General features: G+C 70.4%; 35 protein-coding genes and 6 pseudogenes. 24 read left to right on the forward strand and 17 right to left on the reverse strand.

The window, feature by feature from the left end:
* Positions 1-122: 122 nt before the first annotated feature.
* From VS93_RS16510 to VS93_RS16585, 16 genes and pseudogenes are all read left to right on the forward strand, one after another.
* Positions 123-1,800 (forward strand): annotated as a pseudogene (locus tag VS93_RS16510) (peptidoglycan D,D-transpeptidase FtsI family protein).
* A 182-nt stretch (positions 1,801-1,982) separates the two neighbouring features.
* On the forward strand, positions 1,983-3,575 hold the full coding sequence (locus VS93_RS16515) for a UDP-N-acetylmuramoyl-L-alanyl-D-glutamate--2,6-diaminopimelate ligase (RefSeq protein ID WP_046470820.1): 1,593 nt from the start codon (positions 1,983-1,985) through the stop codon (positions 3,573-3,575).
* A gap of 231 nt (positions 3,576-3,806) precedes the next feature.
* A complete protein-coding gene (locus tag VS93_RS16520) occupies positions 3,807-5,225 on the forward strand; it encodes a UDP-N-acetylmuramoyl-tripeptide--D-alanyl-D-alanine ligase (protein WP_046470821.1) in 1,419 nt (472 codons plus the stop codon).
* Positions 5,222-6,277 (forward strand): phospho-N-acetylmuramoyl-pentapeptide-transferase, encoded by a 1,056-nt coding sequence (mraY, locus tag VS93_RS16525; RefSeq protein ID WP_046470822.1) that lies wholly within the window; start codon positions 5,222-5,224, stop codon positions 6,275-6,277. Before VS93_RS16520 ends, mraY begins: the two co-directional genes overlap by 4 nt.
* Positions 6,278-6,280: 3 nt before the next feature.
* Positions 6,281-7,726, forward strand: a complete 1,446-nt coding sequence (gene murD / locus VS93_RS16530; RefSeq protein ID WP_082126944.1) for a UDP-N-acetylmuramoyl-L-alanine--D-glutamate ligase — start codon at positions 6,281-6,283, stop codon at positions 7,724-7,726.
* A gap of 130 nt (positions 7,727-7,856) precedes the next feature.
* Positions 7,857-9,212 carry a putative lipid II flippase FtsW gene (gene ftsW, locus VS93_RS16535; RefSeq protein WP_046470846.1) on the forward strand — a complete coding sequence of 452 codons (1,356 nt, stop codon included), beginning with the start codon at positions 7,857-7,859 and terminating at the stop codon, positions 9,210-9,212.
* Positions 9,209-10,372 carry an undecaprenyldiphospho-muramoylpentapeptide beta-N-acetylglucosaminyltransferase gene (murG, locus tag VS93_RS16540; protein ID WP_046470823.1) on the forward strand — a complete coding sequence of 388 codons (1,164 nt, stop codon included), beginning with the start codon at positions 9,209-9,211 and terminating at the stop codon, positions 10,370-10,372. The genes ftsW and murG overlap by 4 nt, the downstream gene beginning before the upstream one ends.
* Positions 10,369-11,817 carry a UDP-N-acetylmuramate--L-alanine ligase gene (gene murC / locus VS93_RS16545; RefSeq protein ID WP_046470824.1) on the forward strand — a complete coding sequence of 483 codons (1,449 nt, stop codon included), beginning with the start codon at positions 10,369-10,371 and terminating at the stop codon, positions 11,815-11,817. Before murG ends, murC begins: the two co-directional genes overlap by 4 nt.
* A 24-nt stretch (positions 11,818-11,841) precedes the next feature.
* On the forward strand, positions 11,842-12,570 hold the full coding sequence (locus VS93_RS16550; protein ID WP_046470847.1) for a cell division protein FtsQ/DivIB: 729 nt from the start codon (positions 11,842-11,844) through the stop codon (positions 12,568-12,570).
* 471 nt (positions 12,571-13,041) lie between these two features.
* Entirely contained in the window at positions 13,042-14,433 is a 1,392-nt protein-coding gene (ftsZ, locus tag VS93_RS16555) for a cell division protein FtsZ (RefSeq protein ID WP_046470825.1), read from the forward strand.
* A 140-nt stretch (positions 14,434-14,573) separates the two neighbouring features.
* Complete coding sequence (gene pgeF / locus VS93_RS16560) at positions 14,574-15,296, forward strand: peptidoglycan editing factor PgeF (RefSeq protein WP_046470826.1); 723 nt, start codon at positions 14,574-14,576, stop codon at positions 15,294-15,296.
* A complete protein-coding gene (locus tag VS93_RS16565; RefSeq protein ID WP_156184883.1) occupies positions 15,293-16,030 on the forward strand; it encodes a YggS family pyridoxal phosphate-dependent enzyme in 738 nt (245 codons plus the stop codon). Before pgeF ends, VS93_RS16565 begins: the two co-directional genes overlap by 4 nt.
* A gap of 114 nt (positions 16,031-16,144) precedes the next feature.
* Positions 16,145-16,666, forward strand: a complete 522-nt coding sequence (locus tag VS93_RS16570; RefSeq protein WP_046470828.1) for a cell division protein SepF — start codon at positions 16,145-16,147, stop codon at positions 16,664-16,666.
* 39 nt (positions 16,667-16,705) lie between these two features.
* Positions 16,706-16,999, forward strand: coding sequence for a YggT family protein (locus VS93_RS16575; protein WP_046470829.1), 294 nt, complete (start codon positions 16,706-16,708; stop codon positions 16,997-16,999).
* Positions 17,000-17,129: 130 nt separating this feature from the next.
* On the forward strand, positions 17,130-18,041 hold the full coding sequence (locus tag VS93_RS16580) for a DivIVA domain-containing protein (protein WP_046470830.1): 912 nt from the start codon (positions 17,130-17,132) through the stop codon (positions 18,039-18,041).
* Between the two features lie 54 nt (positions 18,042-18,095).
* Entirely contained in the window at positions 18,096-19,154 is a 1,059-nt protein-coding gene (locus VS93_RS16585) for a hypothetical protein (protein ID WP_046470831.1), read from the forward strand.
* A gap of 5 nt (positions 19,155-19,159) precedes the next feature.
* On the opposite strand, the gene VS93_RS16590 is transcribed toward VS93_RS16585, so the two are convergent.
* Both VS93_RS16590 and VS93_RS16595 read right to left on the reverse strand, forming a co-directional pair.
* Positions 19,160-19,510: a hypothetical protein gene (locus tag VS93_RS16590; RefSeq protein WP_046470832.1), complete on the reverse strand. Its 351-nt coding sequence runs from the start codon at positions 19,508-19,510 to the stop codon at positions 19,160-19,162.
* A gap of 57 nt (positions 19,511-19,567) precedes the next feature.
* Positions 19,568-20,839, reverse strand: a complete 1,272-nt coding sequence (locus tag VS93_RS16595; RefSeq protein ID WP_046470833.1) for an MFS transporter — start codon at positions 20,837-20,839, stop codon at positions 19,568-19,570.
* A gap of 79 nt (positions 20,840-20,918) precedes the next feature.
* Between VS93_RS16595 and VS93_RS16600 the strand changes: the two genes are divergently transcribed.
* Positions 20,919-21,911, forward strand: a complete 993-nt coding sequence (locus VS93_RS16600; protein ID WP_082126945.1) for a LysR family transcriptional regulator — start codon at positions 20,919-20,921, stop codon at positions 21,909-21,911.
* A 106-nt stretch (positions 21,912-22,017) separates the two neighbouring features.
* On the opposite strand, the pseudogene ileS reads toward VS93_RS16600, so the two are convergent.
* Positions 22,018-25,196, reverse strand: a pseudogene (ileS, locus tag VS93_RS16605) (isoleucine--tRNA ligase).
* A gap of 396 nt (positions 25,197-25,592) precedes the next feature.
* Between ileS and VS93_RS16610 the strand changes: the two are divergent.
* The 4 genes from VS93_RS16610 to VS93_RS16625 all read left to right on the forward strand — a co-directional run bounded on the left by VS93_RS16610 (position 25,593) and on the right by VS93_RS16625 (position 28,173).
* Positions 25,593-25,856 (forward strand): hypothetical protein, encoded by a 264-nt coding sequence (locus tag VS93_RS16610; protein ID WP_046470834.1) that lies wholly within the window; start codon positions 25,593-25,595, stop codon positions 25,854-25,856.
* Positions 25,857-26,246: 390 nt separating this feature from the next.
* Positions 26,247-26,657: a TraR/DksA family transcriptional regulator gene (locus VS93_RS16615; RefSeq protein WP_046470849.1), complete on the forward strand. Its 411-nt coding sequence runs from the start codon at positions 26,247-26,249 to the stop codon at positions 26,655-26,657.
* A 47-nt stretch (positions 26,658-26,704) separates the two neighbouring features.
* Complete coding sequence (gene lspA, locus VS93_RS16620; RefSeq protein WP_046470835.1) at positions 26,705-27,241, forward strand: signal peptidase II; 537 nt, start codon at positions 26,705-26,707, stop codon at positions 27,239-27,241.
* Positions 27,242-27,246: 5 nt separating this feature from the next.
* Entirely contained in the window at positions 27,247-28,173 is a 927-nt protein-coding gene (locus tag VS93_RS16625; RefSeq protein ID WP_046470850.1) for an RluA family pseudouridine synthase, read from the forward strand.
* A gap of 27 nt (positions 28,174-28,200) precedes the next feature.
* Here VS93_RS16625 and VS93_RS16630 read toward each other — a convergent pair whose 3' ends face one another.
* The 12 genes and pseudogenes from VS93_RS16630 to VS93_RS16680 all read right to left on the reverse strand — a co-directional run bounded on the left by VS93_RS16630 (position 28,201) and on the right by VS93_RS16680 (position 41,150).
* Positions 28,201-28,722, reverse strand: coding sequence for an OsmC family protein (locus VS93_RS16630; RefSeq protein ID WP_046470836.1), 522 nt, complete (start codon positions 28,720-28,722; stop codon positions 28,201-28,203).
* A 154-nt stretch (positions 28,723-28,876) separates the two neighbouring features.
* Positions 28,877-30,571 (reverse strand): thiamine pyrophosphate-dependent enzyme, encoded by a 1,695-nt coding sequence (locus VS93_RS16635; protein WP_046470837.1) that lies wholly within the window; start codon positions 30,569-30,571, stop codon positions 28,877-28,879.
* Between the two features lie 266 nt (positions 30,572-30,837).
* On the reverse strand, positions 30,838-31,152 hold the full coding sequence (locus VS93_RS16640) for an AzlD domain-containing protein (RefSeq protein WP_046470838.1): 315 nt from the start codon (positions 31,150-31,152) through the stop codon (positions 30,838-30,840).
* Positions 31,149-31,871, reverse strand: coding sequence for an AzlC family ABC transporter permease (locus VS93_RS16645; RefSeq protein ID WP_046470839.1), 723 nt, complete (start codon positions 31,869-31,871; stop codon positions 31,149-31,151). Before VS93_RS16645 ends, VS93_RS16640 begins: the two co-directional genes overlap by 4 nt.
* A gap of 369 nt (positions 31,872-32,240) precedes the next feature.
* On the reverse strand, positions 32,241-33,257 hold the full coding sequence (locus VS93_RS16650; protein ID WP_156184884.1) for an alpha/beta hydrolase: 1,017 nt from the start codon (positions 33,255-33,257) through the stop codon (positions 32,241-32,243).
* 292 nt (positions 33,258-33,549) lie between these two features.
* Positions 33,550-34,496: pseudogene (locus VS93_RS30495) on the reverse strand (tripartite tricarboxylate transporter permease).
* A gap of 3 nt (positions 34,497-34,499) precedes the next feature.
* Positions 34,500-35,123 (reverse strand): tripartite tricarboxylate transporter permease, encoded by a 624-nt coding sequence (locus VS93_RS30505; protein WP_201776660.1) that lies wholly within the window; start codon positions 35,121-35,123, stop codon positions 34,500-34,502.
* Between the two features lie 126 nt (positions 35,124-35,249).
* Positions 35,250-36,238 (reverse strand): annotated as a pseudogene (locus tag VS93_RS33470) (Bug family tripartite tricarboxylate transporter substrate binding protein).
* Between the two features lie 252 nt (positions 36,239-36,490).
* Positions 36,491-37,657 (reverse strand): enolase C-terminal domain-like protein, encoded by a 1,167-nt coding sequence (locus VS93_RS16665; RefSeq protein ID WP_046470840.1) that lies wholly within the window; start codon positions 37,655-37,657, stop codon positions 36,491-36,493.
* Positions 37,658-37,748: 91 nt separating this feature from the next.
* Positions 37,749-38,740, reverse strand: a pseudogene (locus VS93_RS16670) (tartrate dehydrogenase).
* Positions 38,741-38,975: 235 nt separating this feature from the next.
* On the reverse strand, positions 38,976-40,037 hold the full coding sequence (locus VS93_RS16675) for a tartrate dehydrogenase (protein WP_046470841.1): 1,062 nt from the start codon (positions 40,035-40,037) through the stop codon (positions 38,976-38,978).
* A gap of 219 nt (positions 40,038-40,256) precedes the next feature.
* Complete coding sequence (locus VS93_RS16680; RefSeq protein WP_046470842.1) at positions 40,257-41,150, reverse strand: LysR family transcriptional regulator; 894 nt, start codon at positions 41,148-41,150, stop codon at positions 40,257-40,259.
* Positions 41,151-41,406: 256 nt separating this feature from the next.
* On the opposite strand from VS93_RS16680, the gene VS93_RS16685 reads away from it, so the two are divergent.
* Complete coding sequence (locus VS93_RS16685) at positions 41,407-42,888, forward strand: SDR family oxidoreductase (protein ID WP_046470843.1); 1,482 nt, start codon at positions 41,407-41,409, stop codon at positions 42,886-42,888.
* Positions 42,889-42,952: 64 nt separating this feature from the next.
* On the opposite strand, the gene VS93_RS16690 is transcribed toward VS93_RS16685, so the two are convergent.
* Positions 42,953-43,453, reverse strand: a complete 501-nt coding sequence (locus tag VS93_RS16690; protein WP_046470844.1) for a TspO/MBR family protein — start codon at positions 43,451-43,453, stop codon at positions 42,953-42,955.
* A gap of 110 nt (positions 43,454-43,563) precedes the next feature.
* Complete coding sequence (locus VS93_RS16695; RefSeq protein WP_046470852.1) at positions 43,564-44,745, reverse strand: lycopene cyclase family protein; 1,182 nt, start codon at positions 44,743-44,745, stop codon at positions 43,564-43,566.
* Positions 44,746-44,824: 79 nt separating this feature from the next.
* Here VS93_RS16695 and VS93_RS16700 point away from each other — a divergent pair, with 79 nt between their 5' ends.
* Both VS93_RS16700 and VS93_RS16705 read left to right on the forward strand, forming a co-directional pair.
* The gene (locus tag VS93_RS16700) at positions 44,825-45,556 is read left to right on the forward strand and encodes a class I SAM-dependent methyltransferase (protein ID WP_156184885.1); all 732 of its coding nucleotides are present in this window, start codon (positions 44,825-44,827) and stop codon (positions 45,554-45,556) included.
* A pseudogene (locus VS93_RS16705) lies at positions 45,481-47,090 on the forward strand (FAD-dependent oxidoreductase). Before VS93_RS16700 ends, VS93_RS16705 begins: the two are co-directional and overlap by 76 nt.
* The last annotated feature ends 70 nt before the right edge of the window (positions 47,091-47,160 follow it).

Below are 47,160 nucleotides of genomic sequence, written 5' to 3' on the forward strand. Positions count from 1 at the left end.
CGCCCCGACGCCCGTCCGCCTCCTCCCGGAGCGGGGGAGTGCCGGGTTCCGTGCCGCCGTTGCGCCGCCGGTTCCGCCGCCGCGACCCGCAGCGCCGCATCAAGACCGCCGGTGTCCTGATCATGGTCGTGATGGTGCTGTTCGCCGGGCGACTGGTGCAGATCCAGGCCATAGACGCCCCGAGCTACGCCGCCGCAGCGGCCGACATGCGGCTGAGCACGATCGACATTCCCACCACCCGCGGGGAGATCACCGATGCCAACGGCAACGCTTGGCGGTCTCGGTCGAGGTGCGCACCGTCTTCGTCGACCCGGGTGAGATCCCCGAGTCCAAGCGCGACGTCGTCACCGACGATCTGGCCGAGCGTTTCGGCCTGAACAGGGAAGAGGTCGCGGCCAAGGTCGCCGCCGAGCCGAGCCGGTTCGAGATCATCAAGAAGGAGGTCCCGCCCGCGGAGTGGAAGGAACTGGAGAAGCTCGGTCTTGAGGGCGTGGGATCCCAGGTCGACTACAAGCGTGTCTATCCCGAGGAGACCGGCGCCGCGGACCTCATCGGCTTCGTAGGGGCCGATGGCCGCGGCCTTGAGGGCCTGGAGAGCGTCATGGACGAGACGCTGGCGGGCCGGCCCGGCAAGCAGCAGGTGGAGACGGGGATCACCGGGACCCAGATCCCCATGGCGGGTGGACTGGCCACGGAACCCGTTCCCGGCCGGGACGTCCGGCTCACCCTCGGCCAGGACATCCAGTGGCACGCCCAGCAGGCGCTGGCCGAACGCGTCGAGGAGCTGGGTGCCGAGGGAGGCAGTGTGATCGCGATGAGGCCGACGGGAGAGATCGTCGCGATGGCCGACTACCCGACCTACTCCCCGGACGACATCGAGGCTCCGCCGCCGAGGACCGGACCAACGGGGCCGTGGGCGAGGCGTTCGAGCCCGGAAGCACCAACAAGGTCATCACGGCCGCCGGAGCTCTGGAGGAGGGGGTCACCACGCCTGAGAGGGTCTACACCGTTCCCGACTCCCTCCAGCGCCACGACCAGACGTTCAACGACTCCGAGGAGCACGAGACCGAGCGGATGACGCTCAACGGCATCATGGCGCGGTCCAGCAACGTCGGAATGATCCTGGTGGGGGAGCAGCTCGGGGCGAAGGGGCTCTACGAGTACCTCGGCAAGTTCGGTTTCGGCCAGCCCACCGGTCTGGACCTGCCGGGCGAGAACGCGGGCATCCTGACCGATCCCGACGAGTGGTGGGGCACGCAGCTCCCGTCGATCTCCTTCGGCCAAGGGCTTTCGGTCAACGCCGTGCAGTTGGCGAGCGTCTATGCCACGGTCGCCAACGACGGCGTCCGGGTGGAGCCGACCGTCGTGGCCGGCACCGTCGACGAGAGCGGCACGTTCACCCAGGCCGGGGACCCCAAGCGGGAGCGGGTCGTCAGCGAGAAGACGGCGGACGAGCTCAAGCTGATGCTCGAAGCGGTCACCGGCGACGAAGGTACCGCCCAGGAGGCCCGGATCCCCGGCTACCGGGTGGCGGGCAAGACCGGCACCGCGAACCGGGTCGACCCCGACACCGGCGGCTACCCCGGGGGCGGGTACACCTCGACCTTCGCCGGTTTCGCCCCGGCGGACGCCCCCGAGCTCATCGTCCAGGTCGTGCTGCACGACCCGCAGACGAGCTACTACGGCGGCGAGGCGGCGGGCCCGGTGTTCGCCGACGTCATGTCCTTTGGGATGAAGACGCTGCAGATCCCGCCGACGGAGGGCGACGCGCCCAACATCCGACTGTACGAGGACGAGTGACCAGAGATGGTTGAGGCCGCATCCCCCGTCCTTCAGGGTGGGGAAAAGGTCAAGCCGCGGTCATCGGACCTGCGGAGCCCGCCGGCCGCCCCGGGCTGCCGCGGACCGCGCGCCCGCCTTCGCCCTTCGTGGATTAACCCCCTGCCCACAACACCCGATAGCCTCACGACGTGCCACCGGTAATGCGACCAGATCAGAACCAGATCCGCCCGCTGCCCGAGCTCGCCCGGATTCTCGGGTCGGACGCGTTCGTCACGTGTATCGACTCCGACGAGGCGGCACCAGCGGGTGCGGCGCCCGAGGTCGGCGCCGAACAGCCCGACATCGCCGGGACGACGATCACCGGGATCACCCACGACTCCCGTCGGGTGCGTCCGGGGGACGTGTACGCGGCGCTACCGGGAGGGCAGGTGCACGGAGCTGATTTCGCCGCTCAGAGCGCCGAGGCCGGTGCGGTGGCGATCCTGACCGACCCGGCCGGCTACGATCGGGCCGCCGCGACCCGGCTCCCGGTCCTCACCGTGAACGACCCGCGCGCCCGCCTCGGCGAGATCGCCGCCTGGGTGTACGGCTACCCGGCCGACGAACTGCTGCTCATCGGCACCACAGGGACCAGCGGTAAAACCACCGTCACCTATCTCGTCGAAGCCGGGCTGCGTGCATCGGGCGTCGCGACCGGGCTGATCGGCACCGTCGAGATGCGCGTGGGCGACGAACGGGTCAACTCCTCGCTGACCACACCGGAAGCGACGGATCTGCACGCCCTGTTCGCCGTCATGCGCGAGCAGGGCGTCGTCGCCGCCGCCATGGAGGTGTCCAGCCACGCCCTGGCCATGGAACGGGTCGGCGGGACCCTGTACGATGTCGCCGTCTTCACCAACCTCTCCCAGGACCACCTGGACTTCCACGCTGACCTGCGCGAGTACTTCGACACCAAGGCGCGGCTGTTCACTCCCGAGTTCGCCAAGGTCGCGGTGATCAATCGCGACGACCGCTTCGGTCGCGCTCTCATCGACATGGTGAACGCCCGCGGCGAGGTCCCGGTGACCACGTTCTCCACCTCGGAGGACCCCGAGGCGGAGTGGCGCGCGACGGACATCCGGCTGGCTCGCGACGGCAGCACGTTCCGCATCGTGGGGCCGGGCGGTGTCGAGGCCGACGCGTCGGTGCGGCTGCCCGGCCCGTTCAACGTCTCCAACGCCATGGCCGCCGTCGTCGGCCTGGTTGAGGCCGGGATCCCTCTGGACACCGCGATCGAAGGGGTGGCGGCGGCTCCCGGAGTGCCCGGTCGGATGGAGTCCGTCGACGAGGGACAGGACTTCACCGCTCTCGTCGACTACTCGCACAAACCCGGTGCGATCGAGGCTGTGCTCTCCTCGCTGCGGAAGACCGCCGAAGGCCGGCTGACCATGGTCATCGGGTGCGGCGGCGACCGCGACCGCGCCAAGCGTCCCCTCATGGGGGAGGTGGCCGCCCGGCTGGCCGACGCCGTGGTCTTTACGAACGACAATCCGCGCGGTGAAGATCCGGTGACGATCATCACCAGCATGCTCGACGGGGTCGTCAAGGTTCCGGTCGACCAGCGGGCCCGGATCGCGGTCGAACCCGATCGCGCCGCGGCCATCCAGATGGCGGTCGAACGCGCGCGAACGGGAGACATCCTGGTGGTGGCCGGGAAAGGGCATGAGCGCGGCCAGTACGTGGCGGGAGAGGTGCTGCCGTTCGACGACCGGGAGGTGCTGCGTAACGCGTTGCACCGCAGAGCCGGTGGCTGATCGGTCCCGTGCGACCCATACCGGCGGTCAGGAAGCAGCCGGCCTTCCGGACTGGGCGCAACCCCGATATCCAAACATGTTCTAAGGTTATGTCCGGCAAAATGCAGCCCGCCTCCGTGGCGTGATGACGCCGCCTCACGGTTGACGACTACATCGCTTTCCCGGTAATCACGCCGTCCACTGCCGAGGCGCCCCAGACGTGGAGGAGCGGGCCCAACATGAGGAGTGGATTTGATCGCGCTGACGCTCGATCGGATCGCTGAGATCACCCAATCCCGTATATACGGATCGGCGCAGCCAACGGAGCTTGTCACCGGCCCGGTCGTGGTCGACTCGCGCCAGGCATGCCCCGGAGGGCTTTTCGTGGCTTTGGGTGGCGAGCGGGTCGATGGCCATGACTTCGCCGACGCCGCCGTCGCGGCGGGCGCGACCGCCGTGCTGGGGTCCCAGCCGGTGGCGGCGCCGCAGCTGCTGGTCGACGGAGGCGACGCCGAGGTCGTGGCCGCGCTGGGGCGGTTGGCGCGCACGGTCGCGGAGGAGCTGACCGGGGCCGACATCATCGGCGTCACCGGCTCCTCCGGCAAGACCACCACGAAGGACCTGCTCGCCCAGGTGCTGGAACGCCTCGGCCCCACGATCGCGCCCGCCGGATCGTTCAACAACGAGATCGGACACCCCCTCACCGTGCTCAGGGCCGATGAGGACACCCGCTTCGTCGTCCTGGAGGTCGCCGCGCGCGGCATCGGACACATCGCGCACCTGTGCTCCATCGCGCCTCCGCGGATCGGCGTGGTGCTCAACGTCGGCAGTGCCCACATGGGCGAGTTCGGAAGCAGGGAGGCCATCGCCCGGGCCAAGGGGGAACTGGTCGAAGCGCTTCCGGACGCCGACGCCGGCGGAGTCGCGGTGCTGAACGCCGATGACGACGCCGTGATCTCCATGGCGGAGCGGACGCGCGCCCGGGTCGTCTCCTACGGGCTGGCCGAGGACGCTGACATCCGCGCCGCCGGCGTGGAACTCGACAGTGCCGGGCGGGCGTGCTTCACACTGGAGATGGCGGGCCGCTCGGCGCCCGTCCAGCTCGCGCTGGTCGGGACGCACCAGGTGTACAACGCGCTGGCCGTCGCGGCGGTCGCCGCCGAGTGCGGCATGGGAACCGACGTCGCCGCGATCGCCGCGGCGCTGGGCGAGGCCGGGCAGATCAGCCGGTGGCGGATGGAGGTCACCGAGCTGGCCGGCGGCGTCACCGTCGTCAATGACGCCTACAACGCCAACCCCGAGTCCATGGGCGCGGCCCTGGAGACGCTGCGGGTGCTCGGCGAGCGGCGGCGCTCCTTCGCCGTTCTGGGGCACATGGCGGAGCTGGGGGCCGAAGAGCGGGTCGAGCACGAACGGATCGGCCGGCTCGCGGCATCGAACGGGGTGGACACTCTGCTGGCCGTCGGAGAGGCCGCGACGCCCATAGCCGATGGGGCGCGGAGCGTGCCCGCGTGGCAGGGAGAGAGCCTGATGGTCTCCGACGCAACCGAAGCGGCCGCGGCGCTGCGCGAGCGATTGCGGCCCAAAGACGTCGTTCTGGTGAAGGGATCGCGCGTGGCCGGGCTGGAACAGGTAGCCGAGCAGCTCATCGCCATGGAGGACGCCAAGTGACCGGCATCCTCATCGCTTCTGCGCTCTCCCTCATCGTCTCCCTGCTGATGATGCCGATGGTGATCCGGATCCTGTACCGGTTCAAGTTCGGCCAGGAGATCCGGGACGACGGACCCGAGGGCCATAAGACCAAGCAGGGCACGCCCACGATGGGCGGTATCGTCATCATCCTGGGCGCTGTCATCGGCTATTTCGGCTCGCACCTGGTGCTGGTGACGACGCCCACCATGTCCGGTCTGCTCGTGATGTTCCTCCTCGTCGGCATGGGGGGCGTCGGTTTCCTCGACGACTTCATCAAGATCTACAAGCGCCGCAGCCTGGGCCTGCGCAGTGGCGCGAAAATGCTCGGGCAGACCGTCGTCGGCGTGATCTTCGCCGTAGGGGTCACCCAGTTCCCCGATGGCTACGGCTACACCCCGGCATCCCCGCAGCTGTCCTTCCTGCGCGACTTCGGCCCGCCCCTGATGCTCGGTGTGTTCGTCATCTGGGCGCTGTTTCTGATCGTGGGGTTCTCCAACGCGGTGAACCTGACCGACGGCCTGGACGGCCTGGCCACCGGTGCCACGATCCTCTCCCTGGTCGCCTATGTGATCATCGGGAACTGGCAGCTGCGGCAGAGCTGCGTCGCCTACCTGGCCCCGAGCTGCTACCCGGTGCGGGACCCGCTGGACCTCGCCGTGGTGGCCGCGGCCGGTCTCGGCGGCTGTATCGGCTTCCTCTGGTACAACGCGCCGCCGGCCAAGATCTTCATGGGCGACACCGGTTCGCTCGCGCTGGGCGGTCTGCTCGTCGGCCTGGCCATCACGACCCGCACCCAGCTGCTGCTGCTGATCATCGGCGGCCTGTTCGTGATCATCACCCTGTCAGTGATGGTGCAGGTCAGCTCCTTCCGGCTAACGGGTAAACGAATACTGCGCATGGCGCCGCTGCAACACCACTTCGAGCTCAAAGGCTGGGCCGAGACCACGATCGTGATCCGGTTCTGGATCATCCAGGGACTGCTCGTGGGAGTCGGCATCGGCCTGTTCTACCTGGAATGGATGCCAAGATAGCGCATGGCCAAGAACGGCGACGGCAAAGAACCGGTGGGCTTCGAGACCGGGCTGAAGGGGCGCGCGGTGTGCGTGGCCGGACTGGGCGTATCAGGCCCGCCCGTTGCCCGCGCCCTGCTCAGGCGCGAGGCACGGGTGGTCGTCGTGGACGGCCGCGACGACGAGGCCGCCCGACGGTGCGCGGCGGAGCTCCGCTCCGAGGGCGCCCGGGTGGAGCTGGGCGGCGACACGCTGCCTGAGGGGACCGAACTCGTCGTGACCTCACCCGGCTGGCGCCCGGACGCCCCACTGCTGAGGGCCGCCGCCCGCTCGGGCATCGAGGTCATCGGTGATGTGGAGCTGGCCTGGCGGCTCCGGCCGGCGGGCCAGACCTGGCTGGCGGTCACCGGCACCAACGGCAAGACGACCACCGTACGCATGCTGGAGGCGATGCTGCGCGCCGATGGCCGCGACGCCGTGGCCGTCGGCAACGTCGGCACCCCCATTCTCGACGCCGCGCTCCCCCGGGAGGACGGCACGCACACCGGCATCCTCGCGGTCGAGCTCTCCAGCTTCCAGCTGCACTGGTCGTCGTCGCTGCGCCCGTACGCCGCCGCCGTGATCAACGTGGCCCCCGACCACCTCGACTGGCACGGCGGCTTCGAGCCCTATGCCGAGGCCAAGGGCCGGATCTATTCGCCCGGAACCATCCGGGTGATGAACTCCGCGGACGAATGGTCGGTGCGGCTGGCCACCGAACACGGCGATCCGGAGGCCACCCTGGTCGGCTTCGGCCTCGGCACCCCGCGTCCGGGCGAACTCGGTGTCGTGGATGATCTGCTGGTGGATCGGGCCTTCGCGGCCGATCCGCAGAACAGCGCGGAGGAACTCGCCGGGGTGGCCGACGTGGTCCCGTCCGCCCCGCACAACGTGGCCAACGCTTTGGCCGCGGCGGCCCTGGCGCGTTCGGTGGGCGTGGCCCCGGAGGCGGTACGCGCCGGCCTCGCCGAGTTCGCGCCCGAGCCGCACCGCATCTCCCACGTTGCGGCGATCGGCGGTGTGGACTACGTCGACGACTCCAAGGCCACCAACCCGCACGCCGCCGCCGCTTCCCTCGCCTCCTACGATTCCATCGTCTGGGTCGCCGGCGGGCTGTTGAAAGGCGCCGAGGTCGACGCGCTGGTGCGGGCGGCCGCACCCCGGTTGCGCGGGGCGGTGCTGCTGGGGGCCGATCGCGCGCGGCTGCGCGCGGCCCTCGACGAGCACGCGCCCGAGGTGCCGGTCGTGGACATCGACGATACCGATGACGGCGACACCGCCATGAGCGAGGCCGTGACCGCGGCCGTGGGGATCGCGCGTCCCGGCGACACCGTCCTGCTGGCACCGGCCGCGGCGTCGATGGACATGTTCACCGACTACAACGTGCGCGGCGAGAGGTTCACCGACGCCGTGCGCGCTCTGGACCGGTAGCCAGAAGGGCCCTCCCTCTCCGCCGCCCGCGGAGAAAGGAGACCAACACGCGGTAAATATCCGACGGTTGGGCCTCTCTTGGCGCCAAACTTGGTCGACGCTAGGGAAACCGCGGCGTGGGCGGAGGCGTATAGCGGTGTCGACACTTGTCCCCCCTGCCGGCGGCTCGGCGGAGCCTGAGATCACCGGCGGCAGGACCACGGCATGGCTGCGGGAACTGCCGCAGATGCGGAACCGGCCACTGACGTCGTACTATCTCATCTTCGGCAGCAGTTCGCTGCTCATCGTGCTCGGTCTGATCATGGTGCTGTCGTCGTCCATGGTCGACTCCTACACCTCCACGGGGTCCGCGTTCTCGCTCTTCCAGAAGCAGATCGCGGCCGCCGCGGTCGGGCTGCCGCTGATGATCGCCGCCTCCCACGCGCCGCTGAAGGTGCTCCGGCTGATCGGCTACCCGGCGATGATCGTGGCCGTAGCGCTGCTGCTGATCACCGTCTTCAGGGGGGAGGAGTACGGCTACGGCGCCGTGCGCTGGCTGGAGGTCGGCGGGCTGACCATCCAGCCGTCCGAGCCCGCCAAGCTCGCGTTCGCACTCTGGGGCGCGGACGTGCTCGCGCGCAAGGAGGAGCTGAAACAGCTCGTGGAGTGGCGCCAACTGCTGATCCCCCTGCTACCGGGGTGCGGGGCGCTGGTGTTCCTCGTGCTCCTGGGGACCGACCTCGGCACCACCATGGTGCTGCTGACGATCTTCCTGGCCCTGCTGTGGGTCGTGGGGGCGCCGGGGAAACTCTTCGTCGGCATGTTCGCGCTGGTCCTCACGCTCGCGGGGATCATGGTGGCCGTCGAGCCGTTCCGGATCGCGCGCGTCACCTCCTTCCTCAACCCGGAGGCCGACGCGTCGGGCTCGGGGTTCCAGCTGCTGCACGGCCTGTATGCGCTGGGGACCGGCGGGGTGTTCGGGGTCGGCATCGGAGGCAGCCGGGAGAAGTGGGGGTTCCTGCCCCATCCCGAGAGCGACTTCATATTCGCGATCATCGGGGAGGAGTTGGGGCTGATAGGGACGCTTCTCGTCGTGGGACTGTTCGGTGTCCTGGGTTACGCTGGACTACGCGTCGCATCGCGCGCCTGCGATCCGTTCGTGCGGCTGGCCGCCATGGCGATCACCGCGTGGATCTCGGTTCAGGCGATGGTCAACATCGGAACGGTCATCGGGGTGCTACCGATCACGGGTATCCCGCTTCCGCTGGTCTCCGCAGGGGGATCCTCCCTCGTGCCGACCATGCTGGGTGTGGGAGTTCTGCTCGCACTCGCGAAAGCGGAGCCGGCCGCCCGCAGGGCGCTGGCCGTCCGTGGTCCCAGCTTGGCCCAAAGGGCTCTAAGCTGGCGTGGCCTGGGAAACGCCGGCTCATCGACGATGGCCGGGGCCCGGGCGAAGAACGGATCGCGGCCGACCCAGGTTCGAACGAGGAGGAATCGGCGACGATGAGGGTAGCCCTCGCCGGAGGCGGCACGGCCGGGCACATTGAGCCCGCACTCTCCCTAGCCGATGCGCTGCGGCGCATCGACCCTGAAACCCGGATCGTGTGTCTGGGGACCGAGCGGGGACTGGAGACCCGGCTCGTCCCCATGCGGGGCTACGAACTCGGGCAGATTCCCGCTGTTCCACTGCCTCGTAAACTCACCCCCAAGCTGCTCTCGGTTCCGGGCAAGCTGGCCAATGCGATCAGTGCCGCGGGCGAGCAGCTCGACCGGATCAGCGCCGACGTCCTCGTGGGTTTCGGCGGCTACGTGGCCACCCCGGGATACCTCGCGGCCCGCCGGCGGCGCACCCCCATCGTGGTGCACGAGGCCAATCCGCTCCCCGGTCTGGCCAACCGGCTCGGCGCGCGCCTCACACCGCACGTCTTCACCGGCCACCCGCACACCGACATCCGCAACGGGCGCTACGTCGGCATTCCGTTGCGCGAGCAGATCTCCAGGCTCGACCGGCTGGCCCTCGGCGACAAGGCCCGCGCGCACTTCGGGCTCCGTCCCGAGCTGCCCACTCTGCTGATCTTCGGCGGCTCCCAGGGAGCGCAGGCCGTGAACGAGGCCGCCTTCGAAGCCGCCGACCAGTTCCGCTCGGCCAGCGTGCAGGTCCTGCACGTTGTGGGGCCGAAGAACGCGGACGAGCCCGAGGACCGGACCCGGGACGGCGTCCCGTACGTCATCGTCCCCTACGTCGACCGCATGGACCTGGCCTACGCCGCCGCCGACGTCGCCATGTGCCGATCCGGGGCGATGACGTGCGCGGAGCTCACCGCTGTGGGGCTGCCGGGCGCCTTCGTCCCGCTTCCGATCGGCAACGGCGAGCAGCGGCTCAACGCCGAGCCGATCGTGCAGGCCGGCGGCGGGCTCATGGTGGACAACTCCGAGCTCACCTCGCGGTGGATCGCCGAGCAGCTCATTCCGCTGCTGACCGACACCGACCGGGTCGTGGCGATGTCGGAGGCGGCGGCCAAGATGGGTCGGCGCGCGGCCGACATGGAACTGGCCCGCGAGGTCCTCGCCATCGCCCGCGGCGATCAGCCCACACCGGAGGTCCCCGTCGACGAGGCCGAGGACGACGGCGAGGTCTACCTCGATGACGGGAAGGACGCCCGATGAGCCTGGTCGAACCGGCCGATCCGGTGCGCGTCGACGAGCTGGGCCGGGTCCACTTCATCGGTATGGGCGGGGCGGGAATGTCCGGTATCGCCCGGGTGCTGCTGCAGCGCGGTGCCGCGGTCTCGGGGAGCGATGCCAGGGACAGCGACCTGCTGCGCCGGCTTGAGGAGCTCGGTGCCGAGGTCCACGTGGGCCACGCCGCCGAGCATGTGGGGCGGGCCGACACCGTCGTGGTCTCCTCCGCCGTGCGCGAGAGTAACCCCGAGCTGGCCGAAGCGCTCCGGCGCGGCCTGCGCGTCCTGCCGAGGGCCGCCGCTCTTGGCGCGCTGCTGTTCGACCGCACGGGCGTGGCCGTGGCCGGAACGCACGGCAAGACCACGACCACGTCGATGCTCACCGTTGTGCTGCAGCATCTGGGGGCCGCGCCCGGCTACGTCATCGGCGGCACGCTCGTCACGACGGGTTTGGGGGCCGACGCCGGCGACGGGGAGGTCATCGTGGCCGAGGCCGACGAGAGCGACGGCTCCTTCCTGATGCTGTCGCCCAAGATCGCCGTGGTCACCAACGTCGAAGCGGACCATCTCGACAACTACGGCGGGCTGGAGGAGATCCACGCCAACTTCGCCGCCTTCGTCGACCAGGTGCAGGACGCGCTGATCGTGGGCATCGACGACCCCGGGGCCCGGAAGGTCGCCGAGATCGCCCGGGAGCGCGGCAAGCGGGTGCGCACCTACGGGGAGGCGCCGGAGGCCGACTACCGGGTCATCGGGATCGCCGCCGAAGGCTTTTCCACCGCGTTCACCCTGGACACCGGTTCGGAGGACCGGCTGCAGTGCGCCGTCGCCGTTCCCGGACGGCACAATGTGCTCAACGCGGCCGCCGCCATCGCCGCGGCCGACGAGCTCGGCCACGATCCCGAGGTCGCCGCCGAAGGACTCGCCGCGTTCACCGGAGCGGCGCGACGATTCGAGTTCAAGGGGGAGGCGCGCGGTGTCGCGGTCTACGACAGCTACGCGCACCACCCCACTGAGATCGCGGCCGACCTGGAGGCCGCCCGCGCGGCGCTGGACTCCAGGAGCGGCCAGGCCGCACCTCAGGGCTCGGCCGACGCGCAGGCCAGGGTCGTGGCGGTGTTCCAACCCCACCTCTACAGCCGCACCCGCATCTTCGCTACCGAGTTCGCCGAGGCGCTGACACTGGCCGACGAGGTCGTGATGCTGTCCATCTACGCCGCGCGCGAGGACCCCGAGCCGGGGGTCGACTCCGGACTGATCACCCGCGGTATCGGCCACGAACGGGTCCATTACCATCCCGACAGGGCCGAGGCCGTGCAACGGGCGGCGTCTCTGGCACGGCCGGGCGACATCGTGCTGACCATGGGCGCAGGAGACGTCACCGAACTCGGTCCGCGGATCGTCGGGGAACTGGAAGCGACAGCGGGGTAGCGGCGCGCGGTGGACGAGGGTGCGGTGCGACACGGCGGGGACGCGGAAGGGCGGACCGCTAAGCGGTCCGGCCGTTCCGACCCGTGGAAGGTCGCGTTCGTTACGCTGCTCATCGTCACCGTGCTGTCCGTGGTCACCTGGGTGCTACTGGGGTCGCGGCTGCTGGTGGTGCGGGACGTCGAGGTGAGCGGCATCGAGCGCCTCGCCCCGGAGACGGTCGAGGCCGCGGTCGATGTCCCCACCGGAACCCCGCTGGCCCGCGTCGACACCGACGCCGCCGCCCGCCGGGCCGAGGAACTGCGGCTGGTCGAGTCGGCCGAGGTGTCCCGCGGATGGCCGGCGACGCTGCGGGTGGAGGTCACCGAGCGTACGCCCCGACTGAGCATCAGGGTCGGCGAGGGATACCGGCTAGTGGACCACCAGGGAGTCCGCATCACGGACTCCGACGAGCGCCCGGATGACCACCCCCTTGTCAAAGTCAGAGGAGAGGTCGAGGGGAACCGCGCCATCACCACGGTCGCGCACATCACCGACGAACTTCCGGACCGGGTCCTCGGCTCGCTCGTCTCGATAGACGCGAGCGACCCCGAGAACATCACCTTCGAGCTCGACGGCGGCGCGAGCGTACTGTGGGGCGACGGCCGGAACGCGCGGGAGAAGACGGACGCCCTCGCCATCCTCATGCGGGAGCATCCGCCGGAGGCGGAGCGCCGCTATGACGTCAGTGCTCCGGACGTGGCGGTTGTCAAGTAACGGAAATACCCATATGGCCGAATCCGGGTGCGGAGTTTGCGGGCACATGGTGCCCTGTGCGCTCGGAAGCTGGCGGGGGCACAGGCGCTTCGCGTCCCGTTCTTCTTCTCGCGGCGGGACATTCCAGACGCGACGCGCCGAGCGTGCGCATCGCCACCTCGGGTGATGCGCCGTTAGGCTGAGTCCGTAGCTGGTTTCCCGCCGGTGCTTTTCCGAGCTGCCGGCGGGAAGTACTACCTTTGAACGAAATGAGTACAGACTTTAAGCCTTAGGGCACATCAGGCGCGGAGGTGCGTGCAGGGCGCGCCTCCCCTTGGAGCCTTCACGGGGCCCGACCGGCCGGCCGCGAAGGCCCCAGAAGAGAGACTGTAGAACCGGACAGTCAGTCGGCCGGCCCGCCGGGGGAACTGCAGAAGTCTTCGCTGAAGTGGGACGGCCGGTTGGCGGATGCGAGCGGAAAGGCCCCTCGTCGTGGCAGCACCGCAGAACTACCTCGCGGTCATCAAAGTCGTCGGTATCGGCGGCGGCGGTGTCAACGCCGTTAACCGAATGATCGAAGAGGGACTCAAGGGCGTCGAGTTCATAGCCATCAACACCGACGCTCAGGCGCTGCTTATGAGCGATGCAGACGTCAAGCTCGACGTCGGCCGCGAGCTCACCCGGGGACTGGGCGCAGGAGCCAACCCCGAGGTCGGGCGCAAGGCCGCCGAGGACCATCGCGAGGAGATCGAAGAGGTCCTCAAAGGGGCCGATATGGTCTTCGTGACCGCGGGCGAGGGCGGCGGCACCGGCACCGGCGGCGCCCCCGTCGTCGCCGACGTCGCGCGTTCGCTCGGCGCCCTGACCATAGGAGTGGTCACCCGGCCGTTCGGGTTCGAGGGCAAGCGCCGGGCGACGCAGGCCGAGTCCGGCATCGCCATGCTGCGCGACGAGGTCGACACGCTCATCGTGATCCCCAACGACCGGCTGCTCTCCATCTCCGACCGCCAGGTCAGCGTGCTGGACGCCTTCAAGGCCGCAGACCAGGTGCTGCTGTCCGGTGTTCAGGGCATCACCGACCTCATCACGACGCCCGGCCTGATCAACCTGGACTTCGCCGACGTCAAGTCGGTGATGTCCGGGGCCGGCTCCGCGCTGATGGGGATCGGCTCCGCGCGCGGAGACGACCGCGCCGTTGCCGCGGCGGAGATGGCGATCTCCTCCCCGCTGCTGGAGGCCAGCATCGACGGCGCGCACGGGGTTCTGCTGTCCATCCAGGGCGGATCCGATCTCGGGCTGTTCGAGATCAACGAGGCGGCGCAGCTCGTCGCCAACTCCGCGGCGCCCGAGGCCAACATCATCTTCGGTGCGGTCATCGACGACGCTCTCGGGGACGAGGTGCGGGTCACCGTCATCGCCGCGGGCTTCGACGAGCCTCGCAGCGAATCGCTGAACCCGCCAAAGGCGAGCCGGGCCGTTCCCGAGACGCCGCGGCGCACCGAACCGGCGGACAGCGGACTCCAACCGCGAGACCCGGTCCAGCCCGCAGCGGCCGAGCCCCAACGGCCGGAACCGGTCCCCGAGCCCGCGCCGGAACCCAAGCCGGTTCGCGAGGATCCGCCGCGCGCCACGGCACCGGCCGAGCCGGAGCCCGAGCCGGAGCCGGAGCCGGTCGAGGAGAGCGCCTCGGCGGAGGCCGAGGAAGACGAAGAGGAACCGCAGCGAACGCGCAACATCCACGCGGTCAGCGACCACGGATACAACCAGGTGCGCCGGACCGGGACGGAGAGCGCGTTCCCGCGTTCGAACGATGTCCCCACACCGCGCCGCCGCGTCGTGTTCGACGACCCGGACGACCTCGACGTTCCGGACTTCCTGAAGTAGGGCGCGGACGCCTTCGAGCGGACCGGGACCGGTAACTCTCCATACACGCGTGCGCTGCGACTGTGCCGGTGGCGGGAAGCCCCGTCACCGGTACGCTTTTTGCGTGCCCTCGCCGTCGTATAGGAGGACCGACCGCAGACATGAGTGCCGTGATCGAGTTGGGACCGGGTGTGCGCGCCGGTTTCACCCAGCGTTACGACGGCGGGGTCAGCGCCGAGCCCTTTGACACGCTCAACCTCGGCATGGGGGTTCCCGATGACCGCGATGCGGTGGTCGAGAACCGGCGGATCGCCGCGGCTCGTCTCGGTTTCGGGCACGGACGCGTCGTTTGGATGAACCAGGTGCACAGTGCCGACGTCGCCATCGCCGAGGAGCCCGGCGTGGTCGGGCGGGTCGACGGGGTGGTCACCACCCGGACCGACCTGGTGCTCGGTACCCTGGCCGCCGACTGCCTGCCGATACTCGCCGCGGACCCGGCGGCCCGGGTCATCGGCGCGGCGCATTCGGGGCGGCTCGGCACCGCCCATGGGGTCGCTTCCGCGCTGGTGGCGGAGATGGTGCGCAACGGAGCCGAGGTCGGCCGGATCACCGTTGCCCTGGGGCCCTCCATCTGCGGCCGGTGCTACGAGGTTCCGCACCACCTGCAGGAGGAGGTGACCCGATCCACTCCGGAGGCGGCGAGCCGCACGCGGGAGGGCACCCCCGGGGTCGACCTGTGCGCGGGGGTGACCGCGCAGCTGCAGCGGGCCGGAATCGGCCATGTCGCCGTTGACGAGCGCTGCACTCTGGAGAGCCCGGACCTCTTCTCGCACCGCCGCGACTCCAAGACCGGCCGCTTCGCGGGTTACGTCTGGTGGGCATGAGCATGGCGGCGAAGCGGAACGAGGCGCGGGCCGAGCACATCGAGGCAAACCTGCGCGCCCTGCGTGAGCGCGTCGACACCGCCTGCGAGAAGGCCGGGCGTTCGGGGGGCGATGTGACGATCATCGCGGTAACCAAGACCTATCCCGCCTCTGATGTGCGGGTTCTCGCGGAGCTGGGCATCTGCGACATCGGGGAGAACAGGGACCAGGAAGCCGCGCTGAAGGCCGCGGAGTGCCGTGATCTGGACCTCAGATGGCATTTCGTCGGGCAGCTGCAGACGAACAAGGCCCGTTCCGTCGCGCGGTACGCCGATGTGGTCCACTCGGTCGACCGTGCGCGGCTGGCCCGTGCGCTGGGAGCCCGGGTCCGCGCCGAGGAGCGGGAGCTGACCTGTCTCGTCCAGGTCAACCTCGATCCGGGCTCGGCCGCAGGGGTCCTCGGCCCCCGCGGCGGAGTGGATCCGCGCGACGCCGTCGCGCTCGCCGACGCCATCGCGGCCGAGGAGGAACTGTCAGTAGGAGGGGTGATGGCCGTGGCGCCCCGCGGAGAGGAACCCGCCGGCGCGTTCGAACGGCTATATGCGGTCGCCTCGGAGGTCAGAGATCGCTACCCTCAAGCCACGGTGATATCCGCGGGGATGAGCGGGGACTTGGAAGCCGCGGTCGAGCACGGCGCGACACATCTGAGGGTCGGCACGGCGTTGCTCGGCAACCGTGGCACGAACGTGGGGTAATGTCCCCACATAGACCTTGGCACCCATCTGTCGAGTTCGCCCAGTGAGCGGACCTGGGCGGATCCTGAGAACTCATCGGCGGTGCAGCACCACAGGGACGACGGAGGACATGAGATGGCCGGCGCGATGCGCAAAATGGCGGTCTACCTCGGCCTCGTGGAGGACGACCGCTACGATCACCGCTATGCCGATGAGTACGATGACTTCGATGACTTTGACGAGGGTATCGAAGGACGGCGGGAACGGGATCTCGACCCGCACGGCTATGACCCCCGCGCCGAACCTGTGACGGAGGCGGACGGCTACCCCGTGCCCCCCGGAGGGCGGCGTACTGTCACCGGTACCGCTACCGCGGATCTCGCACGGATTACCACACTCCATCCGCGTACCTACAACGAAGCGCGTACTATCGGAGAGCACTTCAGAGAAGGTATACCGGTGATCATGAACCTGACCGAGATGGTCGACAGCGACGCCAAACGTCTGGTCGACTTCGCGGCCGGGCTGATCTTCGGACTGCACGGCAGTATTGAGCGCGTGACCAACAAGGTGTTCTTGCTGTCCCCGGCTAATGTTGAGGTGACCGCTGAAGACAAGGCACGGATCGCCGAGCGTGGGTTCTTCAACCAGAGCTAGACCGTTACAGATGTCCAAAGATTGGGTCCAGGCACGACCGTGAGTATCGTCCAGTCCGTTCTCCTCGTAGCGCTGAACATCTTCTTGTTTGTGCTCATAGGGCGGCTCGTCTTTGAGCTTGTACAGGCGTTTGCGCGATCGTGGCGGCCGACCGGGATCCTGTTGGTGCTGGCGGAGGTCGTTTACACGGTCACTGACCCGCCGTTGAAGTTCCTGCGCCGGTTCATCAAGCCCGTACGTTTGGGGAGCGTGGCGCTCGACCTGAGCTTCACGGTCCTCTTCCTCTTCGTGGTGATCCTCATCCAGATCGTGACCGCGGTCCAGATTGCCTAGAAGATCACGAAATGTCGGATAGGGAGAGAATGCTTCCGATATGTGGTCTTAGTCATGTTCCGGATTGCCGTCAGGTCACGATCAGGTAGCGTCCCTACGGACGAGATCTAAGCGCGCCAAGGAGACGAACATGCCGCTGACACCCGCGGATGTGCGGAACAAGCAGTTCAGTACGACCCGGCTCCGACCGGGGTACGACGAAGAAGAGGTAGACGCGTTCCTGGACGAGGTCGAGTCCGAGCTCGATCGTCTGATCCAGGAGAACGAGGAGCTCCGAGGGAAGCTCGCCGAGTGCCTGCGAGGCAAGGTGCCCAACGCTGGCATGCAGGACTTCCAGCAGCCTCAGGATCAGCAACAGCAGCAACAGCAGCAGCAACTCCCTCCGGAGCCGCCGCCGCAGCCCGAGCCCGCTCGACCGGAACCGGCCGTGCAGTCGGTCGAGCAGCAGCTTCCGGCGATGGCCGCCAACATGGGGCTGCAGGGCGGCGAGGAGAACATGGACACCGCCGCGCGGGTGCTGGCTCTTGCTCAGCAGACCGCCGACCAGGCCATCTCCGACGCCCGCCGGGAGGCCGACGAGACCCTCGGCCGCGCCAGGCACGAAGCCGACGACATCCTCGGCAAGGCGCGCCGCCAGGCCGACCAGATCGTCAACGAGGCCCGCGCCCGATCCGAGAACCTCGACCGCGATGCCCAGGAGCGGCACCGCCAGGTGATGGGTTCCCTGGTGCAGCAGCGCGAAGAGCTCGAACACAAGGTGAACGAGCTCAAGGACTTCGAACGTGAGTACCGCAGCCGGTTGAAGGACTACTTCGAGCGCCAGCTGCGCGAGCTCGCTGAGGGCGCCAACGAGCCCAGCGGCCCGAACCCGAACACCACCGGTGGTTTCCAGACGATGGCCCCGACCGGCGGGAGCCCGTCCATGCAGCAGCACGGTGGTCCGGCGAACGGCGCTCCTTCAGGTAATCCCTTCGCTCAGCCGGAACCCGCCCCGCACGGTGGCGGCTACCACCCGGGTGAGGCCCCGCACGAGCGTCGCTGATACCGGTGGGCGTCGTACGATACAACATCCCATGAGTGAAGGCTCTCCGATTCCGTGTTCCTCGTAAGCCTTGTCACCGTTGTGGCGGCTCTGATCGTCATCATGGTGGCCGTGGCACTCGCAGAGACGACCCTGGTCTACATCGCTCTCGGGTTGGCCGGCCTCAGCGCCGCCCTGCTCGTGGCCGAAGTGGTCAGACATCGTGAATCTCTGGGAGTCTCCGCTCTGTTTGAGAAGGCGCGGCAGGTGTTCGCCAGGGAGACGGAGCCACAGACGGACGGTTTGGGGAAGGCGTCCGTCTCTGCCGTTCCCGCTATGGCGGCGACAGCGGCGCAGGAGGCCCACTCCGGGAATAGCAGGCCCCCCGCATCGGCCGAGGCGCCGGTGCGGGGCGCGGTGCTTCCCGCAGGGGACGCTGGACCACCCGGCTCCGATGTCCCCATGGGCGGCGAGGCCGAGGCGGTCCGCTCCGTCGAGACCGACCCCGGCGAGGGGGAGACACCTGACACCTCTGAGGAATCGGCCGCTGAGTCCATGACGACCACTACCCCGCAGGAACCCGCGGACGGGGAAAGCGCACTGGACACCGAGGCGGAAGACGACGGTGACGCCGCTTCCGTTTCCGGTGGGGTTTCGGATGAAGGGGAGGATTCCTCCGTCCTTTTGTCCGTGTCTGGCGGGGACGGTGACGAGGAGGCGATCCGGTCGGCCGATTTCGGCCAGGACGAGGCCGACGTGGAAGAGGCTGCCGATGCCGCGGACGTGTCCTCGGCCGAGGCGGTCCGTGTGGACACCGGAGCAGAGGAAACAGAGGAGCCCGCCCCGGACGGCGGGGACGTGTCCCCGGAATCCGGGCCGTCCGAAGCGGCGGTCGATGACACGGACAGCGATCCGGGCGACGACACCTCTTTCAGCGCCTTCGTCGAGCGCCTGCAGCAGGACGATGAGTGCACCGAGGAGGAGACCCCCGCAGGCTCCGATCCGGTAGCCGGACCAGCGGCCGAGGACGCCGATGCGGCTGCGGACGGAACGGGAACCCCTGACGACACCGAGACACTGGAGACGGCGGACGCGAGAAGCGGGCAGAGCCAGAAGAGGCGCCGGAACCGGTGATCGAATCAGGGCCGGCCGCGAAGCGGACCGAGGACGCCCCCGAATCCGATGACACGGATGGCGGCGAGGACGACGACTCCGACCCGGGGCGCTTGCAGGCCGGCTCCGCCTGACCGGGGCCTCCATACTCGGAACCGCCCACTCGCACGACCGCCGCCGGGCGGACCGGCGGTCAAGGGCGGATACCGGAGCGGTGATTCCGTCATCAGCAGGTCGAGCGAGGCGACGAACAGCGCGGCGATCTCGGCGTGGTCAACGTCGCGGGATGGGACATCTATCCGGAATCCGCGCGCGGTCAGGTCGCCACCGTTACTGAAGGTGACGGCGGCGTCGAAGGAAGCGCGGTACTCGGTCATCGGTGTTCCGATCGGTGTGTTGGCGGAATGCGGCAACCATGATCCGGAGGGGAGCGGTCAAAGCGCACCAGGGGACGGGGCGCCGGAGCGCCGGCCTCCCGCGGTACCGGCGCGGCGGGGAGCGGCCCACACCAATGGAGTGATCACGAGCATCGCGAGCGCGGTGACGGTGAACGAGCCGGCGATCCCCACCTCCGCGGCGAGTACTCCGACCACGACCGACCCGATACCGGTGCCCGCGTCGTAGCCCACGTTCCACACGGTGCTGGCCGTACCACCGCCGCCCGGGCCGGCACGGTGGAACATGGTCACGAGCGTGTCGTTCTGCACCGCGCCGAAGCTGGTCCCGTAGAGGACCGCCGCACCGGCCGCGAGTACGCCCGCTCCCGTGTCGATCTCCGTGGCGGCGGCGAGACCGACCATCCCCAGGGCGCTGGCTGCCAGTCCGGGGAGCATCAGCCGGCCTTCCCCGATCCTGTCCGTGCACACCCCGGCGCCCCAGCGGCCGAGGATCACTCCCAGCGACAGGAGGAGGAGCGCTACCGGGGCTGCTCCGGAGTCACCCAGGGCCAGCGCGAGGAAGGAGGTCACCCCGCCCATGGCGCACGCTGTGCCGAGCAGCACCGCCCAGGGGGCGGCCAGGGGGCGCAGCGTCCGGGAGGACGGCCTGCCGCTGCCCGCGGGATCGCCGTGCACGGTGGCTCGGGGGCCGGACATCATCGCCATCAGCGGGACGACGAGAACGCCGAGCAGCGCGGTGATCACGAACACCGCGCCGAAACCGACGTTCTGGACGTACCAGACGCCCAGCGGCAGCATGAGCACGTGCGGGAGTCCCACGGCCATGCCGTAGAGTCCGGCGGCGCGTCCGCGCTGAGCCGCCGGCACCAGCTCGGCGACGAGAGCGCTACCGGCGACCACGACCATCCCGAATCCGGCGCCGCGCACCGCCGAGACAGTGAGTACCCAGGTCAGGTCGGGGGAGGCGACATAGGCCAGGGTCGGCGTGCCCAGCAGGAGCGCCCCGGCGGCCAGGATCGGGCGCAGCCCGAACCGGGAGAGGATCCAGGGCATGAGGAACTGGACGCCGACGGTCGTGGCCATCATCGTTCCGGCGATCCCGCCGACTCCGCCGTGCCCGGTCCCGCTACCGGCCGACCACAGTGGCAGCACCGACAGCAGTGGTGCGAAGTTGCAGAACGCGAGCAGCGTCGCGGCCAGCAGGATCAGGAAGTCGCGTCCGGTCAGCGCGGAGGGTGCCGACGGGGCGGTCGCGGGCGACCCGCCTGGCCGTCTCGTACCGGAACCGGAGGAAGAGGGCGAAGGCATGGGACCATCCTCGCCACTCCCGATCAATCGCGTCCAACGAACCTTTTCGATGCGATCCATCGATAACTAGAATCGGCCCATGGAGTTGCGGCAGCTGGCGACCTTCCTCGCGGTCGCCCGCCACCTGAGTTTCACGCGCGCCTCCCAGGAGCTCGGCTATGTGCAGTCGAGCGTGACCGCTCAGATCAAGGCGCTGGAAAGCGATCTTGACGCCCCCTTGTTCGAGCGCCTTGGACGCCGGGTGACGCTCACGCAGGCGGGTCACGAGCTGCGCCGGCACGCCCAGGAGATTCTGGAGCGCGCGGAGCAGGCGCGCGAGGCGGTACACGTGGCGCACGGCCGACCTCACGAGGCGCGCGGGATCCTGCGCGTCGCCGCTCCGGGGAGCCTGTGCGCCTACCGCCTGCCGACGGTGCTGCGGCGGCTGCAGGACCGCTTCACCCGCCTGAGCCTCGTCTTCGGCCCGGCGGAGCGTACCACGGTGCTCGACACCCTCGCCGACGGCAGCCTCGACGTGGGGTTCCTGCTGGAGGAGAGCATCGTTGCCCCCATGCTGGCCGTGGAACGGCTGGCCGACGAACCGCTGCGGCTGGTGGCGCACCCGGACCACCCGCTCGCCGCCTCGGATCGGGTCGCCACCGCCGATCTCGCCGATCAGACCATGCTGGTGTCCGAGCCCGACTGCGCGCAGCGCGAGGTGGTCGAGCGGGAGTTCCAGCGAGCAGGGATCCGTCCGGTGGTCATGGAGTTCCTGGGGGTCGAGGCGCAGAAACGCTGTGCCGCGGAGGGGCTGGGAGTGGCCATGATCCCGGTCCGGGCAGCGGCCGGCGAGACCCACCGCGGGGAGCTCGTCGTCCTCCCGTGGCAGGTCGCCCCGGTCTTGGGGATCTACATAGCCCGCCACAAGAACCGCCGCATTCCGGCACTGGACGCGCTGACCCACGCTGCCCGCGAACTCTGGCGGGAGAGGACCGCGGACGTGGACCCCGCCGCTTTCCCTACGGCAGGGGAAGCTCGGGCCGTTGCCGATGGCGGCCCCTCCGGCCGGGAGGCGCCGGAACCGGACCGGTGAACGTGCCCCGGGTGCGCCCCCGCTGGGGAACGCGTGGTGGGTGTACGCCCGAGAGCGGCGCGGGGCCGACCGCACGGGACCACCCGGTGGTCCCGTGCGGGGTCCGCTACGCCTTCTTCAGATGGAAGGTCACGCCGAAGTCGTGGGAGGTCACCGTGTGCGTGCCGCCCTCGGGGTCGCCCTCGGTGAAGGTGCGGGCGAGGACCTCGGCCGCGATGGTCCCGGTGTGCTCGGTGAGAGCCCGGACCGTTGTCGCGTCCACGGCCGACCACCACACGTGGATGCGGTCGGTGATCTCCAGTCCGCTGGACTTGCGGGCGTCCTGGATCAGCCGGACGACCTCCCGGGCCAAGCCGGCGCGCTGCAGCTCCGGCGTGAGTTCCAGGTCCAGCGCCACCGTCTCGCCCGCTTCCGAGGCGACGGTCCAGCCCTCGCGCGGCTGCTCGGTGATCAGAACCTCCTCGGAGCTGACCTCCACCGGCTCGTCCTCGACCTGGATGTGGGCCCACCCCGTCGACCGCACCTGCTCGACCATGCTCTTGGCGTCGGCCGTCTGGATGGCCTGGGCGACCAGCGGCGTGCGCTTGGCGAAGCGCTTGCCGAGCGCGCGGAAGTTGGGCTTGACCGTGTAATCGACCAGGTCACCGCCGACTGCGGAGAGCGGGTCCAGCTGCATCACGTTGAGCTCTTCGCTGATCTGCTCGCGGAGCTGCTCGGGCAGCGTGCCGAACTTCGCCGCGCCCACCAGGACCCGCGAGAGCGGCTGGCGGGTGCGTACCCCGGAGTCGGCCCGGGCAGCACGACCCAGCTCCACCAGGCGCCGGGTGAGCGCCATCTGCTCCGAGAGTTCGGTGTCGATCAGCTCCTCGCGGGCTTGCGGCCAGCGGGCGAGGTGCACCGACTCGGGCGCTTCGGGGCGGCGCAGCGCTCCCCACACGTGCTCGGTGATGAACGGCACCATGGGCGCCATCACCATGGTGAGGGACTCCAGGGCCTCGAACAGCGTCGCGAACGCCGACACGCTCTCCGGGGTGCCCGCTCCCGCCCAGAAGCGGCGCCGGGAGCGGCGCACGTACCAGTTGGACAGGTCGTCGATGAACGTGGTGAGCAGCCGCCCGGCCGCGGCCGTGTCGAACCGCTCCATGGCGTCCTCGACGCCGATCACCACCCGGTTGAGCTCGGAGAGCAGCCACCGGTCCAGCAGCGGCCGGTCGGCCGGTGCCGGGGCCTCGGCCAGCTTGGCGTGGTCCCAGGCCTCGCCCGCGTTGGCGTAGAGCGTGAAGAAGGAGACCGTGTTGTAGTAGGTCAGCAGGACCTTGCGGACGATCTCCTCCAGCGCCGTGTGCCCGACCCGGCGCGGCATCCAGGGCGAGCCGCTGGCCAGCATGAACCAGCGCAGGGCGTCGGCGCCGTGGCGCTCCATGACCGCCATGGGCTCCAGGACGTTGCCAGGTGCTTGCTCATCTTGCGGCCGTCTTCGGCGAGGATGTGGCCTAGGCAGACCACGTTCTCGTAGGAGGAGTGCCCGAAGACCAGTGTGCTCACGGTCATCATCGAGTAGAACCAGCCGCGGGTCTGGTCGATGGCCTCGCAGATGTACTGGCCCGGGAAATTGGCCCGGAACGTCTCGTCGTTGCGGTGCGGAGCGCCCCACTGCGCGAACGGCATCGCGCCGGAGTCGAACCAGACGTCGATCACCTCGGGGACGCGCCGTGCGGGGCCGCCGCACTCAGGGCAGGTGATGGTGACGTCGTCGACGTAGGGGCGGTGCGGGTCGAGTCCGCTGAGGTCCTGCCCGGCCAGCTTCCCCAGCTCGGTGAGCGACCCGACAACGGTCGTGTGCTCCTCCTCGCACTGCCAGACCGGCAACGGGGTGCCCCAGTAGCGGCTGCGGGACAGCGCCCAGTCGATGTTGTTGCGCAGCCACTCGCCGTACCGCCCCTCCTTGACGTTCTCCGGGAACCAGTTGGTCCTCGCGTTCTGCTCCAGCAACTGGTCCTTGATCGCGGTCGTCCGGATGTACCAGGACGGCAGCGCGTAGTAGAGGAGCGGGGTGTGGCAGCGCCAGCAGTGCGGGTAGCTGTGCTCGTAGTTCGCGCTGCGGAACATCAGCCCGCGGTCGGTGAGGTCGGCGACCAGCGCCTTGTCGGCCGTCTTGAAGAACTGGCCGCCGATGAGGGGGAGGTCGGCCTCGAACGTTCCGTCAGCGGTCACCGGGTTGACGACCGGCAGCCCGTAGGCGCGGCAGGTGGCCATGTCGTCGGCGCCGAAGGCCGGGGCCTGGTGGACCAGGCCGGTGCCGTCCGCGACCGTGACGTAGTCGCCGCGCACGATGAAGTGCGCCGGCTCGTCGAAGTCCACCAGTTCGAACGGGCGCTGGTAGCTCCAGCGTTCCATCTCGGCGCCTTCGAATCGCTCGCCGGTGAGTTCCCATCCCTCGCCGAGAACGGTCTCCACCAGATCCTCGGCGAGCACCAGACGCTCGGTGCCGTCGGTGGCGACGACATAGGTGACGTCGGGGTGAACGGCGACGGCGGTGTTGGAGACCAGGGTCCACGGGGTGGTGGTCCACACCAGCAGGGCCGCGGCGCGGTCCGGCTCGGCCAGCGGCCCCGAGGTCACCGGGAAGCGGACGTACACCGAGGGGTCGGTGACGGTTTCGTAGCCCTGCGCGAGCTCGTGGTCGGAGAGCGTCGTCCCGCAGCGGGGGCAGTAAGGGCTGATCCGGTAGTCGCGGACCAGCAGGCCCTTCTCCCAGATGGTTTTCAGCGCCCACCACACCGACTCCACGTACTCCGGGTCCATGGTGCGGTAGGCCTCGTCCATGTTGACCCAGTAGCCCATGCGCTCCGTCATGGCGGTGAACGCACCGACGTTGCGCAGCACGGACTCGCGGCAGTAGGCGTTGAACTCGGCGACGCCGAAGGCCTCGATGTCCTTCCGGCCGCTGAGTCCGAGCTCCTTCTCGACCGCGACCTCGACGGGCAGGCCATGGCAGTCCCAGCCGGCCTTGCGGTTGACGTGGTACCCCTTCATGGTCTTGAAGCGGGGGAACACGTCCTTGAACACTCGGGCCTCGACGTGGTGCACACCGGGCTGGCCGTTCGCGGTCGGCGGGCCCTCGAAGAAGACCCAGTTGGGGCCGCCTTGGGTCTGCTCCAGGGAGCGCTCGAAGATCTTCTGCTCCGACCAGCGGTTCAGGACCTCATGCTCGATCTTGGGCAGATCGACCTGGGCCGAAAGCGCGGGGAACGGCCGGGGACCGCGGTTCTGCTCGTCCGACATCGGGTGCACCTCTACATCAGGGGTCGTTCACCTGACGGAGGGACGAGGCGCGCGGCCCCGCGGTACCACCCTCCTTGGGAACGCCTGTCGCGTGCCCCACTTCGTTCCTTGCGCTGCCGGTTCTACTGAGCCCCGGGCGGTGACGCCGAGTTGCGCCGCGGCCGTTCTTCCGGCGGCTCCGGGGTGATCTTCCCGGCGGTCATGCCCCCGGGCTTCCACCGTCCCCGGGTCGCTCTCGGCTGTGTCCGCCGCTACTCGTCCCCATCCACGCCTTGCTTGTTCCCGAGGATAATGCAATCGGCGCAGCGGTCCACGTCGCTTCGGTCCCGCTGGACCCGCCGGTGCATACTTGCGGCCGGATACTTCGGTGAACGGACATGACGGGAAGGACGCGCGATGAGCAAGGCGGAGCAGACGGGGACCGTACTGGTGACGCTCTCCGAACGCGAGGACGCCGAGGAGCTGGCCGAGCAGTTGGAGACGCAGGGGTACGAACCGTGCCTGGTACACCGCGACATGCTCGCGGGCGAGGACGACGCCGAGGACGTCGACTGGGTGATCGAGGTGCGCACCGGTCCGCACGGCGGTCCGGCCACGTTCGACGAGCCGCACCTGCAGATGCTCGCCGAGGATTACGGCGGGTTCGCCTCGGCGCAGTGAACCGGGGGGTGGGAGGCGCAACGCGCCGCCCGCCGCTCCCTCACCACTCGCTGCCGTGCGGCGACGTGGGACGCGTTTGCCGCAACACGTCGGGTATCCCGTTTAAAGCAGAGGAATCGGACCCCCGGAACACGGGAACACCTGAGGGTGAACAACCCACAGTGTGGCCTTACGCCGTGGTTGATTGATCCGCCTCACGCGGGCGCTTAAGCTTCCCGGCACCGTGTGACGATCGGGCGCCGCAGCTGTGTTCTCGCACGTCAAAACGGGGAATTGAGAAAGTCGGCCGCTGTGGGAGCGCGGCCGGTGCGTGAGGAGCTGGGTACCGACGATGGCGGCGACAACAGCGGGGCTGAAGAGGGATCCCGCGGGGAGGAATGCGAGGGGGCTATGAGCGTGACCGAAGCTGCCGGTCTCCCTGTTCGCCCTGGGGAGGACAAATGGACCGAGGCAGAGCTGGCCGAGGTTCGCCAGGAGCTGGAATCCGATATCGCCCTGCTGCGTGAAGAGATCGCGAAGGCGAAATCCGAGCTGGCGGAGCGGCTCGCGGACTCGGTCGACGGCGCGGGGGACGACCCTACCGACACCGGTGCGAAGGCATACCAGCGCGAGCACGACCTGGCATTGGCCTACAATACTCGTGACCTGCTCGCGCAGAGCGAGCGGGCGGTCGAACGGATGGAAGCGGGAACCTACGGTGTCTGCGAGTCGTGTGGCAACGCCATCGGCAAGGCGCGCCTGCAGGCCTTCCCCCGAGCTACGTTGTGCGTGAAGTGCAAACAGCGTGAGGAGCGTCGCTGACTGACATAGAGCCCTCCGGGGACCAGCAACAGGACCAGCAGCAGAAGGTGAACACACCCGCCGTGCACCGGCAGCGACGCTTCGTTCTTTTGGCGGGCGTGGCGGTCGTCGCCCTGGTGGTGGACTTCGTCACCAAACAGTTCATGCTGAACTGGCTCGCCCCGGGGGAGAGTGTCGAGATCGTGGGTGAGCTGCTCCGGTTCACCCTGGTCTTCAACTCGGGCGCGGCGTTCTCCATCGGCTCCGGGGTGCCGTGGCTGTTCTTCCTGATCGCATCCGGGGTGGTCGTCTACATTCTGGTCGCGGCCCGCAAGCTGCGCAGCACCGGCTGGGCGGTCGCACTTGGCCTGATCCTGGGCGGAGCCTGCGGCAACCTCATCGACCGGGTGTTCCGTGCACCGGCTCCGCTGCATGGCGAGGTCGTCGACTGGCTCCAGGTTCCGAACTGGCCGGTGTTCAACGTGGCCGACTCCTGCATCGTCGTCGGCGGTATCCTCGCTGTGATCATGGCCTTCAAAGGCGTCAACATGGACGGGTCCCTGGAGGGCGAGAGCGGAACCGGCGGCGAGGGAGAACGCGCGTGACCATTGTGGGTGATCACCGCAGCATGCCGGTGCCCGACGGCCTCGAGGGCGACCGGCTGGACGCGGCGCTCGCCCGTATGTTCGGCCTTTCCCGCACCCGCGCCGCCGAGCTCATCGCCGAGGGAAACGTGCAGGTCGACGGCGGTACGGCGGCCAAGTCCGACCGGGTGCACGCGGGCGCCTGGCTGGAGGTGACCCTGCCCCCGCCGCCGCAGGCACCGACACCTCGGCCCGAGCCGGTCCCCGGGATGCGTGTCCTCTTCGAGGACACCGACATCGTCGTGGTCGACAAGCCCATCGGGGTCGTCGCCCATCCCACGGTGGGCTGGACCGGCCCCACGGTGCTGGAGGGGCTCCTGGCGTCCGGTGTCCAGTTGGCCACCGGTGGCGCGGCCGAACGCCAGGGCGTCGTGCACCGGCTGGACGCCAACACCACCGGGGTCATGGTCCTCGCCAAGAGCGAGGCGGCCTACAGTGCGCTCAAGCGCGCCTTCAAGGGGCGGACGGTCGACAAGCGCTACAACACTCTCGTGCAGGGGCACCCCGACCCGCTGCGGGGCACCGTCGACGCGCCGATCGACCGCCACCCCTCGGGCGACGGGCGGTTCGCGGTGGTCGCGGGCGGGCGCCCCTCGGTCACCCACTACGACACCCTGGAAGCCTTCCGCGCGGCCAGCCTGCTGGAGATCAAGCTGGAGACCGGCCGCACCCACCAGATCCGGGTGCACATGGCGGCGCTGCGGCATCCCTGCGTCGGCGACCATCTCTACGGGGCCGACCCCACGCTTTCCGAGCGGTTGGGTATCACCCGCCAGTGGCTGCACGCCGTGCGGCTGGGATTCGAACACCCGACCGAGGGGCGGTACGTGGAGTTCGAGAGCCCGTACCCGGAGGATCTGCAGCGGGTCATCGATCAGCTCCGGGAGGACTGATACCGGCCGCCGCGCCGGGTCCGGCGGTCAGTCGCTGGCGGGGGTCAGCGTCGCGTCCACCGACAGCTCCGGGCGCGTGTTGAGCGTCTGGAAGACCACGCAGAAGCGCTCGGTAAGCTCGAGGAGCCGGCCGATCCTCTCCCGGGGTTCGTCGCTGTCGATGTCGTAGTGCAGCCGGATCGCGCGGAAACCCACCGGCGCCTCCCGGGTGACGCCGAGAGTGCCCCGGAAGTCCAGGTCCCCCTCGGCGTGAACGGTGGCGTCGCGCACATCGACGCCGATCGCCGTCGCCACCGTCGTGAGCGTGACACCGGCGCAGGCCACGAGTGCTTCGAGGAGCATATCGCCGGAGCAGGCCTCCATTCCGGTTCCCCCGGACGCGGGGTGCAACCCGGCCGTCACCAGCGCACGGCCCGTCTCGACCTTGCAGGTCAGGCCGGTGTTGCCGAGCCGCCCTTCGGCCCTGAGGGTGACTACAGCGTCGGCGGGCTCGGCGCGGTACCGGTCCTTCAGCGGTGCCTGCAACTCCCGCAGTTCGGTCGCCTCCATGCGGGACTCCCTTCGCCGTCCGGTCCCGGTGTCGCGGTACAGGGGTACCGCGACACCGCCTGGTTCTGAGCATAGAGGGCCGCCGCGCCGGGCGCAGGGCAGCGAGAGTGCGCCGGCCGGTCTGCGCGGCGGGCGTGGCCGGCGCCCCCGTTGGTCACCGGTCCCGCTCGGCCTCGCGCAGCAGTTCCGACATCGTGGCCTCCGGACTGGCGATCTCCGGATCGGTGCGGACGTCGATCAGCGTTGGTGCGCCGGCCGAGACCGCCTCGGTCAGCGCCTTCTCCAGTTCCTCCGGTGTGCCGGCGGTGGCTCCGCGGGCGCCCAGGCCGCGGGCGTAGCTCGCCAGGTCCAGCGGGCCGCTGATGTCGATACCGGCGGTCCGTCCCAGTTCTCGGGCCTGGTGCATCGCGATCGTGCCGTACAGGCCGTTCTGGAACACGATCACCACGATCGGCAGGCCGAGTCGGCACGCCGTCTCCAGTTCCTGCCCCGTCATCAGCGCGCCGCCGTCCCCTGCCACGGCGACCACGGTCCGGTGCGGCTCCACGAGCTTGGCCGCCACCGCCCCGGGCACCGCGTACCCCATGGCCCCGCTCGTCGGGGCGAGCTGGGTGCGCGGCGCGCGGAACCACCAGCCCCGATGCAGAAACGCGGCGAAGTTGCCCGCGTCGTTGGCGATGACGGTGTCCTCCGGCAGAACCCGGCGCATGCCCTCCACCACCGCCCAGGGGTGCAGCCTGCCCTCCGGGTGGTCGAGGGCGCCCGGAGGAGCGGTCGTGGTGCGCACCCACGCGTCGCGCGCCTCGCTCCAGTCCCGTGGCGGGGCTGTGGCCGGCGCCTCGGCCAGGGAGGCGAGTGCCCGCCGCGCGTCGGCGACCGCTCCCAGCCACACCGGGCTGACGGCCCCCACCTGGTCGGGGTCGATGTCGATCTGGGCGACGGTGGACCTCCTGACGTCCTCGGCGGTCGACGGAAGCCGGTAGGTCTGGGTGGTGATCTCGCTCAGCCGGGAGCCGACGACCAGTACCGCGTCGGCCTCCTCCAGCGCTCTCAGTACCGGCTTCGGGCAGCCGAGCCCCAAGTGGCCGAGATAGAGCGGGTGGTCGTTGGGAAAGACGTCCTGGCGCCGCCACGAGGTGTAGACACCGGTGCGGAAGCGCTCGGCGACGGTGACCAGCTCCTCGTGGGCGCCGCGCGCCCCGCCGCCAGCGATGATCACCGGGCGTTCCGCACGGCTGAGCCACGCGGTGAGGCGGTCGCGTTCGTCGTCGCCGAGAGGCGGGCGGGGCGGGACGGTACCGGGCAGTGCCGGCGGCGCAGGGATGCGCTGCCCGAACAGGTCGGCCGGGACGGCGATCGCCACGGGGCCGGGACGTCCGGTGGTGGCCACCCGGATCGCTCGGGCGGTGATTTCGGGGAGCCGGTCGGCGCGGGTCGCCGTGGTCGTCCACTTGGTGATGGGGGAGTAGAACGCGGTCAGGTCGACCTCCTGGAACGCCTCGCGTCCCAGGTAGTCGGTCTCCACCTGACCGAGGAACACGATCATCGGTGTGGAGTCCTGCATGGCGGTGTGCACGCCGATCGCGAGATTGGCCGCCCCCGGCCCCCGGGTGGCGGCAGCGACCGCGGGGAACCCGGTGAACTTCGCCTCCGCCTCCGCCATGAACGCGGCGCCGTTCTCGTGCCGGGTCGAGACCAGTTGCATGTTGCTGCGCTGTTCGATCGCGTCGGCCAGCTCCAGGAAACTCTCGCCCGGAACGGTGTAGCAGCGCCGGACATGGGCGGCCGCCAGGACATCGACGACCTCTTCGGCCGCGGTACGCAGAGGGGATTCGGTCACGGCGCTCACGAGAGTCCTTCCTTGTGCGCGGGTTCCTGATCGGTTCTCGGTGTCCGGGCGGCGGTACGCGGTGCGGGAGAGCACCGGCTGTCTCCTCGCGCCCCTGGACGTAGGGTTCCCCGTGGGGCGGGCGGGCTGTCCGGGACCGCACGGCGGGCCCGTTGTCCGGGGACGGCGGCATGGCACGCGCTCCATCGGCATGCGCAACATCGACCGGGTGGCTCCCTCTCCCTTCTGCCCGGCAGCGGCCGGATCGTCACCTGTTCGCGCGCGCCTCAGGAGAGGCCGAGCGCGCGCAGCCCGGCCGCGGTCGCGGCGGCGACGAGGATGACGAGCAGGAACGGGGCGCGGAGCAGCAGTGCGACCGCGGCCGCCGCCAGGCCGCTCACCCGGGGGAGGTCGAAGACGAGGGCGCCGTCCTCGGTGACGGCCTGGATCGCGACCAGGGCCGCCAGCAGGGCGATCGGCACGGTCATCGCGAAGCCGCGCACTTTGGGGTGGTCCAGCAGTCTCCGGGGCGCCGCGAGCCCGGCCAGTTTCATCAGGTAGCAGCCGAGCCCGGTGACGAGGATGACGATCCACACCGTCATGGGCGGACCTCCCGTTCCCGGTCGCCGGGGGTGTCGCCGTCCGAGCCAGCCGCGCCGCCCATTCCGGCCAGTGCGGCAACGGCAGCGAGCAGGACCGGAACCCCCGGCGGGACCAGCGGAGTCGCGGCCAGGGCGATGAGCACGCCGAGCAGGGCCACGAGCCGGCTTCGGCGGCCCTCCTCCCGCAGCCGCGGCCAGACCAGTGCGAGGAAGAGCGCGGGACCGACCGCGTCGAGGCCGAACACGGCCGGATCGCCGATCCGGTCGGCCGCGAGCGCGCCGACGAGCGTGGTCAGGTTCCAGCAGAGGAACAGCGATGCGAAGGTGACCGTGTAGCCGGTCCGGGCGTCGCGCCTTCCGCGCTGGGCCAGGGCGACAGCGGCGGTCTCGTCGATGAGGCCGTGCGCCGCCGCGATCCTGCGGCCGCCGTGCCAGCCGAGGACGTCGGCCAGGCGCAGCCCGTACAGCGTGTTGCGCGCGCCGAGCAGCAGCGCCCCCGTGGCGCCCGCCATGACGCTGCCACCGCCGGCGACCACACCGACGAGGGCGAACTGGGACGCCCCGGTGAAACAGAGCAGGCTGAGCGCGCACGCCTGCGCGACCGAGAGGCCGGCGGTGGCCGCGGTCGTCCCGAAGGCCAGGCCCGAGACCCCGACCGCCAGCCCGACCCCGAGCCCGTCGCGGGCGGGAGGGGAGAGCGAGAAGGCAGAGGTGTTCACACCCGCGACGCTAGGCGCGGCAGAGGCGCCCGGTCTTGAACGTTCTTGCGGCTGCGGGGCCTCGGCTCCTGCCGGTGATCGGCTCCTTGGCGGCGAGCCGCCGAGGAAGCAACGCACCGCTGCCGGAACCGGCCGGGTTCGCACATTTCCGGGCCACATCGGCGACCTTGCGACCCGACTCAACCAGGTTCAGCACCTTGCGCCGAAACTCCGGCGGATAGCCACGTCGTCCCATGCCACTCTCCGTTCACGATCGAATGGCATGGAATCCAACAACTCACCTCCGGACAACCCGGGGCACACCAAAGTCTCCGGGTAACCGGGGGAACCTCAGGCGCCCAACCGCAACACGGCGTTTCTCAGGCACGCTCACCGGCTCATCGGCGCATTTGCGGCCTTCAGATGGGCACGCAGGAACGCAAGCTCCCGGTCGCTGATCTCCTCAAACGCATCGCCCAGGTACACGTTGAAGTGACCGAGCGGGTAGTGCCGGATGTCAGCGTACGGGGCTCGCGCCGCGATCCGGGCGGCGAAGGTGCTGGAGGCCTGCAGGTCTCGGTCAGCCAGCACCATGAGCAGCGGCATAGTCAGGTGCTCGGCGGTACCTGGGGCGTACTTGGGAAGGTTGAAAATGAGCCGCGGCGCTAGCTCATTGCGCCATCCGCATGCCTCGCCGCCCAGGGCCTCAAAGGTAGCCGCGGCGTCGGGTTCGGTGAACACCGCTACTTGGCCGGCGGGCGCGACCACCGGTACGAGATAGGGCGGCTCGCCACGCCTGGCTCGGCGAAGATCCCGGAGCGCGGCAACCGTGAACTGGATCGTGCGCGCGGTGACTTCCCAGTTCAGCCGTTGCCGCAGATTGCGCCCGCGATGCATGCCGTCGATCATCGGTACCTGGGACACCACTGCGGCGAGGGTCGGGTCGGTGGCGGCGACCGCGAGCACGTGCCCACCGCTGAGCGAGGTGCCCCAGATGGCAATGTGTTTCGTGTCGATCTCCGGCAGACCGTGAACGTAACGGATCGCCGCCCGGTAGTCATCGCGTTGCGCGTCCACGTCGATGACTTGGCGTGGTTCGCCCTCGCTGGCGCCGAAGCCGCGGTAGTCGAAGACCAGCGCGGCGATACCGCCCCCAGCGAACTTCTCGGCGTACCTTGGCAGACCTAGGCGCTTGGTACCGCTCCCGCCATGGCCCATCACCACGCACGGCACAGGCTCCGACAGGTCGCCGGGCAGGTAGAGGTCAGCCGCGCACCGCACCCCACTGGAATCGAAGAAGACTTCTCTCGAAGACACCATGACGACCTGCTTCCTGCGGATCGACCAACGGTGGCTACGGTGTCCACGATCGGCGAACAAATGACCGTCGGACTCTCCGAAGCCCACGGGCCAACACCTTCAGCATTCCCGGTCACCGGTCGCCACACCAGGGACCTAGATCCTGTTTTGGGGTCAGAGCCGGTCTTAGCGCGGGCCAGGCCGCCGCCCAAAGCGACACCCAACATCCTCGCAGTCATAGCGCGCGGCCACAGCCCGATGCTGCTTGAGCCGGTCGGTCGCGCATTCCACCGCGTGGCGCTACTGGTAGACCTCGGCGTCGGAAGAGGGCGGACGTCCGCCCTGGCTGCCGCGCGCCCGGCGGTGGACGGCCCGGTAGGCGGCGTAGGAACGGTCGGCCTCAGCGCGTAACCGCTCCCCATCGACAGTGAGGGGTCTCCGCGATCCTCTTGGTCGCAGTGGTCTCGCCGGTGGTTGCGGTGTCCTGCGCCCTCCGGTGCGCTTTCCAGCGGTTCCACAGGGGCCACAGCAGCGCGAGAAGGACGAGGACGATGATGGCCGCGCTGATCGGGCGGGTGAAGAAGGACAACCAGGGGTGGGCGTCGCCGCTGGCGGCCAGCAGCCCCTGCCCCTGCCCCGATTCGATGATCGGCCCCAGGACGACGCCGAGCACGATCGCGGGCGGCGGCAGTCCGAGGTGCCGCAGCCCGTACCCGAGGATGCCCAGCGCCAGCATCAGCACGACGTCCAGCGGGTTGTTCCGCACAGCGTAGGCGCCGATGATCGTGAGCAGGGCGATGGCCGGGACCAGGAGGTGCGTCGGCGTCCGCACCACGGTGCGCTGCAGTGCCCGTCCCGCGACCAGCCCAACGGGGGCGAGCAGCAGCACCGCGACCGCTAGTGCCAGGATGAACGTGAAGGTGAGTGGACCCTGCTCCACGAAGAGTTCGGAGCCCGGCCGCAGCCCGTGGAGCAGGAGCACCCCGAATATCACGGCGTCGGCCGGAGCGCCGGGGATTCCCAGGGTCAGCAGCGGATGAGTCCTCCGCCGCCGACGGCGTTGTTGGCCGTCTCGGGCGCCACCACGCCGTCGACCTCTCCCTTCCCGAACTTCTCGGGGGTCTTGGAGTTGCGTTTCGCCTCGTTGTAGGCGACCAGATTGGCGACGTTCCCGCCCGCACCGGGCAGCATGCCGACAAAGGTGCCGATGAACGCGGAGCGGACGAGGTTGACCGGACGGGAGAGAACGTAGCGGATGGTGCGCGGCAGCAGCCTCGCTCGCGCCGGGTCTGCTCCTTGTGCATCGCGGCCGCGCGGCCGCGCGGCCGGCGGGGTCGACGATGAGATCGATCATCGCCGGAACGGCGAAGAACCCGATGAGGGCCACGATGAGGGGGACGCCGCCCTGCATCTCGGTGAAGCCGAACGTGAACGGACGTCGCCGCCGACGGGGGCGATGCCGATCGCGGCGATCAGCAGCCCGAGGAAACCGGCGGCGAACCCCTTGAGCAGCGACTTCGCGGCCAGGCTGGCGATCATGGTGAGACCGAAGATGCCGAACCAGAAGTACTCCTGCGGGCCGAACGCCAGGACGACGTCGGCGATCAGCGGGCCGAGCAGCAGCAGCCCGAGGACTCCGACCAGGCCCCCGACGACCGACGCGGTCGTCACGGCGATGATCGCGGTCTCGCTGCGGCCCTGCTTGGTCATCGGGTAGCCGTCGAAGGTGGTGGCGATGGACGACGGTGTGCCCGGGGCGTTGACGAGGATCGCGGTGAACGAGCCGCCGTAGATCGCGGCGACGTAGAAGGACCCCATCAGGACGAGGCCGCTGGTGGGATCCATGGTGAAGGTGATGGGGAGGAGCAGGGCCAAGCCGACGGTCGCGCTCAGCCCGGGGGTGGCGCCGACGGCCATGCCGCCGACGACCCCGGCGAGGCACAGCAGCAGCATCTGAGGCGATACGACCTGCACTAGAGCATCCTCGAAACCTGGGAACATGTGAGCTCCTGGGACGATGCCTGGATGGTGGGGACTCCGCCGCCCGGGAAGCGCGGGCGCAGCGGATGCGGGTGGGCGTCCGCGGCGGGGCGCCGGGCGCTAGCCGTTCACCATGTCGAACTGCTCGAGGAGTTCGCGGGCCTCTTCCGTGCGCCGCGTGGTGAAGTCTGCGCATTCCTCCGGGCCCATGTTCTCCAGGTGGTAGCCGAGTTCCTCCGACTGTTCGACCACCTCGGGGTCCTGGCTGACCTCGGCGAACGCATCGGCCAGCGTGGTGATGACGGTTTCTGGCGTGTCCGGCGGCACGGCGACACCGCGCCACGCCCCCTCAACGATGTCGAAGCCGCTCTCCACGAAGGTCGGCACGTCCGGGAACTCGGGGAGGCGTTCCTCGGAGGCGACGGCCAGCACGCGCATCCCCTGGTCCTGGAGTTCCAGCGCCTCGGTGTTGTAGGTCATGAGCGCGTCCACCTGGCCGCCGAGCAGCGCGGGCGAGGCCGCCGCGGTGCCGCTGAAGGGACGTAGGTCAGCTGCGCACCGGAGTCCCGCGCGAGCGCGAGGGCGCCGGTGTGGTTGGCGGTGAAGGAGCCGCTTCCGCCGAGGGTGAGCTGTTCGCTCTGCGCGGCCCGCAGGAAGTCCTCCAGGGTGCCGTGTCCGCCGTCCTCGGAGACCACCAGGGCGTTGGGCGTGCTCTGGAAGATGTAGGCCCACTTGATGTCCTCGGTCTCGTAACCGGCCTCTCCCCGGGCGAGCGGTTGGAGGATCACGTGCGGAATGTTGGCGCCCATGATCGTGTATCCGTCGGGTCTGGCCTGGTTGGCCAGCTCCGACCAGCCCACCGCCCCTCCGCCTCCCGGGCGGTTCGAGACCACAACGGAGGTGCCGAGGACCTTCTCCAGCGGCTGCTGCTGGAGCCTGGCCGTGATGTCGGACTCCCCGCCCGGGTCGAACGGGAGTATGTACTGGATCGAGTGAGCGGGGTAGTCCGCCCCTCGGCCACCGCCGGGCACGGCCTGCCTCGCGCAGCCCGGCAGCGCCAGGGTCGCCACCCCGCACGTGGTGAGAAAAGCCCTCCGTGACGTTCGCATGCTGCCTCCTCGTCGTGCCGCCTCGGCACGGGGAGAGGGGATGGGGGGTAGGGTCCGGTGGCGGATGCCACCGGACCGCGGGGTTCCGGGCAGGGGCCCGGACGCGTACGGTTGGGTGTTCTACCGCCCCTGCGGGCTGCGGAACAGTGCTTTCGGGGCTCTGCCGCCGGGCGGCCGGTGCGGGTCGGTGTGCGGGCACTCCTCCTCTCTGCGTGCCGGGTTCTCCTGGTGTGTGCGGGTGCGGTCCCTCGCTCAGAGGCGCTCGCGCAGCAGGTCGCGCAGTGCCGGCTTGAGCTCGATTCCGATACCCGGCTCCTCCGGCAGCCCCACGTAGCCGTCGGTCACCGGTGTGGACTCGGCGAATCCGCCGAACGGCTCGAAGACCTTCGGGTAGGACTCGCACCCGCCCAGGCCGAAAGCCGCCGCCAGCGCGAGGTTGATCTGGTTTCCGCCGTGCGGGCAGAGGCGCCCGGGCGACCAGCCGCCCGAAGCGAGTTCGCGCAGCATCGCGGCGTACTCCGGAACCCCGTAGCTCAGCGACGGGTCCATCTGCAGTACGTCGCGGTGCGGGCGCAGGCCGCCGTGCCGGCGGAGGTTGCGGACGTCGGCCGCTGAGAAGAGGTTCTCGCCGGTGGCGAGGGCACCCGCGTACTCGTCGGCGAGGACCGCGTGCGTCCGGTAGTCGAGCGGATCGCAGGGCTCCTCGTACCAGAGGAGGTCGTAGGCCGCGAGCGCCCGGCCGTAGCGCAGCGCCTCCTCGACGCCGAAGCGCCCGTTGGCGTCCACGGCCAGGCGGCAGCCCGAGGGAAGCAGGTGCAGCACGGTCTCGATCCTCCGGAGGTCCTCCTCCAGAGGCGCGCCGCCGATCTTGATCTTGACGTCCCGATAGCCGAGGTCGAGGTAGCCGCGGATCTCGTCCCGCAGCGCCTGGAGGGGCTTGTCCGGGTGGTAGTAGCCGCCGGCGGCGTACACCCACACCGACGACGCCGGCTGCTCCCGGAGGCCGAACCGCTCGTGCAGGAGCCGGTAGAGCGGCTCCCCAGCCGCCTTGGCGGCCAGGTCCCACATCGCCATGTCCAGCGTCCCCACGGCCACGGCCCGGTCGCCGTGCCCGCCGGGCTTCTCGTTCTCCATCACGGCCTGCTGGACCCTGACAGGGTCGACGATGCCGGTCGAGGGATCGAGGAGCCGTTCCGGGGAGGCGTCCTCGACCCTGGGCAGGATGCGGGTGGAGAGCAGGCCGGACTGGGCGTAGCGGCCGTTGGAGTGGAACCCGTAGCCGACCACCGGCTCCCCGTCCACGACGAGGTCGCTGTGCACGGCCACGATCGAGACCGTCATCCGGGAGAAGTCGATCACCGCGTTGCTGATCTGCGACGCGATCGGTGCCTCACCGTAGGTGATCTTGGTTATCCGCATGTTCGTGGTCCTCGTGCTCTTTCGGTGGCGCGGAGCGCGGCGGCGGCCCGCGTGCGCCCCACGCGCAGTCGGCCACCGGGAGGGGCGGTCTTCAGAGGTGGTCGACCAGGGCGCGGGTGACCTCCTTCGTCGTGGCCTCACCCCCGACATCGGGGGTGAGGACGCCCTCGGCGGTGGCCGCGGTGATCGCCTGCCGCAGCGACGCGGCGGCGGAGGCCAGGCCCAGGTGGTCCAGCATGAGAGCGGCGCTTCCGAAGGCGCCGATCGGGTTGGCGATCCCCCGGCCGGCGATGTCGGGGGCGGAGCCGTGCACCGGTTCGAACATGCTGGGAAAGCGCCGCTCGACGTTGATGTTCGCGCTGGCCGCCACCCCGAGGCTGCCGACCAGCGCACTTCCGAGGTCGGAGAGGATGTCGGCGTGCAGGTTGGAGGCCACGACGACGGACAGGCTCTCGGGGCGCAGTACGAAGCGCGCGGCCATCGCGTCGACCAGCACGAGTTCGGTCTCGACATCGGGGTACTCCGCCGCCACCCGCTGGAAGACCTCGTCCCAGAGCACCATCCCGTATTGCTGGGCGTTGCTCTTCGTGACCCCGGTGACCTTGGAGCGGCGGCGCTCGCGCGCGAGGTCGAAAGCGAAGCGCATGATGCGCTCGCACCCCGTCTCGGTGAACAGCGCCGACTGCACGGTGACCTCGTGGCCGACCCCGCGCGCTCCCAGGTTGCGCCCGCCCAGGCCGGCGTACTCCCCCTCGCTGTTCTCCCGGCCCACGACCCAGTCGAGGTCCGCCGTGTCGGCGCGCCGAAGAGGCTCTGCACGCCGGGGAGGAACCGCACCGGCCGGATGTTGGCCCACTGGTCGAAGCCCTGGCAGAGCGCCAGGCGCAGTCCCCACAGGCTGACGTGGTCCGGCACCGTCGGCCAGCCCACGGCTCCGAAGAAGATCGCGTCGAAACCGCTGAGCAGGTCCAGACCGTCCTCGGGCATCATGCGCCCATGGCGGCCGTAGTAGTCCGATCCCCAGGGGAAGTGCTCCCAGGAGAGCTCGAACAGTTCGGCGCCGTCGGCGAGGGCGGACAGCACGGTCTGCGTCGCTTCGACGACTTCGGTTCCGACGCCGTCGGCGGGGACAGCGGCGATTCTGAAGGACGGGCGGGTGTTCAACGTGACTCCTCCGTGGCTGTACGGGAGGGGGCGGTGTGTGCTCGCCGGGCGTTTCCGAGAGTTCGGTGCGCGCCGGCCGGCGGCGGAACCAGCTGGGCGATCGGGGTCGGGAGACGGGAACGGCGCGAAGCGCTGCGTTGCGTCGCGGGGCCGCTCATAGGGCGTCGACGATGGCCAACCCCAGATCCTCCGTGCCGGCCCTGCCCCCGATGTCGGGGGTCAGCGGTGCCTCGCCGGAGCCGAGGACCGATTCGACGGCGCGCATAACGTGTGCCGCGGCTTCCTCCTCGCCGAGGTGGTCGACCATCATGGCGGCGGACCAGATCTGGCCGATCGGGTTGGCGATCCCCTTGCCCGCGATGTCGGGCGCGGAGCCGTGCACCGGTTCGAACATCGAGGGGTGCACGCGCTCGGGATTGATGTTCGCCGAGGGGGCGACGCCGATGGTTCCCGTGACGCCGGGGCCCAGATCGGAGAGGATGTCGCCGAACAGGTTGCTCCCGACCACCACATCGAAGCGTTCCGGCTGCATGACGAACTTGGCGCAGAGGATGTCGATGTGCTCCTGGCCGGTCTCGACGTCCGGGTATTCCGCGGAGATCTCCGCGAACCGCTCATCCCAGTAGGGCATCGAGTGGTAGATCCCGTTCGATTTCGTGGCCAGTGTCAGGCTCCGGCGGCCGAGTTTTCTCGAGAACTCGAAGGCGTAGCGCAGGATCCGGTCCGTCGCCCGCCGGGTGAAAGTCGCCACCTGCAGGACCATCTCGTTCTCGGTGCCCGCGCCCTGGCGGCCTCCCATCTGCGAGTACTCGCCTTCGCTGTTCTCCCGGACCACCCAGAAGTCGATCTCCCCCGGCGTGCCGGTGTGCACGGGAGGAACCAGGCCGGGAAGGAGGCGGACCGGGCGCAGGCTCACGTACTGGTCGAACTCCCTGCGGATCGGGATCAGCAGTCCCCAGAGGGAGACATGGTCGGAAACACCGGGAAAACCGACCGCGCCGAGCAGGATCGAGTCGTGGTCCCGCAGCCGGTCGATGCCGTCGTCGGGCATCATCCGCCCGCTCTTCCGGTAAGTCTCGCAACTCCAGTCGAAATGGCGGAATACGAGTTCGAAACCGTATTCGGAACTCACCCGATCAAGAACGCGCAGGGCCTCGGTCATCACTTCGTTGCCGATCCCGTCGCCGGGGACCACCGCGACTTCGTAGCTGCGCACACAAACTCCAAGCGTACTGAATCGGCTTTCCGCCGCTCCCGGATAAAGCGGGGCGGTGGACCGTCCGGTCAGGTGAACATCTAATTTCAGGGCCTGCTGCACTGTCCAACACCGATATCCGATGGACTCGATAGGCGGCGCCTATTCCCGATACCGATGGTGAATACCCCTGCCCTCCGTCCACCGGGGGAGCTGAGGCGGCAGGGGAGCGGCGTGTGCCTAGCGGTGGGTGTTGTGCGCGGAGGCGAGGGCGATCTCGCGAAAGGAGCGGGCCGCGGGAGTCAGCGGCGCCCTCCGGTTCAGCAGGAAGATCCGGATCCATTGCGCGGGGTCGAGCTGCAGCACCTGCGCCCCGCCCCTGCGTGCCGTCCGGGTCCACGCTTCGGTCAGTATCGCCACTCCGGCGCCGTTGAGGACGAGCGGGAGGATGGCCTCGCGGTGGGCGACCTCGACCGCGATGGGGAAGTCCACCCCGTCCGCCTGGATCTGGTCGACGATATGGCGCATCCGGCTGCCGGCCGGGGCCGCGATGACCCACTGCCCGGCCAGCTGCTCCCAGGTGATCCGGCCCACGTCGCCCAATGGGCGACCGGGAGGCGCCGCGAGGATGAACCTCTGCTCCTCGATCATGTGCGCCTGCACGCCCGGCGGCCGCAGTTCCTCCCCGGAACCCGCCAGGGCCAGCTCGCAGCTGCCGTCGCGTACGGCGTCGATGGCCTCCTGGACGGTGAATACCGCGTGCACGTTGACGACGATGCCGGGGTAGCGCTTGGTGAACCTGGTGACCATCGTGGTGAGGGGCTCGACGGCCTGCGACGGCATCGCGGCGATGTCGACCCGGCCGGAGCGCACCCCCTTGATGGACTCCACCGTGGCCCGGGTCGTTTCGAGGTCGCGGAGTACCTGCCGGGCGGGGGCGACCATCGCGTGCCCGGCCTCGGTCAGCACGACACGGCGGCCGACCCGGTGGAAGAGGGCGACCCCCAGGTCCCGCTCCAGCGTCTGGATCGCCTGGGACAGCGAGGGCTGCGCGACGTGCAGCCGCTCCGCCGCGCGGCTGAACCCCTTGTGATCGACGATGGCGAGGAAGTACTCGAGCTGGCGGGCGTCCATACGAAATCCAGTCAACCAACCGCGGACAACAGGGCCAACCTATCGCCGTTCCCGACCCGCGGCGCAGGGCACGCCCGTGCGGCTTGTCCCGCGCAGGCTGGTTCCGAGACTGGAAGGACGGGGCGGGAGCCGGGGGAGCCGCCTCCCGCGCGAGCCGGCGCCCGGTGCCTTCAAGGGCTGCCGCCGGGCCCGAGGCGCACCGGCCCGGGGCGGCGGCGATCGGCGGCCCGGAACGTCTACCCATCGAGGGGGTCCGATGCGCGTGCTGGTGACGGGGGCCACCGGCTATATCGGGGGCCGGCTGGTGCCCGAGCTGCTGCGAGAGGGGCACGAGGTCAGATGCCTGGCCCGTTCCCCGGGGAAGTTGCGGGACCACCCCTGGCGCGGGGAGGTCGAGGTGGTGGGCGGCGACGTGCTGGACCGCGAGAGCCTGGACGCCGCACTGGCCGGTGTCGAGGTCGCCTACTACCTCGTGCACGCCATGGCCGGGGGAGGCGGGTTCGCGCACCGCGACAGGGAGGCCGCCCAGGCGTTCGCCGGCGCCGCCGGCGCCGCCGGCGTCCGGCGCATCGTGTACCTGGGCGGGCTGACCCCGGCCGGCCAGGACCTCTCGCCCCACCTGCGGTCCCGCGCGCAGGTGGGGGAGGTCTTCCTCCGCTGCGCCGTCCCCGCGACCGTGCTGCGGGCCGCGGTCATCCTGGGGTCGGGCTCGGCCTCGTTCGAGATGCTGCGCTACCTCACCGAGCGGCTGCCGGTCATGACGACGCCGCGGTGGGTGTCGAACCGGGTCCAGCCGATCGCCGTCCGCGACGTGCTGCGGCTGCTGGTGAAGTCGGCGGAGCCGCCCGCGGAGACCAACCGCGGTTTCGACATCGGCGGACCCGACGTGCTGACCTATGCCGACATGATCCAGCGCTTCGCACGGGTCGCCGGAGTGCGGCCGCGGCTCATCCTCCCGGTCCCTGTTCTCTCGCCCGGCCTGTCGAGCCTGTGGGTGGGCCTGGTCACCCCCGTTCCGGCCGGTATCGCCCGCCCTCTTGTGGAGTCCCTGCGCAACGAGGCCGTCTGCGCGGAGAACGACATCGCCGACTACCTCGACGACCGGGACCGCCTGGGATTCGAGGAGGCCGTGCGGCTGGCACTGCGGCGGATCGGTGAGGCCCGGGTGGACACGCGCTGGTCGTCGGCGGACTGGCCGAGCGCGCCGTCGGACCCGTTGCCCACCGACCCCGACTGGGCGGGAGGATCGCTGTACGCGGACGAGCGGACCCGTCCGGTCCCGGCGTCCCGGACCGCGCTGTGGCAGGTGATCGAAGGCATCGGCGGAGAGCGGGGCTGGTACTCGTGGCGGTCCGCGTGGTCCGTACGCGGCTGGCTGGACCGCCTCGTCGGAGGGGTGGGGCTGCGCCGCGGCCGGCGCGACCCGAGGCGTCTGCGAGTGGGGGACTCGCTGGACTTCTGGCGAGTCGAAGCGATCGAGCCCGAGCGCCTGCTGCGCCTGCGCGCCGAGATGCGCCTTCCGGGCCTGGCCTGGTTGGAGCTGCGCGCCGAGCACCCGGCCGGGCGCGGCACGGTGCTCCGGCAGCGCGCCCTCTTCCACCCGCGGGGACTCGCCGGCCAGCTCTACTGGTGGGGGCTGGCGCCCCTGCACGGGCTCGTCTTCGGCTCCATGGCACGCAACATCGCCGAGGCGGCCCGGAAGGCCGAGCAGGGCGGGCAGCAGCGCGGACCGCGCTGACCACCCGGCCCCGGCGTGCGGGAGCGAACCTCCGGCCGGCACCGCCCGCGTGCGGTGCCGGCGGTCAGTTCTGCAGCCAGACCGAGAGGTTCAGCGCCCCGGCGTAGACCACCCACGCCAGGTACGGCAGGAGCAGCGCCGCCGCGGCGCGGCTGCGTCGCGCCGCCAGTACCACCAGCACCGCGATCGAGGCCGCGAGCAGGCAGACCCAGCCGAAAGCCGCCCCGTACCACCCGGCGCCGAAGAAGATCCAGGACCATGCGGCGTTCAGCGCCAGGTGCGCCGCGTACACCACGAAGAACCCGCGGGCCACGGTGAGGCCGGCGGCCCGCCACACCAGCCACCCCGCGGCGGCGATCAGCAGGTACAGCACCGTCCAGGCCGGGCTGAACAGCCACTGCGGAGGCGCCCAAGCGGGCAGCTGCAGCCGGGTGTAGACCTCACCGGCGCCGATCGACGCGAGCCCTCCGAGGAGGGCGGTCAGCGCGACGGCCGCGGCGAAGCCGGCCGCGGCGAGGACCGCGCGTCCCGGCGGCACCGGCCTGCCGGAGGAGATCGCGGACATCAGCGCTTCCTCGTTTCGCCGTAGACGGTACGCTCAGGGCGACTATCCGGTCGGGAGCCGCGCAAACACCAGAGGCCCCCCGGAAGGGCCCTCCGGGAGGTACGGGACGTTCACCCGGGGCGCAGGGTCCGCCACGCGTGCTCGGCCGTGGTCGCCGACATCGGAACCAGCGGCACCGTGGCCCCCATGGCCAGCTCGCGCGGCAGCGTCGAGTGGCCGTCGAGGAAGTCCAGGACATCACGCAGTGAGTTGCGGCCGAACAGCCGGGCGAAGAATTCGGCGCCGTCCAGCCGCCCGGTGTCCAGGGCGCGCAGCAGGACGGCGTCCATGGCCAGGTGCCGCCGGCGGTGCGGGACCGGCGGAACGGGGACTCGGCCGCGCGCCAGCGCCCGCACCACCGCGGCCGCCTGCCGCTGGATGCCGCTGAAGGTGTAACCGGTGGACGGGCGCGTCGCCCCTCCCGCCGCTCCGATCCGGAAGACCCGGCGTCCCGCTCGCGTGCGGAACCGGGCGCTGGTCATCGGGATGGCCCCCTGCTCGGTGGCGGTCACCGTGAACTCATCGAGCCGCAGAACGCGCCCGGTGTAGTCGCGCAGCGCGCGCTCGTACCCGGCGTCGTCCAGGATCTGCCTGGTGAACTCGGTGTACTCGACCAGGGCCTCGCGCGCCGACAGGGGAAGCAGGTAGCCGAAGGACACCCCGTTGGGCGGCTGCGGCGTCCGCAGGTCCATGAGCACGACGTCGTCGGGGTCGAAGGCGTCCTCCTCGGTGCGTACGAACCAGCCGCGGAAGTGCTGCAGGAGCGTCGTCGGCGCCGGCGGGAGGCGGGAGGGCGGCCGGGAGTCGAACACCCAGCGCGCGGCGAGGGCGAAAGGGACGCCGGCCGGGTCCACGGCCCGGACCGCGGCGCGCCCGGGGCCGTCCTCGATACCGGTGACAGCGGCGTCGTAAGGCGTGACGCCGCCGTCCAGCCCCGATCTCACGTGCGCTTCGAAGTCGCCGGAGCGGAGCATCTTGTAGGCAAGGGGCGCGACCCGCGAGCGGCGCCGGCGGCCGTCGGGGCCGATCACCGCGAGCCGGTCCCAGCGGGCGGCCAGGATCCCGTCCCACTCCCCGCCGTCGTGTTCCCAGAAGCACCAGGTGCGCGCCGGGGCGCGCAAGGGGCCCGGGGGCGGCTCCAACAGCGCGATCCCGCCCCTCCCGGCGCCCGGCAGGTTCGCCCTCGCCAAGCGGTGGGTAAGGGACAGCCCAGCGGCGCCGGCACCCACGACGGCCACGTCGAACTCGCGCATGCCGACCAGCATTGCACGGGGGCCCGCCCGCTTCCACGACAGCCACGGACGGGGTTTCATGCGCGGTCTGACACCAAAGATGGCAGCACAGGCGGTGACCGGAGAGTTCGACCATGCCGCAGCCTCCTACGACCGGATGGTGGGCGCGAACCCGGGCTACCACCGGCATCTGCGGATGTCGGCCCGGCGGCTCGGGCTCGCCGGCGGCGGCGCGGGGCTGCGGGTGCTCGACCTGGGGTGCGGCACGGGCGCCTCCACCGCCGCTCTGCTACGCGCCCTGCCGCGGGCCGAGATCATCGGGGTGGACGCCTCCGCGGGCATGCTCGCGGAGGCCCGCTCCAAGCGCTGGCCTCCGGCGGCCCGGTTCGTGCACGCCCGCGTCCAGGACCTGACCCCCGAGCTGCTCGGCGGCCCGGCCGACGCACTGCTCGCCGCCTACCTGCTGCGCAACTGCCCCGATCTCGACGCGGCGCTCGCCGCGATGCGCTCGCTGCTGCGCCCCGGCGGGCGGCTCGCGCTGCACGAGTACTCGGTGGCAGACTCGGCCGCGGCCGGTGTGGTGTGGTCCCTGGTCTCCTGGGGGGTCATCATCCCGCTGGGCCGGGTCCGCACCGGACGCGCCGACCTGTACCGCTACCTGTGGCGCAGCGTGCTGGACTTCGACGGCGCCGCGGCCCTGCGCCGGCGCATGCGCGCCGCGGGACTGGAGAACGTGCGCACGGTGCCGCTGCCCGGATGGCAGCGCGGCATCACGCACACCTTCCTCGGGCGCGTCCCGGAGCGGGCCGCGGACGGGGAGGGGGCGCGGTGAGCGCTCCGCGACGCGATCCGCGGGCGGTGGTACTCCCTCCGCCCGCCCCGAAGGGAACCGCGCCGCGGACGCACCCCGTGCGGCCGTCATCGGCGGGGGTATCGCGGGGCTGGCCGCCGCCACCGCGCTGGCCGAGCGGGGGGTGCGCACCGCCGTGCTAGAGCGCGAGGACGGGCTCGGCGGGCGCCTGCGGGGCTGGCCCACGACCCTGCGCGACGGCACGACCGTCACCATGACCCGCGGGTTCCACGCGTTCTTCCGGCAGTACTACAACCTGCGCGCACTGCTGGCCCGCGCCGACCCCGGCCTGGGGATGCTCACCCCTCTGCCGGACTACCCGCTCGTCCACACCGCGGGCCTGGAGGACCGGTTCGCGGGCCTGCCGGCCGCACCGCCGTGGAACGCGGTGGCGCTCGCCGCGCGCAGCCCCAGCTTCCCCGCGCGCGAGCTGGCCGGTGTCAACATCGCCGCGGCCCTGCAGCTGCTGGACGTGGACGTCCCGGGGATCTACCGCCGGCTCGACCACGTGGACGCGGTGGAGCTGCTCACCGCGGTGCGCTTCCCGCGCAGTGCCCGGCACCTGGCGTTCGAGGTGTTCTCCCGCAGCTTCTTCGCGGATCCGCGGCGGCTGTCGGCCGCGGAGCTCGCCGTCATGTTCCACGTCTACTTCCTCGGCTCCAGCGAGGGCCTGCTGTTCGACGTCCCCAGCTCTCCTTTCCCCCAGGCGCTGTGGGATCCGCTCGCCGAACACCTGGAGCGCCTCGGAGCCGAGATCCGCACCGGCGCACCGGTCGACCGGGTGGATCCGGGCGCCCGGCGCAGGTTCGCCGTCCGCCCGGCCGGCGGCCCGGCCGAGGAGTTCGACGCCGTGGTGCTGGCCACGGATACCGGCGGGCTGCGCGCGCTGGCCGAGGCGTCCCCGGGGCTGGCCGTACCGGCGTGGCGGGAGCTCGCCAAACGGCTACCGGGCGCCCCGCCGTTCCTCGTCTCCCGGCTGTGGCTGGACCGCCCTGTGCGCCCGGAGCGGCCGGGGTTCCTGGGCACCGGCGGCTATCCGACGCTCGACAACATCAGCGTGCTGGAGCGCTACGAGGACCAGGCCCGGTCCTGGGCGGCGCGCACCGGCGGCTCGGTCGTCGAGCTGCACGCCTACGCCCTGGCCGAGGGGTGCGATGAGCGCGCCGAACGCGGTCGGCTGGTGGCCCAGATGCACCGCGTCTACCCCGAGACGGCCGGAGCGGGGATCGTGGACGAGCGCCACGAACTGCGCGCGGACTGCCCGCTCTTCCCGCCCGGCGGCTTCGGCGACCGCCCGAGGACCGCCACCCCGGACCCGTGGCTGGTGGTGGCGGGCGACCACGTGCGGGTCGACCTGCCGGTCGCGCTGATGGAACGCGCCGCGACCAGCGGAACGCTCGCCGCCAACGTCCTGCTGAGCCGCTGGGGGCTGCGGGGGCACCCGGTGCGGAGCGTCCCCCGGCGCGGTCGGACGGCACTGCTGCGCGCCCTCGCCCGGTGGGCCCGCCGGCCGTGACACCTGCGGCGGGCACAGCCGCCGGGACCGCGGTCAGCCGGGCCAGCGCCCGGGAGGTGCGCAGGGCGTA

The organism is Allosalinactinospora lopnorensis (genome assembly GCF_000981225.1).
GTDB classification, from domain to species: Bacteria; Actinomycetota; Actinomycetes; order Streptosporangiales; family Streptosporangiaceae; genus Allosalinactinospora; species Allosalinactinospora lopnorensis.

Coding starts and splice junctions, on each gene's coding strand:
- murD (WP_082126944.1), top strand. CDS start 6,281: ATGGCCAAGAACGGCGACGGCAAAGAACCGGTGGGCTTCGAGACCGGG.
- VS93_RS16590 (WP_046470832.1), bottom strand. CDS start 19,510: ATGACCGAGTACCGCGCTTCCTTCGACGCCGCCGTCACCTTCAGTAAC.
- VS93_RS16595 (WP_046470833.1), bottom strand. CDS start 20,839: ATGCCTTCGCCCTCTTCCTCCGGTTCCGGTACGAGACGGCCAGGCGGG.
- murC (WP_046470824.1), top strand. CDS start 10,369: ATGAGCCTGGTCGAACCGGCCGATCCGGTGCGCGTCGACGAGCTGGGC.
- VS93_RS16570 (WP_046470828.1), top strand. CDS start 16,145: ATGGCCGGCGCGATGCGCAAAATGGCGGTCTACCTCGGCCTCGTGGAG.
- VS93_RS16695 (WP_046470852.1), bottom strand. CDS start 44,745: ATGCGCGAGTTCGACGTGGCCGTCGTGGGTGCCGGCGCCGCTGGGCTG.
- VS93_RS16640 (WP_046470838.1), bottom strand. CDS start 31,152: ATGACGGTGTGGATCGTCATCCTCGTCACCGGGCTCGGCTGCTACCTG.
- VS93_RS16565 (WP_156184883.1), top strand. CDS start 15,293: ATGAGCATGGCGGCGAAGCGGAACGAGGCGCGGGCCGAGCACATCGAG.
- VS93_RS16515 (WP_046470820.1), top strand. CDS start 1,983: ATGCGACCAGATCAGAACCAGATCCGCCCGCTGCCCGAGCTCGCCCGG.
- pgeF (WP_046470826.1), top strand. CDS start 14,574: ATGAGTGCCGTGATCGAGTTGGGACCGGGTGTGCGCGCCGGTTTCACC.
- VS93_RS16680 (WP_046470842.1), bottom strand. CDS start 41,150: ATGGACGCCCGCCAGCTCGAGTACTTCCTCGCCATCGTCGATCACAAG.
- VS93_RS16665 (WP_046470840.1), bottom strand. CDS start 37,657: ATGCGGATAACCAAGATCACCTACGGTGAGGCACCGATCGCGTCGCAG.
- VS93_RS16610 (WP_046470834.1), top strand. CDS start 25,593: ATGAGCAAGGCGGAGCAGACGGGGACCGTACTGGTGACGCTCTCCGAA.
- VS93_RS16630 (WP_046470836.1), bottom strand. CDS start 28,722: ATGGAGGCGACCGAACTGCGGGAGTTGCAGGCACCGCTGAAGGACCGG.
- VS93_RS16690 (WP_046470844.1), bottom strand. CDS start 43,453: ATGTCCGCGATCTCCTCCGGCAGGCCGGTGCCGCCGGGACGCGCGGTC.
- VS93_RS16615 (WP_046470849.1), top strand. CDS start 26,247: ATGAGCGTGACCGAAGCTGCCGGTCTCCCTGTTCGCCCTGGGGAGGAC.
- VS93_RS16700 (WP_156184885.1), top strand. CDS start 44,825: ATGGCAGCACAGGCGGTGACCGGAGAGTTCGACCATGCCGCAGCCTCC.
- VS93_RS16600 (WP_082126945.1), top strand. CDS start 20,919: ATGGAGTTGCGGCAGCTGGCGACCTTCCTCGCGGTCGCCCGCCACCTG.
- VS93_RS16580 (WP_046470830.1), top strand. CDS start 17,130: ATGCCGCTGACACCCGCGGATGTGCGGAACAAGCAGTTCAGTACGACC.
- murG (WP_046470823.1), top strand. CDS start 9,209: ATGAGGGTAGCCCTCGCCGGAGGCGGCACGGCCGGGCACATTGAGCCC.
- VS93_RS16685 (WP_046470843.1), top strand. CDS start 41,407: ATGCGCGTGCTGGTGACGGGGGCCACCGGCTATATCGGGGGCCGGCTG.